This window comes from Bdellovibrio reynosensis, from assembly GCF_022814725.1.
Taxonomy (GTDB): Bacteria; Bdellovibrionota; Bdellovibrionia; order Bdellovibrionales; family Bdellovibrionaceae; genus Bdellovibrio; species Bdellovibrio reynosensis.
Genome location: NZ_CP093442.1, coordinates 1 through 56,953, shown reverse-complemented (window position 1 = coordinate 56,953; position 56,953 = coordinate 1). Strand labels below are relative to the sequence as shown.

Sequence of the window (56,953 nt, the reverse complement as noted above, 5' to 3'; positions counted from 1 at the left end):
ACATGTACATGGATTTAGATCCGCGCTTAAAAGTTTACACGCGGATGACCACGACCAAGTTTTACAATCGCGTGACGGCGCAAGGTTTGGTAACAAGACCCACCGATCTTGATGCCGCTCACAAATACAATGGCCCTTCAGTTATTCTTGAAAAAGGTTATTTAGATTACTCAGCTACTCCGGACTTGGTGTTATCCATAGGAAAACTTCCCACTGTCGAAGGCTTCCCGTCCCATCTCTGGGACAATCAACCGCGCCAGGGAACTTATCCGTATATGAATTTCAACATTCCTCTGGATGGCATCGCAGCGACTTATAAGATAAGTGAAGATTTACCTGAAGGCCACATATTAGCTTTGCGCGCTCTTTATACTCCAATCACTTTCGTCAACCTTGGTGATGGATCTAATTCCTATATCAATCCACCCAAAGAAGATACGAACGGAACCACCCCAGTTGGGCGAGACGTGACGCCGATGAGTAATGCTTTTACGCTGCAACTAGATTATTCAGCCCAAGACAGCCCTTTAGGAAAAAGCAACAGCCTTATTTATCAAGCGACAAAGTTGCGGGATTTACCTTTGCCTTCTGGGATGGGCACATCGAGCTTAAGTTACAGTGGCGAGATTCATACTCTGTATGTTGAGTTTATGGACTTTCTGCTATCACGCTTTGATATCACAGCGATGTATTCCTATACCATTATTGATGCCTATGGTTTTTTTGCTCCAGGCCTTGGAGCCGGCGGCACCACGCGTGAAGCCCACATGTATGGGCAGAGTTTATTAATTAGCGGCAGGTATAAGTTTAATAAGTGGATTTTAGGTGCGGAATACATTCAGAACTCACGACAGGCGTTTAGTTTTTCTACTGCTGATGAAGACCTGATTCGCTTTTATCGCAACCCTGGCTTTGGGTATCACATTTATTTTACGAAAAGGCTCAACGACTTTTTAACTTTGCGTATTGGTTACCGCGACAAGACCCAGAACAACTATTATGTGGGGCCTGGGCCCATCTACAGCACGGATCGAGATATTCGAAACTATTATATTCGCTTAAGAACGGATTTTTAGGGGTGATATGAAAACAATGATTTTTGTTCTCTCAATATTATTTTTTCCACTCAGCTTCGCCAACCCGGGAAAAATTGAAACCGTGAAGGAAGTGCTGATGGCTGAATGCAATATGAGCGTGACTGACGAAGAAGCCCTTCGTCACATTCGTCAGCTTTATTTATCGTGCATTCCTGATTCTGAAGTGGATATCAGAGAAGGCTGCACTGTGAAGTGCTTAAAAACGTCCCCTGGGATGGTTATTGGACGATGAAAATAGCGTCTTTCCTCTTTTCATTGCTTTTAGCCTCTCAGGCCTTCGCGCAACAATCCCCTTATGCGACGGTGCTTTCCAGCGAAGATAACCAACAAAAACAAATCGATGAAATTCTGCAAAGAATGCGACTCATGGAACAAGAACTCGCCGATGTAAAGGCGGAACAAGAGCTTGAGATTGTTTCAATCCATGGACAGCTGACATCTTCTTACGACGAAATTGCCACTAAAGAAACTTACCCCACACCCCGGGATCTTCGCCGTGTCAATTATCTGCGCCTGCGTTTTTCTTTAGATGCCAATGTGGATTTAGATCCGAAAGTTAAAATTTATTCTCGATTCACTACGACTAAATTTTTTAACCGTGCTTTTTCAGAAGGACGAAACATAGCGCGCCAGTTTAACGATATGGAAATGGCCTTTAGACATCAAGGCCCCCACGTGTTTTTAGAAAAAGCCTATCTTGATTACACTCCTGTTCCCCAATGGACTTTTTCAATTGGACGCCTTCCGACGGTGGAAGGACCGCCCAGTCACCTTTGGGATATGCAACCGACGCAAGGGACTTATCCGATTTTAAATTTTAACTTAGCATTGGATGGGATTGCTGGAACTTACAGATACCTCCATACGCCACATGAACAGCTTTTGTTCCGTGGGCTATTTACTCCTCTTTCAATTGTAAATCTAGGTAATACGGGAAATGAGTGGTATATCGATCCACCCAAAGGAGATATCACGACTGGTAACGCTGCTGCAGGCAGCGATATGGCACCGCTAATCAATATCGGTGCTTTGCAGATGGATTATCTTTCAACTCAAAATGATTATAGCGAACGGACTAACGTCGTTTTACAAGGAACGTTGCTGCGGGATTATCGCTTTTTTTCTGGGCAAGGAACTTCGAACTTAGAATATTCAGCGATGAACAACACCTTGTATATGGAAGCTCAAGGTATTCTTCGTTCACGCTTTGACCTTGCTGCTAGCTTCACTCAATCGATTACTGAGAGTTACGGTTTAGCAGCGCCTGGTATTGGCGCTGGATCAACGACAGATGAAACCCACGCCCATGGCTACAGTCTTATGTTTGACGGTCGTTACCGATGGAAACGTTGGGCGGTGGGAGCTGAGTACTTAGAAATTTCAAGACAAGTCATCAGCTTCGCCTTTACCGATGAAGACCTTTATGACTATTACCGCAATCCTGGTTGGGGAAAGCATGTGTATCTCACTCACAAGCTGACTGATTTTCTTATTCTTAGACTTGGATATCGTAACAAAGTTCAAACTAGTTATCGCATTACAGGCGGTCCGATTAGAAACACGGACCGCGAATTGAATAACGTTTATTTGCGTCTGCGCGCAGATTTTTAAGGCAGACGCTTTAAGCTTTCGTTTCTACACCTGCGATGACTGCATTAAGAACTTTTTTAGCGCGGTCTACGTGACCTTTCATGACGGACGTGTCCTTTAAAGTTCCAAGCATTTCTTCTGGTGCGAAGCTTAAGGTTTGGAAAACTTCAAAGTTCTTTTTAATTTCTTCACCATGATCACGTCTTAAGCTTGGTGGCATTTTACCTAGCAGGGTTTCAAGCTCTTGAGCAGCACCCCCTTCACCGGCAACGTTACCTAGAACGGTGTAAAAGATGTTTGTCATTTCAACCCCGACTTTTCTGAAGTCACCTTTATTTAAAGCCGAATCAACTTGTTTATATCGTTTTGCTACCATTTCCTTCAGCGATCTGCGACGGCGTCCCCAACCAAAAGCTCTTTGCGCTTTCGCTAGTAACACTAATGAAATTCCGCCATAAACTAAGAACCACAGCCACGGGCGATAAAGCACCGTTGCTTCAACTGCTGGCTGCCAAGTCACCAATGGATCTGGCAAACGGTTTTCAACGATCTTTGGTTTCACTGCTGGTTTGGCTGGATCACCCATGCGGGATGAAGAGCCCACGGGAGCATTCGGATTGTTCACGATCTTTAGTTGGATCGGCTGAGTCGATCGGGTTGTGTATTTTTTTGTTTGCGGATCAAACATGCTTACACTGATCGCAGGAATTGTCAGATCCCCTTCTTGGCGCGGGATCACTAAAACTTCAAACTCTTTAAAGCTGCGACCGTTTTTAAAAAATTTGGATTCAGATTTTGTGTCGTATTGCTCTAACCCAGTTGGCCAATTGATCGCTGGCAAGTCGATAAGTTTAGCGTTACCAGCTCCTTCAAAGCGCACTCTTAAACTTAACGGTTGGTTCACAGGAACACTTGTCCCTTCGACCGTAGCATTCACTTCAAACTGCCCTACAGCGCCAGTGAAGTCAGAAGGTCTGCCTTCCACTGGCAAAGGTTTTACTTTAATAGGAACGCGCGCTGAACTTTTTGTGTATTCATAGGGTTTACCAAAGAATCCACCAAAACCTTGAGCCGGAGTCCTAACGCGGGATTTGATTTTATATTCATCAATGTTCGCAGTACCCGCCTTGATTGGGAACAAAGCGTGGGATGCAAGCAGGGCCTTTTTCCAAGGAACACCGTTTACGACTTCTTCGCTAAATTGAATGGATGGAACTTCTTCGATGATCTCTTTCCAAAAGCCTCTAAGACTTGGGAATTTTAAGCGATCTAATGTTTCCATCTGGCCACGGGTATAGATGTACCAGTTCACAGTGACCTGTTCGCCTTCGTAGACTTCGGTTTTATCTACTTCCACAGATATAAAGAACGCTTCGTTAGGATTTGTCGGAAGACTTCTAAAAGCGGCTTCTGGCAATCCAGTGTTTACACCTGAGGGATAGTCTTCATCAGGGGCGCCGGGCATTTGTTGTTGCATCAAACGCTGACGCTGACGAAGAAGCTGGTTAAACATTTCTTCTTCGGCGCGGTCCATGGCTTCAAACGGATCTTCAAAGCCCGGCATTCCCGGCATTTGATTTGGACGAGGACGAGGTTTCGGTGCTGCCCCGTCTTTAGCTACTTTAATAACGACGGGCTGAGTTCTAAAGACCTTGCCATTTACGACCACTTCAAAAGCGGATAGACTTAAGTTACCAGTTCTTTTTGGTCCAAGCATATAATGAAACTCTTTACGTCTTTGAGTTTCAAACTGCATTCCTGAACCCGTATTCACTAACTTTTGCGCGACCGCGGTTGAAGTCCAATTGTTTAATAAATCAAAACCGTCAAGATCAGGAACTCGCGGATCTTGAATATCCACATCTTCTTCTGATGAAACTACAGCGACTGTTAAAGTGAACGTATCACCAGCGCCAATTTCATTGCGGTCCACGGTTGCTTGCACGGTCGTGCCGGCGGCTGACGCTAGCACTCCCCAAAATATCAAGCTAAGAAAGAACAGATAATTACCAATCTTTGTCACGAGGCTGCTCCTTCACTTCTTTCTTATTGTACTCAGCTCTGATTTTTTCTTCTTGCTGTTTTAGTTCGCCCAAGATTTTTTTAACATCCGCTTCTGACAACTCTTTTCCTTGGAAAGGACGAGGTTTGTACTTTGGCGATTGTTTCATTTCTTTTTTTTCGTCTTTTTGTTCTTGGTCTTGTTCTTTATCTTTATTTTGATCGCCTTGACCGTCTTTGTTTTGGTCTTTTTGCTGATCACCACTTTGATCTTTTTGATCCTTTTGGTTTTCACCACCGTTCCCGCCGCCTTCGCCTTGGGTTAGAAGTTCGATATTGGTTTTCACTTCTTTAGAGGTGGGAATGATCTCTAAGGCTTTTTGGTACAAGCTCAAGGCTTCATCGATGCGTTTGGCTTTGCCTAAAAGCTGCGCTTGATTGAAGCGTGCCATAAATACTAATTCTTGGTTTTGTTCTTTTAAGGCCAAGGTTTCTGCTTCTTTATAAGAAGCTAAGGCTTTTTCAGCTTGCTGCAAGCCTTCAAAACTTAAACCCAAATTCAGATGCAAGGCACCGACGAAAGGATCATACCTTAAAGCTTCAAGATATTTTTCCATCGCCGATGGAAAGGTCTGTCCTTTAAGATCGTTATTTGCATTTTGATTTAACTGCAAAGTGCGCAAGTCAGGACGGCCCGGTCCACAACCAGTTAATAAAGCTATAACTATCGAAGAATAAATTAAACTACGCAGGGGGCACCTCGAATCGTCCTTTCCAGAAGCGGAAACCTTGACGGCGTTCGCCCAGGAATAACTCGATTAATGCGACTAAAATACCTAATAACAGCACTGTTTGAAAACGCTCTTCGTATTGTGTCGCCATGGTGGCATCAAACTGAGTCTTTTCAAGTTTGGTGATATCTTCGACTAAAAGTTTGGTTTGATCGCCGCCAAAGGTTGCGAAATAAAAACTGCCTTTGCCTGCTTCAGCGATGGATCTTAAAGCATCACCTTTAACAGTTGTCAGGATCGTCTGCCCTTGGCGGTCTTTTTTATAACCCTTTAAAAAGCCCATGCCGTCTCTGACGGGAATGGCGCCACCTTTTTCAGTGCCGTAAGCTAGCGAGAAAATACGCACACCTTCGCTAGCCATTTTCTTAGCTTCTTCTAAAGCTCCCGGTTCATGATCTTCACCGTCTGATGCGATTAAGATAACGCGAGTTACTTTGACCGTATCATCGGTTGTTACACCACCGCGATTGAAAGCGTCTTTAGCTACGTTCAAAGCTTCAGTAAAGTTGGTACCTTGCGATGAAACTGAACTTGGCTCTAAAGACTCAAGATACATTTTAATCGCGCCCGGATCATTCGTTAGAGGTGATAAAAGGGCTGCAGAGCCTGCAAATGCGACGACTCCCACTTTGTTTCCAGGCATCAAATCCATCAGACGGCTCAGTTCACTTTTAGCTTGGGCTAAACGCGAAGGCTTCACGTCTTCGGCCATCATACTTTCTGAAACGTCGACAGCAAAAATGATTTCAACACCTTCTGATTTAACTTCTTGCTGGCTTTCACCCATCTGCGGGCGGGCTAAAGCTAGAACAAATAAGAACACAGTTAAAACTTGCAAGAACGTTTTAAGTTTTCTTTTTTTGTTTGAAACGGAACTTGCTAAAAATGGATAAAGTCTTGAGCCAATGGCCTCAGTCATTCTTTTTTTCGAACGACGATCAAAGAAATAGCCTACGACAATAATAATTGGAATCAGCCACAAATAGTTAAAAGCGGCCACGTTTTCAAAGCGAAACATTATGGCACCCTCCTTAACCATGATCTGCCTAAAAGTAGACCTGTTAAATACAAGACGATGGCAATTACTAAATACGGCGGAAATTTTTCCGTGTAGTTAGTGAATTTGTTCACGTCAATTTTAGTTTTCTCTAGATTGTCGATGTCGTTAAAGACTTTTTGTAAGGCACCTTCATTGGTCGCGCGATAGAACTTACCGCCGGTATCCTTTGCCATACGGGAAAGTAAGTCTTCATTCACTGTACTTTCAAACGGTTGATAGGTTTTTACTTTCTGGCCAAAAATGTCCCGAGAATAAACTGGAATTCTAGTTGGACCATCTTTACCTACACCGATGGAATAAACTTTAATGCCATAACCTTTGGCGATTTCTAAACCCGTTTCAGGATCGATGGTTCCAGAGTTGTTTTCCCCGTCGGTCATGAAAATCATCACGCGGCTTTTTGCTTGGGAGTCTTTTAATCTTCCTGCTGCATTCGCCATTGAAACACCTAGAGCTGTACCGTCTTTGATTTTAGCACTTGAAGCACTGGTGATCTCGCCCACTCGTTGTAAGATCAATTGGTAATCCAAAGTTGGTGGAACTAAAGTGAAAGATTCACCAGCAAACACCACAAGGCCGATACGGTCAGAGCTTCGGCCTTCGATGAATTTTTTGATAGTTTCTTTAGCGGCCTCTAAACGATTTAAAGGCTTCATATCTTCAATCAACATACTGTCAGACACGTCTAAACAGATGACAATATCGATACCTTCTACGTTCTTACGGATCTTAGTGTTCATGGTTTGCGGTCGGGCTAAAGCCATGATTGCAAATACCAATGCCAATGCTTTTAGAATTGTTGGTAAGTGCATAAGTCTGGTACGCAGACTTGGCGTCACGCTTTTTAAGACGTCAACTGAACCAAACTGTAACGTCGGTGTTTTTTTACGACGATTCCAGAATGTCCAAACAAGAATTAAAACTAGCGGAATTAGAAACCAAAAAGCCCAAAGAGAATGATAGGTCATGACATTCTCTCCATTTCTTCAACTAAGTGACGGGTTGAAGTTGCGATGTTTAAGACATCCTGTTCTTTAAGATTTTCTTTATCCTGGAAGCCCCGACTGTATTCATTTAACAGCTTTTTTAAATCGTCGCCAAAATGCTGGTGAACTTTAGGATGGTGTTTTTTAAGATCTTTTAAAATCAATCGATCATTCCACTCTAAAGCAGGCACTTGGTAACGACGAGTTAAGAAAAGTTTTAACATCTTGTTCGTGTCTTCAAGACAAGTTTGGATGTCTTCTTTACTTGCGGCTACACCGAAGAACACAGAGTTTATGCGCTGTAATTTTCTAAAGCTTTGATGGAATTGCGCTAGCGGCGATAACGCTGAATCATGTTCTTTAAGGCGCTGTAACATATTTCGGCGCTGAACCACACGATAGATTTTTGCGACCACCAAAAGAATTACTAAACCGATAAATGCAGCAAGCATTGCCCAATATAACATCGGCACAGAAAGCTGTGCGGGTCCAAAGGGACCAAAGGGTTCTTGTTTAACTTCAGGCGCACCCGGAGCCTGTTTCGGTAGCACAGATTGCACACCGTACTGAATAGCACCAAGGCTTAAAGTTTGCGTGCCGTCACTTAATTGCAAGTCATCGATTTGAATTTCACCAGCTTTATACGCTGTGGCCGTGATATCAGCCGCCGTCGAACTTCTAAATTCAAATTTTAGTAAATGGATTTTATATTTCATCTCTGGCTTTAAGACGAAATGAAGCTTTTCCTGATCTAGGTTTTTTGGAAACTCCCCTTCACATGCTAGAAGAATTTCTCGTCCGACAGTGATTTCATTTTCATTTAATCCCTCAACAGCGGGGACTTCCACTTTACACTGAATCGTTGCCATTATTATCTCTTCTTAAAAAATGCGACCAGCGGATTTACATAATCTTCGCTGGATTTCACATCCACGCGTTCAACTTGAGAAAGCCTTAAAGCTTTATCACGTTGATCTTTGCGTTTTAAAACAGCCTCTTCATACTGGGCACGGAAGCCCGGTGAAGAAGTGTCTACCGTTAGAATTTCGCCAGTTTCAGCATCTTGAACTTCAATCACACCCATGCGCGGTAACGAGTATTCGGCAGCATCATTGACCACGCACGCAACCACGTCGTGTTTGCGACCTAGAAGTCTTAAACTTTGATCAAAGCCCTGATCCATGAAATCGCTGAACACAAAAACTGTCGCGCGCTTTTTTAAAATACCTTGCAGGTAACTAAAGCCTGAAGACAGTTTGGTACGATGGCTTTTAGGCTGAAAGTAAAATAAATCGCGAAGAAGTCTATGCACATGGCCACGTCCCTTTTTAGGTGGAACGAAGTGTTCAACTTGATCACTAAAAAGTAGTAAGCCGACCTGGTCATTATTTTTCACCGCCGAAAAAGCTAAAAGGGCTGCCATGTGGGTCATGACTTCACCTTTAAAGTAAGGGCCAGTTCCAAAGTCACTAGAGCCACTGACGTCGACTGCTAAAATCAAAGTCAGCTCACGCTCTTCTTCGAAAGTTTTGATGTAGGGTTTTCCTGTACGTGCAGTCAGGGGCCATGAAATGCTCCGCACGTCATCGCCTGGCACATACTCCCTGAAATCCGCAAAAGTCATCCCTTGACCCTTAAAGGCCGTGTGATATTCGCCTGCAAAAAGATTGTTCACAAGTTTTCTTGTGTTGATCTCTAAGAGCTTAACTTTTTTTAGAACCTCAGGAGGTAAACTCACTATGGCACCTCAATTTGGCTCAAGATTTCTTTGATGATGTCATCAGTTTTGATGTTTTCAGCTTCAGCTTCGTAAGTAAGAATCAGACGATGTCTCATCACGTGGTAAGCAATTGCTTTTACGTCTTCAGCCGTTACGTAACCTCTTCCGCGGATGAACGCGTGGGCTTTTGCTGCACGATACAAACTGATCGTTGCACGCGGTGAACCACCGACATTGATCAGATTTGCGATACGACTTAAACCGTATTCGCCTGGCTTACGCGAAGCCATGATCAATTCAACAATGTAGTTCTTAATTTTATTATCGACGTAAATTTGGTCTGCGCGTGAAGAAGCTCTTAATAAGTCTTCTTGAGAAATTACGGAATTCACCACAGGTTTTTCATTCGTACCCATGCGGTTTAGGATTTCTAGCTCCTCACCTTTACCTGGATAAACAACGTTAATTTTAAACATGAAGCGGTCCATCTGCGCTTCAGGCAGCGGATAAGTACCTTCTTGTTCTAGCGGATTTTGAGTCGCAAGAACTAAGAAAGGATTAGAAAGTTTGTAAGACACATCACCGATCGTCACTTGTTTTTCGGCCATCGCTTCAAGCAGTGCTGATTGAACTTTGGCAGGCGCACGGTTAATCTCGTCGGCAAGCACGATGTTTGTAAAGATCGGACCTTTACGAGGAGCAAACTCCCCTGATTTTGGATTAAAAATCATCGTACCAATCAAGTCTGTTGGTAACAGATCAGGAGTGAATTGAATTCTTTGGAAATCTAAAGAGATTGATTTTGAAACTGTCGCGATTGTTAAAGTTTTCGCTAAGCCCGGAACACCCTCTAACAGAATGTGGCCACCCGTTAAAAGGCCCATCATAATGCCTTCAACCATTTCTTTTTGACCAACGACAACTTTGTTAATCTCAGCCATCATTTTTTCGATAAATTGGCTTTCTTGCTTAATGGCGGCGTTCAGGGCCATGATGTCAACTTCACTCACGATGTTCCTCCTAGGACAGACAGTTTATTTCACAATTTTCCTTCTAACTCCGCAAGCTTAGACTTTGTAGAACAGCGCTTCCCATACCCTTGCCAAGTACCTGAATAAGTGGGACAAAAAATATATGATAAACAACAATACAAAAGTCTGGCTTTTCATTCTTATAAGCTCCCTAGCGCTGCTGATCGCCGGTTACCAAGTTGGTGAACGCTTAGGTTTAAGCATCGGCTTCTTGCTTGCCCTGTTGCTTAACTTTTTTGTTTTCTTCTATGGCGAAAATCGAGTGCTTGGGAAGCTGAATGCAAAACGCGTTAAAGGCCAAGATGCTTGGGGAGTTATTGATATTGTTGAGCGCGTTTCCCAAGAATTAAGAATTCCAGCTCCAGCGATTTATATAACCCCCCATTCTTCTGCTAATGCTTTCTGTGTTGGCCATTCTTGGAAACGAGGATCGTTGGGTTTTACTGCGGGGCTGTTGAAAACTTTTTCTGAAAGAGAATTAACGGCCGTCGTCGCCCATCAATTATGTCACATTCGCAGACTTGATACTTTCGCCTTCGGGGCGTCAAGTACTCTTGCGAACTCTGTTGTCGGAATTGGACAGTTTTTAGACTCAATACTTCCAAAAAAAGTGCAATTTTTTGCTGCACTTCTTTCACCCATCGGCTGGGTTATTATTAAGTCCGTCGTGAATGAAAAATCGTTTTATGAAAATGATTTAATGGCAACAGAGCTATTAGCCAGCCGCAACGAATTAGGTGAAGTCCTATGGCGCATGGAAGGGTTAGCACAAACCCAACCTTTAAGCGTCCCGCCTTGCACGAGCCACCTTTTTATGGTGAATCCAGAAGGCTTTAGACAAAAGAATTTATTTTTAAGATCGCATCCGGCCATTGAGGTTAGGCTGCAAAAGTTAATGGGTTATTATCCCATCTAACTTGACAGGGAAAAACAAGAACACATCTTTGATTTGAGGATTTTTTATGGCTGAAACATTAGAAGCTTCATTTTCTGTTTTGATTATGTCCATCGCCTCATCAGCCGTAATGGCTATGGGTTTAGCACCAAACCCCCAAAATGGCGAAACGACGAAAGATAAAAATATGGCTCGATTTAACATCGACCTTTTGGTGGTCCTGCAAGAAAAGACCAAGGGAAATCTTTCTAGCGATGAAGCTAAATTTTTGGAAAACTTAATTAGTGATTTGCAAATGAAGTACGTGTCCATTTAGTACCGACAAAGTCGGAGTGTAGACAGGAGACATATTTATGAAAAAATCTGTGTTCTTAGCGTTCGCCATGTCCGTAGCGCTTGCAGTTCCAGGCCAAGCGCAAACGTTTCCTAAAGATCCCCCGAAACTAAAACTGAGCGAACCTTTACCAGGAAATCTATTTCAAGAATTAGCCAAGGCTATCAATCCAGCGGTCGTTAATATTTCTACGACAGCTCTTCCTAAAAACGTCGGTCGCATGCGTGATCCGATGTTAGATATGCTTGAACAGCTTTATGGCTTTCGCATGCAACAACCTCAGCAAAGCCAACGTCCTCAACAAATTGGTTTAGGAACGGGCTTTATCATCCGTGAAGATGGTTTGATTGTGACGAACAATCACGTGATCGCGGGTGCAGACCAAATTAACGTTCAATTAAGTGGTAAGGATAAGACCGTTTATGAAGCGACTTTGGTTGGTAGCGATGAACGTTCTGACATCGCATTAATTAAAATCACTCCGAAAAATAAACTCACTGTCGCTGTTATGGGGTCTTCAAAAGACCTTGAAGTCGGCGAATGGGTAGCGGCCTTTGGTAATCCGTTTGGTCACGATCATTCGATGACGAAAGGGATTATTTCTTCCTTGGGTCGTGCGATCACAGAGATTAATAAAATTCCTTTGATTCAAACTGACGCTAGCATCAACCCGGGGAACTCTGGCGGTCCTTTAGTAAATACCAAAGGACAAGTCATCGGGGTTAACTCTGCGATCGACGCCAGAGCTCAAGGTATCGGTTTTGCGATTCCAATTGATGAAGTGAAGGCGATCCTGCCAGTGCTTGAAAGCAAAGGAAGAATTGCTCGCGGATATATCGGTGCTGCATTGGGTGACCTTGATCCCGAAGCTGCGGAGTATCTTGGGATGGGCGATATTCGCGGTGCTGTTATCACTAATATGGATCCGAAGGGCCCTGCGCTAAAAGCGGGTTTCAGAATTTATGACATCGTGACTGAATTTAACGGTAAATCGATTAAAAGCTCTTTAGATTTAATCGATGCCGTGAGTGACTCACCGATTGGTAAACCAGCAAAAGCAAAACTGATCCGCAACAATAAAGAGATGAGTTTGAACGTCAACGTGGCAGAAAAAGTGGAACCCAAAGTTGCCACTCGCCCGCTTGCTAAAAACGAATCAGGCCACAAAGCTCCGTTTGATTTAGGGTTTTCGGTTATGGATCCAACTCCGCAATTAAGAATGGAGTGGGGCCTTCCTGAAGACATGAAACAACCCGTGGTGATTCAAACGGACAGATCCTCGGCAGCAAGCCGAAGCGGTCTTCGCGTGGGCGACATCGTTTTGGACGTGAACAAAGTGGCAGTAGAGACTTCAAAAGATGTCCTCAAAGCCCTTAAAAAAGGTCAAAACACTTTGCGTATCGCCCGCAATGCCCGCATCCAAATCATAAACATCACGAACTAAAAAGGTGCCTGGCACTTTTTCCAGTCTACGGCGCATTAAAGCCTTCCTTCGGGGAGGCTTTTTTTGTTTTCCTTTGCTATAAACTTCGGCAGCTTCGTCTCACCCTGAGACATGTTCGGTGAATTTTGGCTTTTCACCTGAATTCCCCGACCTAGGTCTTTAGTTTTTCTCAATTCAGTCCGAGAAGAATTACGGACCATCGTATGGCTCCAAGAATTGCAACAGGAACGGCAACAGGAAAGGGACACCTCATGAAAGTCACCGAAGTTAAAGTATTTCCCGTCAACGAAGACAGGCTTAAAGCTTATGTCTCAATCACCCTCGATAATTGCTTTGTAGTCAGAGACTTGAAGGTCATTCAAGGCACTAGCGGTTTGTTCGTAGCGATGCCGAGCAAAAAACGCAAAGACGGACAGTTCAGAGATATCGCACATCCCTTAAACCAAGAAACAAGAACCATGATCGAGGATCTTGTGTTTGAGGCTTATGAAAAAGAACTTAAATCCATGGGCGAAACACTAGTAAACCTAAAACGCCAAAAGGCGCCTAACAGCGACTACGGCGACGATTACTAGTCGAAGTACCCTGCTCACGCCTGCTTGCTTTCGAATGTGGAGTTAGCAAGTCAGAGGCGGCTTCAAAAAAGACCCGTGGACCATTTAAAGCAGGCATCGAAAGGTGCCTGCTTCTTTTTTGGGTATCCACCGCGTTAAAGCCCGGTTTGTTACCACCGCATCGGTTGCGCGCCGCATCTTATCTTGCTTTTCGTCCCCAGAATCCGTAATTTAGCGACTCGTTCAGCGTTCTTACTGGGGTATCGTCAAGTTGGTAAGACAACAGATTTTGATTCTGTCATTCGCAGGTTCGAGTCCTGCTACCCCATCCAAATTTTTCCCCTATGCTTAAATACTCAGACAGTCCTCGGCTCTTGTTAGTCAGTGCTAGCTTTGCATTCGTGTATTGGTTCGCCTGTGAAACTCGCATTTAAGCATAGGGGAAAAATTCGGCCCCGACAGTATGGAGTAGCAGGACTCGAAGAAGCCCCGGCTCCGGGACGAAAAGGCGTGATGCCTTTTCGCGGGAAGACCGAGCCGCCTTTGCCTATACCGGGAAACAAATTGCGGCGCCGAAGGCCAGCCAGCTTGATAATCTGTGACGTTCTTGTTTTATTCTTCAAAAAGGAAATAAAATGACGACTGAAAACAACGAATCAGAAGTAAAATCCAAAACCCTGATAGTCCTAGGCCTTACTTTCATTCTTCCAATCATCGCAACTTTCATAGCGGTTTATATTTTTTCGTAGGAGTTGATAAGAAGCCGACGTTGTTCCACTCAATTAACGGTGCCGAACTTCCACAATCACTTTGGTTTTACAAAGCTCATTAAGAAGTCCATGAACTTTGTCGATCGTGTTCTGATCTAAATTTGCATCCCACTCATCCAACAAAATATAACGGTCATCTTGGGTAGATAAAAACTCAATATGTCTTACTAGATTCTCCCCCGTGGAGCTAACTGCGTTTTCTGGTAAGTCAAACTGCGGATTTGCAGGCAAGTAAAATGAAGAATCTAACTTTTGGTTTAAATGCAATAGCAGCGTTGATTTTCCGACGCCATTAGGACCACGAATCTCAATTCGTTTAGGTGGACTGCCTATAATAGTTTTCTCAAGTGACTCAAGAGTTTGATGATAGTTATCTTCTACTCTGATGCCTGTATGTTGGATTCTTCCTGTAATTGGTTGTTCAATTAAAGTCGCATTTTGAGAAAGTCTTCTGAATTTAGCTTCGAAGCTTAAAAATGATGCTGTTGTTTGAAATATATTTCTAAACGTCGACAGAATATTTAACTGACGTGGAGCAACGGCCAGTAGCGCAACAAGAACAGCGTTGTTATTTTGGTTCTTAAAGGCAAGCCAAATTAAAACTGTAATAACAGGCAAGCTCGAAACCAAACTCAATACAGATACCATCACCTCATACCAACGAGCTGCTTCGACAGATCTTGATTTTGCCACATCAAAACGTTGACTAAATTGATCTTGGTAGCGCCTAATAACTCCCGCATTTTTAAAAAAAATGTTATCCCAGGAAGATAACAGGTAACTCGCGAAACTGGTCTTTGCTTCCTGCTCAACCTCAAAGGCGTGTGTAATTTTTTTCTGAAGGTAGCTATAGCAAAAAAAGCTAACAATACCAGCCATGGCGAAAGCAGGGATAAACATCATATCGAGCGAAAATCCCAACACGGTGATGCTGAAGATAATCGATAGTCCGAATGAAAAGAGGTCTAATAAGACATATACTATGGCGCCTAGATATAATTCAGTTTCAGCACCAACAGAGGCCAGAAATCTTTCGCGCTCATTTTTTTGCAACCAAAGAGAAGAAGAAGAGGCTTTGCTAAGTAGTTTTTCTTCAAGAAATTTTTTATATGATTTGAACGTTAATTCTATCTCAAGCGGCTTCGTGATAATACCAAAGAACGGTGTCAACACATGACAAGCTAGAGTGATTGCAAGCCACGCTATTAAAAAAACTGGGGCATCAAATGACAAACCCGCTTTAATTAGTGCATAGGTTCCTGTTGCTGCCACAAGTTGTTGAATAAAACTATATACTAATATTTTAGCGGCAAGCGGCCTATCAACATATTTAAGTACTAAAGATTTCATATTCAGCCTTCCTGCACGATCCACTCGGATAAAACAGAGTATCGGTTCCAGTTATTTACTTTCACAACACTATGCCAATTTGTATTATCTGTGAAAAATAATACCATCCTGTTCGCTAGTGGCTCAATTGCCACTGCTTCCTGGCGGGATATTCTTAAATTGTCGGGATGAAGAAGCAGTTCGCCGCCACATTGCGGATGCCAATTTGGTGAAAGATAATAAATGCATACTAATGAGCGTTCGTCAGCCGCGTCTATATGGGGAGGCATGGCTGGGGAGTTAGGCGTCATTCGACGAAGTTGCACGAGACCCGTGTCACTAATTTCAAGACTTTTCTGAGTTACTCTTTGCAAAAATTCTTGGAAGGCTTCACCAATAAAAAATTTTGCCAATGTGAGATCCGGAAGGAACATGAAATTTATTTGAAAAATATCGTCATCTTGTTTTTCAAATCCCGCATCAACAGCACAAAGTTGTTGTTGTAATTTTTTAAAACTTTCACTTGGAAGAAAGTTATCAATTACGTAGTATGACCAAGGATTGTCATATTTTTTGACTTCCAAATTTAATAAAAATGATGAATCCATATCCCACCAAAATATGAAAGGGAGAATGTCATTCTCCCTTTTACTTAAATACTTACAAAATTTTTTAATTAAGTTTTTTTGCTTTGCGTGCGTGCAAAATATTTTTTACTTCGTCTGGAATATTTTCAGACTTCAATTCCTTTTGCACCCCCACCGCATTACCACCTTTTTTCTCAGAAATGATGTTTTGGAATAATTCATTTTTGTTCATTTTAATCTCCTTTTAATATTCGTCAAAATGACCTTGTTGAAAGGACGAACTGCAGATAGCGTGCCGAGCTTAAAGTGCAATCTTTTACTTAATTAAAAGATCAGATTATTAAAGTCTGTCTATTAGGACTTAATTATTAAATTTGAGAATCGAAGGACGGATAACACCAAAATTGGATATGTTCTTTGAGCGACACACGATTTGATCACAGTGAAGGCCATATTGCTGTAATGCTCAGGATCAATCACGTAATTCAACTTAGACCCGAAAACAGGGGAAGTAACTATTGGATAAAACACCATTTTGCAAATAGTTACTTAGCCGCAAGCAAACAGATCTTTTCTGCTAATTCATAAGACTTCACAAAGGACGGAATCGGCAGGAACTCATACATCGAGTGGAAGTTTAGAGCGCCGGTGAAAAAGTTTGGCGTCAAGATTCCCTTCGCTGACAGCGCAGCACCATCAGTCCCGCCGCGCATCGGGATCACTTTTGGTTCAACGCCAATTTCTTTCATGCCTTGGAAAATTAAATCAATCGCCAGACGGTCTTCGCCTAAAGAATTGCTGATATTGCTATAGGTATCAGTGATCTTTGTAGCGACTTTCGCCGTTGGGTATTTCGCTCTTATGACTTCAGTCACCTCTTCGATTTTTTTCTTTCTCGCGGCAAAACTTTTTAAATCAAAATCTCGGATAGAAGCTGATAGCTTTGCTTCCTGCTGGGTAGCGTTCATGGAATTAAACCACACGTAACCCTCTCGGCCAGAGGTATTTTCTGGAGTCTCTGCGCGATCGAAATGATTGATAAAATCTTGCGCCATCAAAATCGGATTTACCAACACCCCTTTTGCTGACATCGGATGCGCGGTTACGCCTGTGAAAGTCATATCTGCCGTGGCTGCGTTGAAGTTTTCATAAACGACTTCACCTAAAGAGCAACAATCAATCGTGTAGGCGAAATCGACGTCAAAGCGAGACAAGTCCATGGATTTAGCGCCAAGTAAGCCGATTTCTTCATCGGGCACGAAGGCAACGACAATATCACCATACTCTTGATCGCTTCGAAGGTTTTCAAGCAGGGTCATAACCACAGCGACGGCCGCCTTATTGTCAGCGCCTAAAACACTAGTCCCATCACTAAATATAATGTCCTGTCCTTTATAAGGAAGAATTTCAGGATGTTCAGAAACTTTTAACCAGATATTTTCGTTTTTATCAAGACAAACATCTTCGCCAGTGAAGCGAAGAATCTGCGGATGAATATGGGGACTAAGACCCACATCCACCGTGTCGATATGAGTGATAAAACCGATGCGCGGCCCACCCTTTTTTGTTCCCGGTTTAACCGCAGTCACCGTCGCATGTTTGTCGATCTTAATATCCTGAAGTCCTAGCGCTTTCAGTTCTTGTGCTAACAATTCAGCAAGTTTCTGCTGACCAGGAGTACTTGGCAGTTCCGCAACATTTTCATCACTTTGCGAACTGACTGCTAGATAACGAAAAAATTTTTCCGTCAGTTGTTTTTCAAGATTTTTCACTTCGACCTCTCTCGAGTCAAATGGATGGGTGCGATCTACAATAAGTCGTCTAACAAAGACTTGATCTGAGATAACATGTTCGGCTGCCCTAAAGGCTTCACGGCCGTCTTAACTTCACGCGGGGCTTTAGGTTCACTTTTCTGCACGGGACGCTTTTTCTTTTCGCGCAATGAATCGGGCTTAAACGTCGGAGCCCACTTTTCAGAAATCACATGCCCCGCGCGGGCACTTTGCGTAGCGGAAGCAAAGACCTCTTCTTCAGCGTTTATCATCACGAAACGATATTGGTATTCGTACTGATACTTCAACCACACTTCGGCTGTGTACTTAATAGACTTTTTAGTTTCGATAGCTTTTAGCAGAAAGCGCTGCTGAAAACCAAACTCATCGCTGACTTCAAAAAATACGGAATCCCCGTCGCGTAAGACAACGGATAACAATTCCACATTGGTGACGACTTTATCACCAATGGGTTTTGTAGAGTCTACGAATAAAGGATTCAGATTGTTTACGCCCACATTTCCACAGCAAGATTAGCTAAGGCTTGGCCTGCAGGATTTTTCGGCGAATATTGAAGCATTGGTTTGTGATTGTGATGGGCTTCTTCAACCACGATTGAATCCGGAATGTAGTTACTAAATACCGGAATTGTATAGTTAGTACGAAGATCGTTAATAACTTTTTCTACGATCTTACGATTGCGGTACTTAGAAATAATAATCCCACGTACGTCAATTTTATGACCCAAGCCTTGATGGATATTCTTTAAAGTTTCTAGGATGAGCTCGATACCTTTTAAAGAGAAGTATTCTGGGCAAATTGGAATCACGATATCTTTTGATGCAATCAAAGCATTCACTGTCAAAAGACCCAAGGATGGCGAGCAATCAATCACGATAATATCGTAGTTGTCTTTAATCTCCGCAAGGCCGCGCTTCAAAATGCTTTCACGTCCAAATTTTGACGCCAAGATAATTTCAATACCGCTTAACATGATTTCTGAAGGAATCACGTCAAAGCCGAATGTTTCGGAAGCGACCACGGCTTCTTCGGCAGCAAGTTCCCCCGTCAAAACGTCATAAATAGTGTTTTCAAAGTCCATGTCGCCAAAGATCGAACGAGTTGCGGAAGATTGTGGGTCTAAATCCACTAGCAAAACTTTTTTGCCGTTGTGAGCCCATTGTGCAGCAACATTGATTGCTGTCGTAGTTTTAGCGACTCCGCCTTTTTGATTAATAAATGCTACGATTGATCCCATAAACCACCTCTTGATGTCGATTCTCAGATGCCAGTACTTTAGGCTAGCTTTTACCTATATTGAAGCATAAGCGATTTGAGAGATCAACTTTCAAGACAAAGGTCTAGTTAGTTTGCAATTTTTGAAATCAAGATTCTAAGCAAGCTCTTCGTGACGGCGGCTTTATCATAAGTCTCAAATGGGATGTTTACCACAGTCTCACCGTGATCAACCCCTTCAAGCTTGATGAAGTCAGCGCCCTGAAGTTTAGAACTTTGAAATGGAACCATGCCATCACTAAGATCAAAAGGTCCCTTAAATGACGTTTGCACGACACATTGACCAAGGACTTTTTTAAAACAGCCATTTGCAATGATGCTCACTGCGGGTGAGAACAAACTTGGATCGTCATTGACCACTCCGCCGACTGTGATTATTGGGACTTTCTGCAATAGCGATTGAACACTGCCAGCGTTTTCAGTCATGAAGTTATTGCGACTGACCGTCCCCAAATAGCGGATGATCTGGGGTGAAGTATTAAAATACGGAATCACCGGCTTTAACAATTTATCTAAATGCAGCGGACCTTCAAAATAAACATCTGCAACCGGGGAACCTTTAAAAGGAGTTTGCAAAAAGATAATGCCTGCTACGTTTTTTTGATGAGCAGGGAAACTTACAACCTCTTCTAATAGGGCCAAACCACCCAATGAATGGGCTATAAATACGGCTTTCCTTTTAGCCGTATTGGATTCTGCTAAAGCTCTTTGAATGGACGTTCTAATTTCAGCCACTGACTGAGACGAGCTAGATAAACGCTGACTTCTTAATCCGTATTTCTTTTCTAAAAGATTTTGCTGGGTTTCGAAGTACTCACCAGTCAATCGCGAAAAAGTGACGGAGGATCTATCATCATCATCTAGAAAAGTTTCTGAAAGGATTCCCGGGACCAAGTAAATGTCATAGCCTTTTAAAACTGAAAGTTCGGAGTTACTAAGGGATGGGATATTTAAGGAGTTATGAAAGACATCGGTCAGGTCAGCAGCAAAAACGCTGGATCCCATAAAGAAACCTAAAAGAGATATTAGAATGTGGGTTAAGTGCCTTTGCCCCATACTGTCCCCTTCATCGCAGGGATCATTTCAGAATGTCGAAGAGCTGGCAATTAGAATAATGAAAGCTGCTTCCCGCGCATTTGTTCAAAACTTTTGCCAAATAGCGCAAGAATACTATCTGCAATAGGAGCTAACTGACGAGAAATGTAATAGTCAAAATCAATATCGTCGTGTTGAAGTTCAACGGGAATGGGACCTCTTAAAGTCATTACATAACGGGGCCTGCGATGCAAAATTCCTTTTTTTTCAAAAAGAATTTTAGCCGCACGGGCATGGGGTGGAACATTTTTGACATATTCTGATAACGGTTTTGATAAGCGTTTACTAAGAACAAGGTGATCATTCAACTCTCGGTCTTCAAGCTTTTTTAAAATGGAATCAATATATTCTTGAATGTCTTCACCATAGAAAACTCGACGGACAAGCTCGTACTGAAAATTACGTGCTAGGAGCGACCAATCAGAGCGTACATACTCCATGCCGGTTAAAATGATTTCTTCGACTGTCTTTCCATCGACTTTCTTTTCCACAAGTCCGGCATACCGCTTCTTCGCGCCTTCATCCATGCCGCGAGTACTGGTAAGAATCAAAGTTTTAAAAAATTTGTCGTACTGAATTTCAAGGTGGGATTCGACCGCATAATCTTGTTTGAGTTTTTCACTTAAAAAGGCATTCACTTCATTTACGAGTTGCTTAGCCTGAATCGTATAGTCTTCGTAAGCAGGCAGTTGCACAAATAAAGAGTCTGTGTCCCCATAAAGAACGCTGAACTTTTTTTCTTCTAAGAAATCGATAACGGTTTTTAAGATCCACTGCCCGCTTCCTGTGATGCCGTTAGGAAGATCTTCATGATAAAAGCGACAGCCCGTGGATCCCATAACTCCATAAAAGCTATTCATTAAAATTTTAATCGCCTGGGACAGGTTTTCATTTTTTTCTTTTTTGGCCTGACGCCTTCTTTCTAGAAGTTCAGAAATTTTACCCGGCAAAATATGTTTGGTGCGAGAAAAGCGAAGTCCCACCGGAGTCGTCAAAGTCTCGTGATCGCGAGCAAAACGCGAAAGCGGATCAATCAAGAAAGTTCTAATCACCGTAGGATATAGACTTTTAAAATCCATCACTAGAACGTTTGAATGAATCCCCACTTTGGGATTTAGAACGAATCCACCTTTTCCAGTGCCACTGAATTCAACGTCATCAACATTAGACGCGACTAATCCTGCATCATGCAAAGAAGGCAAATAGAAATGATCAAAAGACGCTACCGACCCGCCGACTCTTTCTAAAAGAAGTCCCGAGATATAAGAGCGAGTTAATAGCAGATCGATAAGTTTGGTTTTTTCAAAGATATCTAAAACTAATACAGCATCCTTCACGTTATAACGAGCTAATGCCATTTTATCTTCACGGAAGCGGCGTTCGATCTCATCCCACTTATTTATACCCTCATCTTCGTCAATGTCTTTGGAATCACCTAAAACATCCTTTGAAACGTTATTAAGGCTGTAACTTTCAAAACTAAAGAAATTCATTTTAAGCGCGCGGGGGCCGTCTACAACAACGCGGCCTTCAAGATTCACAAACCATTCACCCCGAGCGTTTTTAAACATGTTAAAAGGACGCGTGCCACGGCCTAAAACAAGTGGAGTCTTTAATTGTTGGGACTTGTTGAATATAAAATTTAAATCAAACCCAATAACATTCCAGCCCGTGACGATGTCTGGATCAATTCTTTGCATGGCTTCTTGGAAGAATAATAGAATGCCTTTTTCGTCCTTAGAAAACTTAACGTCTGGAGTTTCAGCACCAGAACCCAACACAATGGTTCTCCGCTCATCAAATTCTTTACCTCGCGCACAATAGGCAAGTGAAAGAATTCTGCCATCTCTTCCCGTCTCGATATCAAAAGACAAAATTTTGTAATCAGGATAGTAGTTACCAGGAGTGATGTTTGGATTAATAAAAGTCAGAAGACCGTTTTTCATAACGCCGTCACCTTCCACAGTGACTTGAGCGAAAATTCGATTATCCATTAAAAAGCGGTCTAAAGGTTTTATGTCAGCTTCAAAGGTTCGTAACCCTTCGCTTTCAAATTTCCGTCTTTTATCTAATAAGATGGCTTGGCTAGAACAAGAAACTTTTTCTGCCCAGTGCCCATTGAGACTTCGGATTGAAGTGGGTTTATTGGCTTCAACGAAAAAATAATTTTGAAATTGATCAATAGTGACCAGAAAAGAACCTTGGTTTGACTGGCCATAAAGTTTAAGGACTTGGCGGTCCGCCAAATCTAAACTAGTCCCGGTAAAAATAAAGCCTTCAATGCGAGTTTGCACGACGGCTAGGATAGACGAACAGCCTTAAAAAGTACATTTTTAGTAGGACTAAGACCCTGCAGAGCGCGAAGGCATCGGTAAAACTCTCTTAAAATTATGAAGATTATAAAGTGCGGCTCGCGTTAGGTAGTCATTACCATAACTGGAAGTTCCTGGCCCCCAATGACCGTAGCCGCCCATACTGGCGATTCCGTTATTGGCAGCTCCGTATCTTCCGTTAGAAACATTTTGGAAAGACGTGTTCAAGCTTGAACTTTCATAATCAGCCGGGCTTAAACCCATGGCTTGCAAGATGGTATTAAACACCCTGTTCATTGGAACACCGACATATTCTTCAGAGAATCGCTCGCCAGCAGACGTTTCAAACGAATCTGCACACCACGGACTTACTCGCGTGCGATCCGTGTAGTCTAAAAGATAACCCGATGATTCCACCAGCGTTACCGGCTAACATACAAGGTTGATAGTTCGGACTGTGAACTTGTGATGCCTCAAGGGTGAAATGTACAAGCGAGTTATATAAATAACTTTGGTCATTGGAAGGATCCACCGCGCCAGCTAAGCCATTTACTAGTGGAGCGATGAAACCTCTGACGAAAGATCTTTGCACATCACCCATGTATTGCCAGTTCAACTGACCGTTCACTGTCGAAAACGGAATATGGCTGTGGCCTTGATGGAAATCTTCTGAAGGGTGGGTATCGAATAAATCTTCATTCACCCATCCGTTCCACATAAAGATTCTAGTAACATCACACATGATGGCTGCGACGATCATATTTGCAAATGTCGTCATTTGCGCTTCGTTCATCATGTAGATTCCAGTACTGCTAAGATTATTCATGGAACGATGGCTGCAAGTACCACCAGCTTGAGTTGTCGTACCTTGAAGACCACGTTGAATGTCAGATAAAAGGTCCATAGCATTACTTAATGCAGTTCTATCACCAGCACTGATCTGACGACTGTTACGAACCCGGGTATAGTCCTCCATGATGCCATTCATACTCGCCGCACGGGGATGAGCCGCAGTTGTTTGCGATGTTCCCGTCGTTTCCGGAAGACTTCCATTATTAAAAAGATAGTTGTAAGTTCCCCGCAAGTTATTCGCGACTAAGTTTGCGCGAACAATATTTCCTGAAGAGTCTCTGCGCCAGGACCGTCCATCATTACCAAGGACTGCCACGTCTTTACCCGAAGTATTAAATTTCGCACTGTCGCGTAAGACTTGGTCAATCGTGCGAATAGCAGAACATTGGCTAGAGTTTGCTTCGTGGTTATCATTGGCTTGGAAATTTCCGAAGATATGACCATTACCGTGCGCAATGCGTGTAGATAAATCCAAACCGCGAATGATGTTGATGCTATTGATATTAGAGTTTAGATGATTACCAAAAACTCTAGATAAGTTCGCCGTTGACGAAGTTAAGTACGATGAAAGTGGGGCATAATAAACATCACGATCACCATTCCCAGGGCTTAACGTCAATGCAGGTCTATTCATCGTCGGAAACCAGTTTGAGTGTCTGCCGTAATCAAAGTTACTTGATACACCAATATAGCGCTTTACCGCTGCACCCGATGTTGATTGCGCCCAAAGTTCCCTAGGCAAAAGCGAAACTAAAAAAGGAATAGGAAGCATTTGACCAGCACCCTGCAGAAACATTCGTCGTGACATTTTATTATACTTCATACGAACTTCCCTATCCTATTGCATAAGTCGATGGCGGAACTCGGGGTCTTGGGCCATGCTTTTAAAAAAATCTTTAAGTGATTGCGACTGTTTTAACTTTGAATAAAGGTTATTCAGGCGACAGCCTTCTTTGCTTACGTTCTCAGTTCTTTCTTCAGTAAAGCGCAAAGCTTTTTCGGAAAAACATTTCAGCGTTGAATGCTGGTTAGCCACTTGAGTTGAAAGCTCAAGCGGACCATTGGCATTAAGCCCCGGCGCAATACTCGTGCTTAAATCAACGAATGTATTTACTGGTAAATATCTATTGGTGAAAGCACCGTTTTCATCAAAGATCGGCTCTTGCACCCATGTTTTACCGAATGAATTGTAAGCTCCCAATGCATGCCCTAATGAATTTATATATTGGTGACAGTTCATGCAGGCAGTAGGATTGGTCGCATGATCATATCGCTGACGAGTCGTCATGTTGATATCCGCTGGTGGCGGTTCAAGCGCATTAGTAAGATCTGCTGGCGGATTTTCTAAAGACAGGCAAAGAATGTCTTTTCGGATTCTGATTCCACGCTTAATTGGATTAGCAAGCTCACTTCCACCCACTAACAAAGCGGCGCGCGTTAACACCCCTGCTCTTTCCCCTGACGGGAAACGAATGGCATTTGTTGGTGTCACGTTCGCAGGAGCTGGATTAGTAACGCCGTAGATACTGACTAAACGACTATCGCGCGCAAAAGAAACATTAGAAGTGAAAAGATCTAAGAATGACATGTTATTGCGATAAACGTAGGCGCTCAGGTCTTTGACTTCTTCAATCATGGCCGTACGCAAACTGGTGTCTAAGGTAATTCCGTCAGCCATATAATTTAAAGTAGCGTTATTTGTGGCAAACTGCGGAATCTTTGAAAGATGAAGCCATTCTTCCGTAAACTCTTTCATGCTATCCTGGGACTTCGTACTATCCGCCACATAATTTAAAGCACTTAAAAACGAAGCATCCGTACTTAAATCGCGGGAAGCAGCTAAGCTTATTAGCGTTTCATCAGGCATCGAGTTCCAGAACATATAGCTAAGGCGAGAGGCCACTTCGTATGAATTCATTTTTAAAAGATCAGCGGTGACAGCAGATCCTTCATTTTCAATTCTGAATAAGAAATTCGGCGCCATCAGAAATCTGAATACAACAGCATTAATACCTGCTGCATTTCTGCCAGCAGTTTCATAGGTCGTTCGATACAAGATTAACTCTTCAGAATTCAAGGGACGTCGTAAAGCGCGCAATCCGAAGTTATTAATAAAGCGATCAGAACACGCGGCAGATAAACTTGCCGTGTTAATGCTAGAACAACCTCCAGCATTAAGACCGATCATTGAAGTAACAAAAGAATTATAATAAGTACTGTTAGTAACTCGAGCGGCAACGGAATCCGCCACATCAAAATAAGCTCTCATGTGCTGCGCGACCACACTTCCATCGAAGCGTGAAAAAACGGTGTCATCGTCTTTTGGTAATGTCACGTTATTAAGAGTCTGCTCCACCGCCGTCGTCGCATTAGAAACAGACATTCCACGAGAAAGAAGATCAACCAAAGTATTTGTGTATTGTCTTTTAGATAAGCGCTTCATGGATCGCGGCAAGGAACGCGCAAGCAACGTATCCCGGGTATCACAGGCAAACGGACCAGAATCATCGGGCTGCATTTTAGAAACCCACGTATAAAGGATGTTGTACTCGTCTTGGGAAAGATCAGAACCTACCGGCATAGTTCTATTCGTCGCAGTCGCATCAGGATAATTTTTTAAGCGGTAGATCAGTTTTGATTTTGATGGATCCCCTGGAACCACAAGACTTTGCGAAATAAAAAGTTGCTCAGACTGAAAGTTTAACGGAGCAAAGGCAGCACTGCCTCCAGTTTTGTGACAAGACACACAACGAGCATTGATGATTTCAATGGCACTTTTAAATCTGGTATCATCGGGAGGTTCTGTTACGTCTTGTCCGGTAGCGGGCGATGCTGCTTGGGTAGAGTCAGGGCTGATGGCAAATTGATTAGTGCAATTTTGGAATGTGAATACCAAGCCGGTCGCAATTGCTAACTGATAGATTCTGAATAAGCGCATGCACTCTCCGTTAACCTAAGTTCTTATCGGTTTCGCAGTTAAGCCTCTAAAATGATTATTGATTTTTTCTTTGAAGCGTTTGAATCTGACGACGTTCTTGACAGCACAATCTCAATTTGAAACTAATAAATTGATGACAAAAATGAATTACCAGAAAATATGGGGAATAGTGGGCTTAGGCTGGCTCGGGCAATCTCTATCCGAGAACCTAAATTCCCACGGAGTAAAAACCTGGGGAACTCACCGCGCGGACTTTGACTGGCGGATTCATGATTTTCCGAAGCGAGCTTGCGACGTTTTATTCTTAAATACACCACCTTTGGCTGATATTTCTCCGGAAGATTTTGTCGCAAAAATTCCTGCGCGCGAGCAGATCATCTTCATTAGCTCTATTTCCGTATATGGAGATCAAAGCGGCATTCTAACTGAGAGCACTCTACCGCTCCCGAGAACTGCTAGCGGAAAATGGCTTGCAACCGTCGAACAACTTTTAATAAAAAAATTTCCGGAAGAAATAATCATCATTAGACCGGGCGGACTTATCGGTGGAAATCGTCATCCTGCTTTTCATCTTTCAAAAAGCCAATCGCCCGTTAGCGCTGATACACCCGTTAACTTAATTCATCGCGAAGATCTTATTAATATTATTTGCACGGTTTCAGAATCCTCTAAACCTCCACTAACCATCAATGCCGTAGCACCAGCTCACCCTAGGAAAGAAGATTATTACGGTGAATTGGCGAAGAAATTAGGATTAGCCCCCATTCACTTTATCAAGACCAATGAGCCCCATAAAATTATAGAGTCTGACTATTTGCTAGAGCTTTACCCTGATTGGGTTTACCCTAACCTTAATGGAGACTTCGCTCTTTCATGAAATTAGTCTTTTCACTTTTATTTTCGCTTTCGATTCTTGGATGTCAGCACATCCCAAGAAGTCCTGCTTCAGAAGAAACGCAGCTAAGACCCCTATCTATTCATGAAACCCCAAACGGCATCGCCAATCGCCATGCGCTGCTTGTAGTACATGCAACCACAGAATTCGATACGACGAAAACTGCGGCTGCCGGCATTGATCAACTTGTTCAGGATTTTAAATCCCAAGGCCGACCAGTTATATACCTTGTAAGCGATCAAAGTGAAAAAGGTAATTCGCGTTGGTATACAGCTGACCGCTCCCCAGACTTTGCAATATTCTCTGAAGGTGGCGAACACAATCTGCCTATCAGGGCTAATGAAGTTACTGTTGCAGGTGGATTTTTCGGAAGTACTGACACGCTCAACGGCTGTCAGACCCTAGCGGTGAAAGATGCGATTCGCATGCATTTTGAATCCTCAGAAGAACCATTCACAGTGCACATCCCGCTTAAGGCAACTTACACCTATACAGAATGGGAAGCCTTTCGCCAGGAAATGTTGAATACGGGGAAATTAAATTTAGATGTTTTTGCCTTAGCTAAATATCCCTTCGCATCCGTCTTTTTCCTAAGAGAGGGCAATGATGGCGCCGGCGATGACGGTAACGAACAAAACTTCGCGCACTCTTATAATGGTAACGAGAATCAAAGTTACCGCCGCGGTGAAGAAGTCAGCCGCGACAAATATCAATTCCGATTTTATATTAACGACAGGCTGATTGAATCCGTCAGTGGCCCTGGCAAAAGAATCGTAAACATCAAGTTAGAAACGCGCTAATTAAAGTCCCGCACGTACTAACGGCACAACTTCTTTCCCGTAAAGCTCTATACACTTCATCAGATTTTCGTGGGGAATCGTCCCGTGACTGTATTTTAAATCAAAACGCGACAATTCAAGAATCTTAATAGCGTTGATAATTTTCTTAGCTACGGTTTGCGGCGAACCCACAAACAAAGCACCATCTGATCCGCAACCAAGTTCAAATTGTTCTCGAGTGATTGGTGGCCAGCCGCGTTCTCTGCCAATTCTTGAAACCATCGCACGATAGTGAGGCCAGCACTCGTCTTTAGCTTGCTCGTCAGTCGCTGCTACATAACCTGGCGAATGAACACCAATCATCGGCGCATCTTCGAACCCCGATTGTTTTAATGATTTTTTGTAAAGATCAACAAAGGGCTTAAATGCCGCATACTCCCCGCCGATAATCGCAAGCATCAACGGCATTCCATAGTGGGCGGCACGACGAACCGATTGCGGAGTTCCCCCCACCGCGATCCAAGTGCGCAGCGGAGCTTTTTCTAATTTAGGATAAACATCCTGATCTTTTAAAGGTGTGCGAGTTTTACCCTGCCAAGTGACTGGCGTATTTTTAATAAGCTTAGCAAAAAGCTGCAACTTTTCTTCAAACAACACTTCATACTGATTTAGATCAAAACCAAAAAGTGGAAAGGATTCAATGAAGGATCCACGGCCGACGATCACTTCGGCGCGACCATTCGAAATAGCATCTAATGTAGAGAATCTTTCAAACACACGTATAGGATCGTCGGAACTTAGAACCGTCACTGCGGAACCTAGGCGTATTTTTTTAGTTAGTGTTGCGATGCCAGCAAGGACAATCTCTGGAGCTGACACAGTGAAATCATCACGGTGATGTTCACCGACGCCGAAGAAATCAAGACCGACTTGATCAGCAAACACTCCTTCAGCAACTATGTTTCGCAAAACCTGCGCTTGATGCAAAGTTCTGCCGTTTTCATCGTAAGTAACATCACCAAAGGTATCTAATCCAAATTCAATCTGCTTCATAGAAACAGAAAAGCACAATCTGCTGAGCTACTCCATGCTCAGCGTGTCTAGCAGGCAAAAATACATTGCCCGCAAAAGCTTCTTTATTCTTTAAGGCGCTCCGATTTCAATCCACTTTCTGATGACCGAAATTTCTTCTGGTGTCAAAGCATCGTAGCCGTCTTCTTCAGGCGGCATACGTTTGTCGTCAGTTCGCTCAAACGAAATAATCAATCCTGATTCATCCGGGTTGCCCGGTATTACAAGCTCTAAGGGGCTGTTCAACAAAGAATTCTTATCAAGCAGAACTCTTTTTCCATCCCCGCCCGCATAATGACAATCAGTGCATGTCTTTTGAAAAACCAAACGATCAATGGATTCAAATGTCGGTTCAAGCACTTCTGCATGAGCCAGGTTTACATTTGAAAAAAGGAAAAAGATCGCGATGAGCGCTTTCATGCTACGGCACCATTTCCGCTGAAATAAATGATCCATCTAATTTTAGGTAGACCAAAAGAGTTTCGGTGGTCAGAGTAGACTTCATTTTGCCAATAGCCACGTCAACACCATCCAAAACACCCTTTTCCAACATTATAGAGGATAATGCTGAATCAAATAACGCAACCTTCGGATCCATGTTGTTTTCTAACACGTAGTGAAGCGCATTCTCGGTTAACGAAACGGCGTCTTTTTCTGGCCAGTTTTTTGATACGCCAGCGCTGCCTGAAGAGGAAACTTGATATGACAAAGCCTTACCGTTGCCGTCTAAAAGAACCTCAAGTTTTAGAGGTTCCCCGGCTACTGGAGCCGTTTGTGTTGAAATAGACTTAAAGACTGCAGGCGATTGGTTTTGCAATACTTCAACTTCAATTGTTTCAAGTGAAGTTAAAAAAGACGAATCAATTTTACCTAAAGTAACCAAGCGATCAATTCTGTGAGCTGTAAGTTCAGCCGCTTTCGCTACAGAAACCGTCGCTTCTTGGGCAAGACCTACTGATGAAAATGAAAAAACCAGCAATGAAAGAATTAAAGATTTCATAAATCCTCCTACGGATACGCCAAACATTTATTAGATTTAAAAGCTAAGGGATCTAGGGCCATGCGCCCATATTCAATACCAACTTTACGCATATTTTCAGGTGCTACTTTTGATGAGGTTAAGATGTCACTGACGATATCATGTAGCATATGGTTGTTATCAAAAGAAGCTGCGATCAAAGGAAAGGCTTTTGAAAACTGCGGAGCTTCGATACGAGTTTCTGGCATCATATCAAACTCTGCAGAGTCCGGAAGATCACTGATAAGCTGCCAGAATTGATTCACAGTCTTTTGAACCGCAAGATCCCTTTGCGCTTTTGTCGGCAACATCAAATCTTCATAAAGACGGATTTGAAACCAATGATACGACCAAATCAGTAAGTTGAAGCTTGGATAATTACGACGGAATTCTTTTGAAAAGTAATGCCCGTCCATAAAAAGCATAGTCTTGCAGACATCCGTAATCGCCAAGGCTTTGTTCGCTTTATATTGTGCAAAGATTTCGTTCACTCGATGATTGAAAGGTTCGCCATCTTTTCTTATAGCCATAGCATCAAGCACAAATTGATGAAGCATATGTGACCAATCAAATGCACTGACCATCAAAGGAAACGTGTAAACATACTCTGGCGCAATATCATCTTCATCCACTTTAACATTTGGTGGATTTTTAAGAATGCTTTGAATGTCTGAAAGAATTTGTTTTTCAAAAGCGCGAGGATTCTTGATCTCCCCTTTATTATGAATAAGACGCTCGTAAACTAAAGCATGCCCATAATCAAAAGCGTAAAGAAGTCTTTGCGCTTCAGGATAAAGATTCCCGAACTGATAAGCTTCTTTAGGCAGTGGATACCAAGAAGGTGCAGCGAATGAAGATGGTGTCGAAATAAAAATTAAAGCGAATAATAAGTACTTCATCATGCACCTCTATCTACTAGAACCATGTTGAATTCATTCCAGCGGTAACGAATTTTAGCATCAACTGGCAGCATAATTGTGGGATCTTTAATTTCATAATGAATATATGTATCCCAGTTTTCCTCTTTGCCTCCTACCTCTGGCCATCCCGGCTTCTTAGGCCCTTGGCAGCTGTAATCGTTAGCAACAAGGTAAACACGAATCACAAACTCAGGAAAAAGGGGGGAAGAATCTTTTTGACCGTATCTATTGTCCTGACCTGAGATAAACATGCATGTTAGAGGCAATCTTTCGCCGTTAATTTCCATATACGATCCATCTTTAAAGAAGATGCGATCCCAGAAATTGCGGTAGAAATAAACGGGGCTACTCGCCATATGAATGTCAGAAATAATCGGTAGCTGATAAGCTGGCTCAGCAAATTCAAAAGAATAGGTGATCGAAGATTTCATTCCAGGAAATGGCACCATAAATTCTGCGGCGGTTCTAACTTTTAGAGTAAGATTGCGATAATCTTGTGCCGTTTCCACAGTTTTTTCTGGAACACTCGCATGGGAAGCCTGGGATGGGCTTATAGACAAAATGCCCGCGATCATTACTGTTATTGCTAATAATTGGTTCACGAATCCCCCTTCTAAAACGCCATGAATTATACCCACTGGGGGTATTTGACAACTTTTATTAATACGCTTCTTGACGCGATGTTTTCCACTCGCTTCCGATACCCCGTTAGGGTATTTGATCATTCTTTGAAATTAATAAGGAGTTCAAGCAATGAAACAACTATTAGCAATCTGCTTACTTTTAATCGGCACGATGGGCTTAACATCGGCACACGCTCACGGTGGGGCAAGCCGCGTGGAAATCGAAGCTGAAGTACAAGGCCCGGTCAACGCAGGAACTGTATTGTTTAACTTTGATCTTTTTGACGACGAAACGCATAAGGCTATCGGCGAACAAGATTTGGTTGAAACTCACACTAAAAAACTTCACGTCATTGTTTATGACTCTTCACTTAACGAATTCAATCACGTGCACCCTACTTTCAATGGCACAAACTGGACTGCAGAGTTAACTCTACCAGTGAACGGAAAATACTTTTTCTGGGCACAAGGTGCTTTAAAAAACGGACCAGAGTTTTCAACTTACATCAGAACCGAAGTACAAGGTGGAACAGCTGAAATCCCTGTGAAACCGGTTGGCGACAAGCGCACTGAGACTGTCAACGGCACAACTTTAACTCTGCAAAATACCAAAGTAACTGCAGGCAAAATGGTGATGATCAATTTTGAAATCACTAGAGCTGATGGCCAATCTCCTGAGATCACACCTTATCTTGGTGCATTTGCCCACGTGATAGCGGTTTCTCCAGACGGAGCAAGCCTTATCCACGTACACCCTATGAAGGGACGTGCAGCTAATACTGGAATGTTACACGCAACATTCCCGAAACCTGGTGATTACAGAGTTTGGGTGCAATTCATTGATAAAGGTGAATTAAAAACAGTTCCACTATCGGTATCAGTTGGAAAATAAGAATTAAAAAAGGGCCTCATCGGGGCCCTTTTTTTTGCTATCGCTGTACAAGATTCATTATCTCTTCGATTTTACTTCCGACTTCTTTTTCGTCTTTAGACTTAATCGCCGTTTTAACACAGCCATGAATGTGGCTTTTCATAATCTCAGCTTCAATCGACTCAAGCGCTTTTGAAGCGGCTCGCAGCTGAATCAGAATATCAGGACAATAACGTCTTTCATCGATCATCTTTTCGATTCCATCAATTTGGCCGCGAACGCGATTCAGGCGTTTTTTATGAATTCCATGATCAGGATGAGATGACGTTATCTTTTTCATACCGCTCTCATATCTCAGTCATAGTACGGTGGCAATCACAAGCATGCGCAAGGTCATACTATTTGCATTTATATCAGCTTTAAATAGCGAAATTATTCCTAAGTTTGGCTATCATCAAGTTATGACCTATCTAAAATTCATTACTGCCATTCTATTCCTTTCCTCCTCCATTGCCTTAGCCCACGGTGAAGAAAAGCCAGGGCCCCATAGTGGTAGTATTCGGATGCCAGGGGCATTTCACGTTGAACTTATTTTAAATGATGATCAGAGTGCGAAGATTTACCTGTCTGATATTAACTTCCAAAATCCAACGGTTCAGAACTCAAGTGTTAAAATGGCAGCAAAGGATGGGAAGGCAGTGATTCCATTTGCGTGCTCCCCGGCAGCGGATCATTTTCAATGTGTACCTTCAAAAAGATTTTCTAAAAAAGCAGAAATAGTAATTCAAGCTGCTCGAGATGGAAAAGTGGGCCAAGAAGCAAGGTACAAACTGCCTTTGAAGTTTAATCAAAAATCCTCTGGCGGACATTCCCACCATTAAAGTCTATTTTGAAAATTATTTTTTATTAGGATCGAAGGACTTTTTAGCGATCGACAGGAACAAGGCATTTTCGGTTTTCTTGTCGGCTTTTACTTTTTTCGCTGTGACTTTCTTTTTCGCGCGCGGAACTTTTTCATCGGACTTCGATAAAGATTCGCTCTTCATCGGAATTCCCAATAACGGATTTCCCTTTTGGACTTCGCGCATGAATTGTTTTACTTCGTCTTCGAAGTCTTCGTGTTCTGCAGGGATGTAAAGCCAATCTTTATTGGCAGGATGATTTTCTAAAAATAAATACTTTAGGAAAAAGGCGTTCTGTCTAATTTTTAAAACCGGAAAAATAGCGCCGTTCCAAAGTTCAAAGGGGTAACTCACCCCTTTATGTTCATATAGGCCTTTTCGCTCTACAAGGATCATTACCAGGTTCATATCCACGTAATAGGCCAGGCCCCCATGCTTAGGCACGGCATCATATCCCAACGGCAGAAGTTCTTCGATCCAAGCTAAATTTGAAAGGACATGTTCCATCAATAAAATCTATTCTATGGTTTTTGCGAAATCTTCAGCTTGAGAAATAGACTTATTCATATCCTTAATCAAGGACTCAATATCATTTTGAATCTTATTTGATTCTACTTTTAGCCCCGCAATGGCTTTAGAATTTAAATTGTGTTTAAGATATAAAACGTGATCACTTAATTTTTTTAAGACCGGGTCCATTCGGGCTTCAGATGACTTCAAAGAAGCATGAAAAACTTTATAGCGTTCCCGGGTTTCTTTCAGTCGAGCTGAACTTTTTGATCTTAAATCCGCCGACGACATCCCGCTGATTTCCTCTTGCCATTCTTCAAAAAGATTTTCAGCGGTGGTTTCTAAGGTTTTAACTCTTTCGTGAACAGCTTCGACTTCTTCTTTTGAATCCTCAAAACTTGAATTTAAAGACTTGTATTGTTTTTCTAAGTTGCCACCATCCACAGCGTAAATTTTCTGAAGCTTTTCCAAAGCATCTTCAAAAGCCTCGCCGGCATCTTCTTGGCTGTTCTTAACTTTCTTAACGTCTTTTTTAAAGAGATCGCGCTTTTCAACACCCACCATCTCGTAGGCTGAATACTTCACTTCGTTTTTTGCTTTTTGGACCATGCTTTGACAGCCAATAAGGCCCAAGCTTGCGACGGTTAGAGCCAATAATGCGTTTAGTTTCATAGAGGATCCTCCGGAACTAAACGCTAATACGAGAGCTGAAATGATTCAAATCAATCGCCAAGAACCCATGTGCTTTGGCAATAGTAAAATCACAGCTTTAAGAACGCTGAAATCTCGGAGGTGTTAGCGCGATCAAGATTCATCTCTTTGATCGCGCGCTGAACGGCTCTGATCATGCGTTTATCATGTACAGGATCTTTTTGATCAGCTTCAGCCCAGAAAAAATTGCTCCAGCCTTTTTCTGCTGAAATCGCTGTGGATTCTTTAGCAAGATTCCGCATGATAGATTTCATCAATGCGATACCTAGAAGTTTTTGATCTCTATATACATTGGAGCCATCAATATAAGTCGCCTTTTGCAAATTCGTACTTAACGAAAATTGAACATTCTTGTTGGACTCTGACAGGTAAGCCAGGCGATCCCACATAAAATTATAGTTCACTGCAAAGACCTCTTCTTGTAATTGTCTGGCTGTAGCTGGAAGCGGAGTTAAACCATTACTGCGTAAAGCGCCTAATCTAACAACTCTTTCGCCCCATGCAGCCATTCCCTCTAGGAACCAACTGCGCTTAAACATGGTGTAGCCGTATTCATACAAGTGAAATAACTCGTGGGCACCAACTGTCCATCCACCTGGGAATGCCTCTAGCTTGTTAGACAAATCAATTCGCAATGTGCAGGCATTTTTCTTTAATGGATTGTTTGAATAAACTGTCGCTTCATCATACGCAAGACCGTTACCTGATAGGTTTCTGACATGCACATCAATATATTGCACACCGTAGGCTTTATATCGCGGGCTTTGCACCGGATCCATAAAACCAAGTTCGTTCAATCCCGCCCTAGCGGCGACAATTTGACGGGCGATATCTTCGACATAGTCTGGATGTTTGTTTTTATTTTTATCAGCCAAATATTTGACTGCATCTGGGTTCGCAGCATCGGTGCTATAAAAAACTCGCACGCCCTGCAGTTCATACATTTTAGTAAGCTTTGCCACGTAGGATGATTTTAATACTATGCAGGCAGGCTTCTGAGGCGTCACCGTTGTTGCCTTCATCGACATAGCTTCGTCAAAGGCTACTTCTTCTTCTAAACTAGCTAGTTCTGCTTCAGCCTCATCATGGTCATGGCTTACACCCAAGTCAGCGGGGTTTTGCCCGGCACAATTTTGAAAAGTAACAACCGTGATCAAAGCCGCCGCTATCAACAACACAAATCTCATAATAATACTCTACCCCAGTCTAGACTTATCGGTTGTTCGGGGACTTAACTTAAAGGAATCCGGGTGGCCCTTCTGGGGTTTTATTGCTCCTGGCCAATTAGTAATAGCAGGTTGCTCCCAACTGAAAATTAGATTCAGATGGGCCCATGGGAAAAAAAGCTCTTCTACTTAGTCTTCTTATCGTTGTTGGTTTTTTCGTTTTCTTTTTATCAAAGAAAAATGAAGTACAAGATAATACTCCGGGAACATATTCCGCTGCGATAGTCACTGCAGAAAATCCTGCAACTACTGATCAAATGAAAGCTCCTGCTGCCACTGCGATCAGTGACGACTCGAAAACCACTGCAGAATTTAAGCAATGGTTTTCTAGTGAAGCTGAAAACGTAGAAAAATCTGCGAGCAACCCTAAAGTCAAAGAACTAGAACTGCGCGAGCGCGTTTACAATATGCAAGCTGACGAAATTAGGTTTCTAGGAAAACAAAGTGTCGACATGTCAGGGCCCGCAAAACAAAGAATCCTTGCAACTTATCTTCTTACGATTGCACCGAACAAAACTGCTGAGACTTTATTTTTCGTGATGGAAGCTCCACTTCAGATCACTGGGGACGCTCAAGTTCACTCGACCGATGAGACTTTATCAGCCCAAGAACACAGTCTTCGTCGCATGGCCATCGATGCATTAATTGAAAAAGCCCGCCAAGATCCCCGCTTTAAAAACCAGTTAAACGACAGAATTCCGCGCATTGAAAACATTGCATTACAGGATTATGCAAAGCGCAGAATCAGAGAGCTAAAATAATGAATTAATGCGCCCCGCAAAGGCACTTTTTTGGTGCCAGCTTGCCCCTTTGTAATAGGATCGTCCGCGACGTATTTTTAAAAACGAGGGGGTTTTATGAAAATACTTTTATCGGCTATAAGTTTCATTCTTGCGGGCATGGGTTCTTCTGCCTTCGCAGCAGAGTGTGTTTCACAAAAAGAGATGGCAGAAATTGCTTCTCACTTTTCTCAGTTTAAAAATCTAGCGACGAAAGAATACTGTTACGATGGATCGCAAACCGCGAATTTAATCGCGACAGTGATGTACATGCGTAAGACAGCTTTTGCAGCTGACATGAAACCAAGCCAAGATGAGCTATTCTCTGGCCGTTTTGCGCAAAGCTGGTATCAATATTTTATCGGCCGCATTGATGAGATGGATGTTCAAGCAAGCTGCCCTAAAGGCGTTGGTGCCTTTGTTTACGGCTGGGGCAACACTATGTACGTGTGCCCGATGATGTTAACAGATAGTTTTTCGGCGATTGATCGTGCCAGCGTATTTATGCATGAAGCCCGTCACATCGACGGCTTTCCACACATCACTTGCCGAAGTGGAGCTAGAAAAAATCTAGCTGGCGCTTGTGATAATAGAATTTCTGACGGCGGTTCTTACGCGGTAACGGTTGAAACCTACGCACAACTTGCAAAATATGCGACGGATCTTCACCCGGCTTTGCGCGCTTATTCTATGGCGACAGCTGCTACTTACGCTGAAGAAACATTTGAAGTTCCGGCGCGAGTGAATCACCAAGACAATCTTCTTTTAATGGCTGAATCCCGCGATCTATTCTTAATGGATGTGCAAAATGCTTTCCGCATGGAAGCTCAAGGCCAAACACCTGCTTTAGGTCACCTTGTTCTGCGTGGTCAGCACATGATTCTATTCCCGGATGATAAGGCGCAAACGGCTCGCTACCTATTCACTAAAAACGCGGGCGAAATCGCGCAATCTGCGGGTGATGCTGTGGTAGAGTACAATTCTAAATCTGCAGCTGAACGAAGCCGTTTAGTTGATTTGCATATCGCCGCTCAATGGGTAGGAAAAATCTATACCGATAAAGTGAACTTGGCATGTGATCCCCGTTCAGCAGCGGCAACGGACTTAAGTTTCAATGGCGTGACCGCTGTTGGAATCTTGTATATTAACGGTTACACAAGAACTGCGGATGTGCATTACGTAATGACTTCGACTGGGACTATCTATGAATTTGGCTGCCCAGGGGGCCGACCGACGTTACGTCCTTCATCAGTCAAATTAGATCAAAGGTACAAGCGCGTTCATAAGGTTGGTAATAAGGTCATGGCTTTGACATTTGATGGCTTGTTATACCAAATCAATGGTACTCAAGAAGCGCCGGTTAAGACCTCTATTGACGGTCATATTCACGAAATCGTGCCTCATCAGACTTATCAGTTCCTAGAAATGCATTAAAAGCTTTATAGAAAGAGGCTCGTGTTGAACAATCAGCCAGCCTCTTGAAAGTGTTATACGCTATCAATAAGCGTTAGCAGTTTCTTTGCGTAGGGACTAAATTCATAGTCCTTATGAGTTTAATCAGAACACTTCTGCTATTTAGTTTTTCCTTAGTACTTCTTGGGTGTAACTGCGCTTTTGCTTCCAGCAGTAGCGATGATCAAAAAATCCGCGAAGTCCTAGCCATCTTTGAAACTCAGTTTTCTGACGTGCAGTTTATTTATTCTGCGGATTCTGAAGAAGTGAATGCACAGGCCATTCAGTTTTTTGGCGATAAGGCCGTCATGGTTATGGCAGGTCTTAACCACATCGAAGGAATTACGACGGATGATCTGGCTTTGGTGCTTTGCCATGAACTAGGACATCATTTTGCGGGAGCCCCTTATCTTCCTAGCATGTCGGGCGAGCGCTGGGCCTCTGCTGAAGGAATGGCTGACTTCTGGGCTATGAAACAGTGTTTTCCTAAGATTTTTAAATTCTTACCGCAGGTAAGCCGACCTGCATCCGCTTCAACAACCAGATTTTGCTCACTTCAATCTTCAAGATTAAATGAAACATTTTGTATACGCTCCACTGAGGCCTCATTATTTATCGCTCAGCTAAGTGCAAAAACATCGAAAAACCACTCTGCCCCAAGTATTGAAAAGTTAGGTGCCCCCAAAGTTACTGAAACCCTGACAGACTACCCCACACCTCAATGCCGACTGGATACATTTATTTCAGGCATGGTCGGAAGAAATTTGCCGCCGCCATGCTGGTATGTTCCCTAATTTTGTCTGTGGTGCTTCGACCATCTGAAGAATACAAAATTAGCCAACAGCACAGCAACAAAGGATCCATACACCAGGTATTTAAAATCCTCGGTGTTAGGCAAAAGACTTCCTAATACGAACAGCACCAAAGTTGCTAACGTCGTCATTAAATAACTTAAGGAATTAAGCTCCCCCCGCTTAGCTTCGGGGATAAGTCGTTGGCGCAATTCAAACTCGCCATTTGAAAATCCGTAAAGCCCGATTCTTGAAAAAAGAATGCAGATTAAAAACACATAAACGGCAAATCTATCATCAAAGCTGAATGCCAAAATCCCAACTGCTAACATCCCGCCCTGAAAAGCCAGATGGGCCTTAGAGCTTTTTATTAATCCCCACTTATTCACTAAAAACGGAAAGCTAAAGGTTGAGATAAGTCCAAACAAGGCGCCCAAACCACGAAACAAACCAATCTCTGATTCTGGTAAGGATATTTGATCTTTTAGGTAACCCGCTAATAAAACTCCGTGGGGACTTAAGACCGACAGCCATAAAAGAGCATAACTGAAGATTAAGAAAAAGATGGGATTGCTCACTGCTTTTTTCAAATCAACTTGAACAAGGTCTTTCCAACTTTCGGTGCTGCTTTTTACTTCTTTTAAAACTTTAGAACTATTAACGACGTTTCTTAAAAGCAGAAACTCTGGAACAAACGATGCCAGATTCCAAAGCGCAATCAGGGCTAACCCTAATAAATGAACCGAGGCTGATTCTAAAGAATAAATAAGCCCAGCAATGATGGGTGCCCCCACTTCAGTGCCCAGATCAATTCTGCGTAACCAGCTATTAAACCATGTCAGACGATCAATAGGAACTAGTGACGGAGCTAGATCGTTCCCCACGGAGATATCTGTAATAACCGAACCGATAGAAGCAAGAATTCCAAATAAGCTTAGAACGGCAAACACTGACAATACTTGAGCATCCGAAAAGCCAAGTCCCTGATGGACGATTTTATCTAAATAGTAAAAACTAAAGATCCCACCTAGAACGGCAATAAACTGCAGCCAAACCCCTGCACTGACGACTCGAATTCTTTGGTTCGCATCTATCCACTTGCCGGCAGAGGTCGTTAAAAAGAAAGTTCCGATTTTAACAATGAGATAATAGAAGGCCGCAATCTGAAGGCGCCCCGGAAAGACATGCAACAAGGCAAAAGGAATCACAAAATCCCAGGCCTGATCGCCGGAACGAGTTAACAATCTTCCAAGAAGCAATCTTTTCTCTACGTTAAAAAAACCATTCATACTAATTGACATCCTATCCCCAGGGAGGGGATACGTATAAATCTATGAGCCATAAAAATCAACACACAAGTCATGACGAAGTATCAAAAAGACTGAAAAGGGCCAAAGGGCACCTTGAGAAGGTTATTCAAATGCTTGAAGACGGACAAGAATGCGTAGATGTGGCAAGGCAGCTGCACGCTGTTTCTAATGCAATTATCGCGGCTAAGGCGACCTACATCCACGATCATATAGAACATTGCCTGGATGGCAATCACGTGGACTTATCAGAACTGAAAGAGATTACTAAGTACATCTCTTGATACTATAAAAATAAAGATGCGGCTCTCACCGCATCTTTAATAATGAATTAGTCTTTCCAGGAATTAGAATAAATAGCTAAAGAATCTTGCGCTAAAAGGCTATAACGTTTCCAGTTAATAGAACCATCTGTGTTGTACTTCGTTCCGTATACTTGAGTGGTTACTTCTTTACCGTACTCATAAGCCAACATTTCTTCCATTTTATCTAAATCGGCAAATAATTGTGGACTGAACTTCATCAGGCTGGTTAGACTTAAGCGACCATAGATTTTGCCTTTTTGGTAGCGACTAACAACTGCGCTATAGCCTTGAGAGTAATTTGCATGCTCTTTCATTCTTAAAGCGTAATTTGTACCTTCAAGTTTTTTAGAGATTGTGCGAAGTTTTGCTTGGTTTTGCTCGACGGCGATAGGATCAAGGTTATTACCTTTTTTTGCAGCATCGCGCGCAGCAATGATAGATACAACCAAACCACCGATGATCACTACACCACACACTGGATGCGGAGCTAAACACACAACCGCTGGCGCAGGAGCTGCTGCAAGTAAGCTAGCTAATGAAAGCATCGCTGCTTTTTTTGATAAATTAAGTTTCATAAATTTCTCCCTTTTTGTTTTTTTAGTGAAGGACGCGATTTATACCGAGGAAATTCGTTCGCACAACAAAGGAATGTAGTGTGACAGACATTTAAGAGAGAGAAGCTTGATTCCGCAGAAGATGGCGGAACATTGATTCTTCACTCGTAATGTACTTCTGCACCTCTAGTTTTTTAAAGCGTCCACCCATGGGAACTTCAAGTTTATGAAAACTCAAAAACCTGTGCGCATCTTTACTGTGGGCCATTCCAATCGCTCGATAAAAGAATTTATCGAAATGCTTCAAGCCTATAAGTTAAAACTTCTTATCGACGTTCGCACTATTCCGAAATCTCGTCATAACCCGCAATTTGGCGAAACGAAAATATCAAGATCCCTAGAAAAGGCTGGCATCGAGTACGTACAGATGAAAGGACTGGGAGGACTTCGTCATCCAAAAAAAGATTCAAAAAACAAAGCCTGGAGAAACACTTCGTTTCGCGGCTATGCCGACTATATGCAAACTGAAGAATTTCAGAAAAATCTTGTAAGACTGATCAATAAATCCAAGCGCAAAAGGTTAGTTATCATGTGTTCTGAAGCGGTGCCATGGAGATGTCACCGTTCCCTGATCTCTGACGCCCTTATAGTTAAAAAAATTTCCTCTGAAGAAATATTCACGAAGACGTCGCATCGTCCCCATAAACTGACTTCCTTTGCGCGGGTCAGGGCTGGTAAGATTACTTATCCGGAGAATAGTTCATGACCCAAGGAAAACCGCAAGACGACGAAGCAATTATTGTTAACGGCATTTCTTTTTCACATAAAGATATCTTTGACGTGGTTGATGATTTTTATACGCGAATTCAAAATGACCCCGCTTTAAAGGTGCCCTTTCAATCTGTTCACGATTGGCCCGAGCATATCGAAAGACTTACCCACTTTTGGTGGGCTCGTTTTGGGGGAAGGATATATCTTTTTAACGATTACAACCCCGTAGCAAAACACTTCTATGCAGGATTTAATCGCGAGCTGCTAACCCGCTGGCTAGAGATTTTTGGCGAAACTCTTGCAACCCACTTAAAGCCAGATCAAGCAAAGCTTTGGAAGATGATTGCAGAAAGAATGGGTGAAAGCCTTTCAATCCGCAACGATCTTTTAAAAGAAGAATTTGCCGCACTTAAAGATAAAAAGTAGTTTAACACTCTAACACATTTTTATTTAAGGTCCTGACTTCTTTTGCATATCTTCACACAAAAGGAGTTAAGCCATGATTCAATTATTATTAGCACTATCTCTAGTTCCGCAACCATCACTCGCCGCAGACTCTGCGGACCACATCATGATGAAGTCAGAAGAAGTAAAATGGATGGATGCTCCAACATCCCTACCCAAGGGTGCCAAGACAGCTGTGATTTACGGTGACCCGTCTAAAGAGGGTCCATTTGCGATGAGAATTAAATTTCCAGCTAATTATTTAATTCCTCCGCATACTCATCCAAAAGATGAAGTTGTAACTGTTATTTCTGGAACTCTATTAATGGGATTAGGAGCAGATGCGAAAGCAAAGCCAATGAATCTTCCTGCGGGTAGTTTTGCGGTGATGAAGGTGGGCACTCAGCACTTTGCAAAAAGTGAAAAAGAGGCTGTTGTTCAGTTAAACGGCGTCGGCCCTTGGGGAATTACTTACGTCAATCCTGCAGATGATCCGCGCACGAATAAATAATTCTTAGTCGAAGGTGCGACGCCTTTAGTAGCAGCAGTCCGTCTGTTTGCAACTTGTGTCGCTCCTGTTTGATTTCCCCATCAGAAAACCAGAGAAATTTAAATATTACGCTAGACTGTGATCTAATTTTTTTTAAAGTATTTTCGGTTTAACCGTCTGTAATTTGCTGCCGAAGTTGTTGTTTATTATTCTAAGCAAATGAAAACCTTAGTGATGCTCTTTCTCTTATTTCCATTTGTCAGTCAGGCGCAGCCTGAGATCACTATGGGTTATCCTTATAAATTTGATCGCAATAAGGCTTTGCTTGAATATGCACTGTTATACAAAACGGCTTTCAAAGAAGCGGGATACACCTTAGTGCCAAAGCCAGTGGCCATTAAGTCATCTTTTGAAATGCTAGTTTCCGGGGAAGTTGACTCCATCGCCTACGACGATATGGCAGAAGGATCTGGCAGAGAAAATGTCATCTCAACAAGTTTCCCAGTGGCCACAACCCAAGCCCATATTTTCTACACCCGAAGAAATCCCGTCGATGACAGTAAGCTGAATCTTTATCGCGGCGTTATCTTACACAATAATCGACGGGTGGTTCAGTTCGCAAAAAAACAAAAGTTAAAATTTAGCGAAGCACACTCCCCTTACCAATGCATTCAAATGGTACTAGATAAAACTGCTGACTACTGTATTGCTTTAAAAGAGGTTGGAATGTCTTCCGTAGAGGCCATTCCCGACGCACAAAAGAATATCGTCATGCACATGAAACCAGTTTTGGAAATACCTGTTTATGTGTCCTTGAAAAAATCCTATCGCAGCGATCTTCCGAAGATTGAAGCTGCTTTAAAAAAACAGCTTACCGGAAATCTTAGTCAATATCCTTTGATTAAAGATAATCTGAATAAAAGTCCCTAAAGCTGTTAGTAAAAGTATTGTTCAAACACTTCCGTCTTTTCTGCCCATTGTTTAATAAATTTATAGCTATCCATAAGGATGACAACTTTAAGATCTGATTGCGGCACATGAGCGACTAAAGAATAGAAGCCTGGAGTCGAGCCATTATGCCAGTATCCTTTATAGGACTGAGATTCAGTCTTGACCCACCCGTGGGTATAAAACAGCTTGGACTTATCAAGCTTTTCGATGATTCCACTTTCTTGAGCGTACTCTAACCACTTTATTAGATCATAGGCCGTTGATTGGATTCCTCCAGTGCCAGCAAGGATATGCAAAGATCTTTTTGAATCCATATTACCTGATATATCCATGTAGGGAATTAAACCCTTCACCGGAAAACTATCTTGCTTTGAAATCGCCGATGTTGAAGTCATATTTGTTTTACTCGCTAGTTCTGCCACTAGCTCAGAAAACCTTCTTCCGCTATGAATTTCAAGAATTCTTGAAAGAACTAAAAAACCAAAGTTTGAATAATCGAACGTTTCACCTGGCGATCTTAATAAATCAGTGTCAGCAAGAACTAATGTGTCGATGTCTTGAAGTTGCCAGTCATCGTTAAAAGTTCGCTTTAAGAAACTTAAAATACCTAAGTCACGACCGAAGCCACCTTTATGATCTAAAAGGTGTTGTAATGTGATCTGTTGAAGTTTCCCAACACAGAAATTTTTTAGCCAATGGCATACTGGCGTTTGCAAACTTAGATTTTTCCGTTTGGCTTGTTCATAGTACATCATGCCAACAAAAGACTTTGAAATACTGGCAATCGGATAATGCTTTGTTAGGGATCCATCTGAATAAAGAACCTGTGAACCCTGTTGGATGAGGATGCTTCCACTGATCAGATTTTTTGCTTTAAGGTCTTTCCAGGTATCAGCAATTCGCGAAGCAAGGATGTTAGCGGAAACTGTATCAACACGATTATCGAAGGAAAACATCTGGCCAGCCACCCATAAGAATGATGTAGCGACAAATAATCGGGTGATCGGATGGGATTTCTTGGCTGAGGATTTTTTAAAGTACTTGTGAATTCTATTTTTTAGGTTTTGCATGGCTTAGAGCTAATGCAGTACCGGTGCTCAATTTAAAACCACTATATTGGATTTAAAGTCTTATCGACCACTGAAATCCAAGTTATTGGGATTTGAATCTTGGAAAGCGGACGAAAAAATCCACCTTTTTAAAGAAAAATTAGTTCTTCACACACTTGGTTTTTTCAGGCTCGCAGATCGAAACCAAAGTTCGACTGCGGCACTTATCTAAGACCGCATCACGGGCCTCAGCTTCTGTTTTTCCCATGGCAGAAAAGCGATTTCCCATGGATTCAAGCTTGCAGGTATAGGTAGCAACTAGGCTCACTTTTCCTTCGCTAAGATCCAAAGCCAAGGCTCCCTCATTCGGATTTTTGTCATTAGGGTTCACAACCTTTAGACCACATCCTGTTGATATCACTAGGCCCAAGGCAAAAATAAAACCGACCACCTTCATACGCTCTCCATCCTTGAAGTTCTGGATAAAGAATATGCTGATGGTCAGTAGCGCCGCAAAGAAATAATTAAAGAGATTTTAAAAACTGAACTATATCTTCCGACTCTGCCGAAGACAGTCCGAGTTTTAGATGTCCATTATAGTGATCCACTACCGCTTTAAGATCAGCAAAACGACCATCGTGATAAAAGCCTCCTTTTTGATGACTCCATAGTCCTTTTAAAGGTGTCGTTCTATAACGTTCGTCAGGTGAACGTTTGGCTTGGAAGTCATCAATACCGATAGCTTCGGCCGTATGCATATTCCATCCTGGTTCGGTGTAAAGAGGTGGCACATGGCAAGTCGCGCACTTTGCTTTTTCATTAAATAGTTTCTGTCCCCGTGCCGCAGCAATTTCGTCATAGGTTTGTTTAGACGGCTTTGGTGCAGGTAAAGAAAGTTGATAGTGATGAAGAGCCGCAAGCTTGCTGGTAATGAGATCTTTTGCCGCTTTAGTGTGTCCCAATCTTGCCCGCGCAGCCACCGGGAATTTCTGGGCATCATCAAGTCTTGGATCGAAGAAAGTACCCTGCCCGTGCATTTCTAAATTCGCGACAAAGGCATTCCAGTACGTAACCGATCCCCAGCCTGTGTAGGTGTGTAGGTTAACGCCTGCCAAGCCAAACGCGGGAGGCAACAAAGTGGCCGCTGTCTTTCCATCGGGTCGAAAACCTTTTCCGTCTAAGAAAAGAATCGCATCAAATTTTCCTGGCCCCCAGGCTAAGACCACTTTTCTAGTGGTTTCATCACTGACACCAAGTAGATCATTAACTACTGTTAAATCAGGAGAAAGATTAATAACCGCACCCACGTTTAAATCGCGATTGGCCCATCCGTCTAATCTTCTGCCAATACCCGTCGTCAAAGAATTATCCACGGTCGAGTGACAAAGGGCGCACTGAATTCCCACAGAAGTTAAATTTCCTTCTTTGCTGAAGAAACCTTTTACGCCAATCACGGCATCTTCTTTTAATAAGACAAGAGTTGAATTAGGATCGTTAAGATCTACTTTTCCAGCTTTGATGGCATTTAAAGTGGCGCGGGACAATTCTTCAACATCAACCTTCAGCCCCACTGCCAAAGCTGTCGCAGGACTGACACCGGGACCAACCCCACCATTTTTTTCGCCCTTGATAGCATCATGTAGGCGTAACTTTCCGCCCCAGAATTCTTCACTGCCGAAAGTGTCATAACGAAATATTTTGCGACCTTGCGAAAACAGACGCTGATGACTGTTTTCGTTGATGGAATCGATCGTAAAAGCTGCTGCAGAAAGACCTAAAATTAGAATACCTGAAAAATAAAGCAGCTTTTTTCTAAATGAAGACTGATTTTTCATTTTTCTCTCCGTTTAATTTTTATTTCTACGACATCCTAGGAACGCGCATGTTGAAGGAGCAAATTAAATTGAGAACGAAATGAGAAAGACAAACCTGTTTAAATTGTTTTAATTATGAACGACACAGTCTTACGCAAAACCAAGATAGAAAGCCGTTTTATAACAACTGATAAGCCTCAACAGTTTCAACTTCGACGGGAATATCTCGCATGAGCCCTGTCAGACTACGACAAGGACCGATATTCACGAATTTTGAAATACCTTTATCATGTACTAAAGACTGAATGGCTTTGGACCACTGAACGGCTTGAGTTATACAAAGTAAAAACTCTTCTTTTATAATTTCAGTTTCAGAAATCGCGCGGGCGCTGACACTAGAAAAAATAGGAATCCGCGGCGCTTTTGTTTCAACTAAATTAAATTCACTCTTCACCGCTAATACATAAGGTAGGATATAACGGGAATGAACGGGATAATTTAAAATATTAATGATGTTCCAGTTCTTGTCTTCAGCGCGCTTTTCAACCTTCGCCAGGTCGTCAAATCTGCCACTGATATTTAAAAAACGTGGAGTCAGAATAGAAACATCCACCCCTTGATCTTCAAACCACTGATAATCGTTAAATTCAAACGGAGCTAAGTGCGGTGCTAGCACCCCTATGTTTCTTCCAATGGAATCTATACCGTCAATATGACCAGTAAAGCGAAGATGATTGTAAACTAAATCTTCAAAAGTATAACAGCCCACAAAAACCGCTCGGGCTAGATCTCCAAGAGAACACCCCATGACCCAATGTGGATCGCCCATTTTCTCGCGCAGCTTTTCCGCAACACCGACTTGGATGCAGCATATGGCTACGGCAGCGATGCTGATATTTTTCAGGGAGTAAACTTGTTCCGTGGGAAGCTCAAGGAATTCAGTAAAAGAAATTTTCTGACCGAAGCGTTCTAAAATCACTTTCTCAGCTCTTGAAAAATAACTTTGAACTTCCGGAAGGTGGGTGAAACGGTGGCGATCAGTCCTTCTTAAAAGAGCATTTAGACCGGGGAATAAGTATGCCACCATGGGACTCTCCTGTTCGATGAAAGCACAACAAAGGCTAGCACCGAACAAGGATTATGTTGCATTAACTTTTATGAAACTATGTAGCGTGGAAGTAATTTACTTCCCTTGCTTTGCGAACTTTTCAAAGGTCTTTTTACTTTCAAAGTAGATCACAGTGCCATCTTCCTTGGCCGCGATGACCGCTTTTGCTTTATCAACAGATTTGCCTGAAACCGGGTCTACACTGACTCGAGCAGATGCATCTTCCGACAAAGTCTTTTTGCAGTTTTCACAACATCCGTAATATGTTTTGCCTTGATGGCTTACAGGAATTTGTGTGCGCGGAAAAACCATATTAGTCACCATGCAAACTTTCTCGTTAGCTACGATTTGCAATTTTTCTGCGGCACTAACGAAACCTGCAAAAGTAAACAGCGAACAAAAAACAGCTGCAATTAAAAATCTCATCTTCATAATTCCTCCGCGATGGAAACCTTTAATTAACATATTATCTTATCTTTACTGCCTATAATTAAAAAAAACTTGCTCAATTCCTGCGACAAGTCATTAGTATATGAATATGAAAACAATCTATTACGGCGCCACAAGTATTAACGGTTTTATCGCTGATAAAAAAAATTCTTTAGACTGGTTGTTTCAATTCGATAAAGGTGGCGAAAGCAGTGGTCCAGAGTCCTACACGACTTTTATAAAAGATGTGAGAGCTATTTGCATGGGGTCAACCACCTACGAATGGTTATTAGAACATCAAATCTCTAAAGGACAGCCATGGCCCTATGACATGCCGGCGTGGGTTTTTACAACTCGGAACCTTCCAACCATTCCCGGCGCTGATATTCGCTTCGCCAAAGGTGACGTCAAACCAGTTCATAAAGAAATGCAACAATTCGCTGCAGGAAAAAACATCTGGGTCGTGGGTGGTGGTGAACTTGCTGGTCAGTTTTATGATGCAGGTCTTTTAGATGAAGTGATTTGGCAATTAGCTCCGCTGACTTTAGACGGAGGAGCTCCCCTTTTCCCAAGGACGGCAAAACCTCCTTTTAAACTATTATCGGTAAAACCCATCATGGATGTTTTTATCGAAGTTCATTATTCCATCGAATATTAATTAGAAAGCGCATTTATTTTTGCGGCACAAATAAAATCGTTTTCTGAAATGCCACCTTTTCCACCATTAACAGAATGGGTATTAAACTTTACCACACAGCGGTTATAGCCCACTTCTAAATCCGGATGGTGATCTTCGCGGTTGGCAATAAAAGCCACAGCATTTACGAAGCCAATAGTTTCATAAAAGTTTTTAAATGAAAACTTACGCTGGATTTTTCCATCTTGTAAATCCCAGCCAGGCACGGCTGCTAAAAACTCCGGAAGGGCTTTGTCATTAAGCCCAGCTTCGGTGGGATGGCATTTTTGTTTTAGAAGTTCTGATGGGTTCAACATGACTCTCCTCTATTTGGCGACTTAAATGGCGCGAAAGCTGTTTAGCTAATTCTGCATTTTTAAGATGTATATAAAGTTGGGGATGGATATTCACATCCTCATTCAACCAGTTGCCCGTACCCAAAGCGATTTCCGCTTTATCTTTAATCAAATATTTCGAATGGGTGAAATGAGTCCCAGGGGCAAAGTGCAGATCCTGCATACCTTCGGACTTCATTTTGTAAATGGTCTTTTGGGTTCTGCGCACATAACTCATGGCAAAAGCTGAATGGTGATGAACGAAACCTTTGATTTTTACCCCGCGTTCATGGGCTTTAATGAAAGCATCGCGAATATCTTTTTGATCAAAAAAGTATATCGAAAATTCCAAAGTTCTTTTTGCAGAACCGATCATTTCTAAAAGAACGTCCTTAAAAGCACCATCTGCGTGCATTGGTTCTTTTAAATCAATTCCTCCGTGACCCCCACCTTCCCACAGATGTTCAAAGTAGCGCATAAATTCTTTCGCGACGGACTTATCTTTGATCAACAAATTTGTTTCAGCATTTTTCACTAAGGACTGGTGAGTTAAATTCGTCGAACCAAAAAGCACCGTGCTTTGATCAACACAAAAGCCCTTCGCGTGGGTCGCACCATAAACAATTTCGATACCTGCATCTTCTAGATATCTTCCGGTGATGACGTTGCGATCGTAGGTTTCCCTTAATCCTTCAAGATAAAGGCGAATGCGCAAGCGAGGTTTTTGTTCTTTTAAAGCCACCAGCTTTTCTGCAATGGCAAAGGGCGTTGTATTAGTATTTAATTTCCCCGCAGCACTGCCGATCGCAAAAGAGTATTGCAAAATATCGATGCTTTTCTTGGCGCTTTCTAAAAGCGGTAAAAGAAAGTCCATGAAATTATCGTCCACAACCAGCTGAATTTTCGCTTCGTTTCGTGATGCAACCATGAATAATATTTCAACCCTTCAGCGAGCAAGCTTTAATCTTTTTCTCAGATCCGACAGCCGGACAGTTAAAATACATTTTTTTTAAAGCTTGAATCTAAAATTTAATTTATCTATTCAAAAAATAACGAAGCGAGGTTTCATGAAATTCCGTAGATATATTTTTATTTTCTTTTTCCTTTTCTTGTCTGTGGCTTCGGCAGAAAATTTAAGTCCGCTTTCTAAAAAAGTATACAACCGCCTTTCTGCTGCTAATTCTTACTTAAACTTTGATGGTTTAGTGCATATTTCTTGGAACCCACAAAATGTAAAGGTGGCACTTAGAAATGATTGGCTAGAAAATCTTTTAACCCAGGAACTACTAAAGACCTTAAAAAATCATCCTGACATCAAATGGGGTGAAGGTTATGTAAGATTGATAAATCATAATCCTCAAGACTCGACATTGTTTTTGCACACCTGGTTCCACGTCATCCCAAAAAAGGTTCCCTTTGAGCCCCGCATTCGCTGTAACGCTTATGTTCGTATTCACATGAAACCGGATCTTATAAAAAGATCTATTATTGAAGTTCTGGATCGCGAACCTATTAAAGATTGCGAAGTTAATGGAGCCCTTGGGCAAACGTTGAATTTAGGCGATTGGGTCAAAAATAAACTGAATGATAAAATTGCATCCCTTCCCGCCGAAAATTTCTTTTTAAAAATTGGCGAGTCCATCTTCCAAGACAGTGATCTTGTCGAAAAAATGGGGCGAATGTACTTATTAAAGGAACTGGAACCTTACACTTTCCTTTCTCTTGATGATTGTTCGGTTCCAAACGCAATTAATGTTTCAAGTGCCAATTTCGTGTGTTTACAAATGAAATGGCCGCTAGAGAAATTTTCAGAAAGTTTAAATAACATCCTAGCCATGCTTGAGCCTGCCACACCCGCTTTCAATGTCGTCGCTAACGAGCGCATTCAGCATTGGAAAAGCATCGCCCCTTTATGTGAGCACAAACAAATTCCTTATCCAAGTAAAGGAAACTGTGAGACGGGCGATATGACTCTGTTTTCAGGTCTATTATGCCTCAGTGGTGAAGAAGAAGGCTGTAAGATGGTCGCAGACTCTTTAGATCAAAAAGGTCAGTGGTGGCGCAGTCCCCATCTGATTGGATCAAACGAACAGACCAATGACTTTTCCGGCGACATGTTTGCTGGGGCTATGGCCTATTTGCATAAAACAAAGGATATTGCTTCTTATAATCGTTGGGTGAATTTCCTTTTAGCCAACACTAAAGATATTCCGGCGGCGGGTACCCCACGACTGACTTTTCACCGTAGCTGCTTTAAAGACACCAACGGCACTTGTCAGCTTATGGGCGATGATTGGTATTGGTTAAAAAGGCTTGGCAATCAGTTAGGAGTAAATACGGATCACTTTCCGGATTATGGCTATGAACCATCTTGGCTTCTGATTCAGTCCCTAACTAACGAACGAGGCTTCCGTTTACACCTGGTCGCCGTGGCAGTTTTGAACCACCTTCATCAGAAAACTAAAAACGTGAATATCGATCTTGCTGCGAAGGTCCTAAGCGCCAGAGAACCTGAAAATCCATTTTTTAGATTTTTAGCCTTCGGTAAAGAAAAAAGAGTTTTTGAATTACTAGATAAATACTGTCCTGCCTTTGGTTCCGCCGCCCCCACCCGCCAGCATCAGTGGAGTTGGGAAAGAGAAATTGAGGATAAAGCTTACGAGTCTTCGATGGGTTGGGATTGTGTGTTTATGGCAAATCTCATAAACGGGTTCCAGCGATAGTGGGCCTTAAGGGCCTAGGGATTTTGTATATCGGTGATGAAGAATTTTTTTAAAACTAAAATAGTTCACTTTCCTTTGGGATTAACTTTGACAGTTTTCTATATTCTTCATCTATTCATAAAACCTAAAGAACGAATAAAAGCGAAACGAAAACCATAGGCCCGGTGTCTATCGACAAGGCGTGATTCTGCCATTGCCAGCCGTCTTAGAGTCCCTGAAAATTAAAGCCAGAGGAACTTCTGGCAAGAATGGAAAACACCAAAAAGTCCCAACGCTGGAAAAATTTTAGATCCCTGGCGCTTAAAAGTCTTTCACTGAGCGTTCTGCTGGTGATGATCTTTGAAGTTCTGCCCACCCTTGGCGAATTTTGGTATACCGCAAGAATCACCCGTAATGAAGCTTCAGAATACGCGCACAAAGAAGCGATTCGCTTGGTCCAACTTGCTGCCCATGATCACGAACGGCTTGTCGCCAATGTTCAGCAATTATTATCTGTCCTTGTCGAAGTTCCAGAAATTCAAAGCGGCAAACCTAACGTATGCACTCCGTTTTTAAAAAAGATCCAAAAGCAACATCCCCTTTATGGCAATTTAGGTGTGATCGATTTAAAGGGAAATGTCCTATGCAGCGCTTTGCAAGTTCCCCCTAAAACGAACTTGGCTGATCGCTTGTATTTCACAAAAGCTCTTGAAAAAAAATCTTTTGCCATCGGTGAATTTCAAATCGGCCGTATCACCAAAAAACCCTCTTTGAATTTTAGCAATGTAGTTTTAGATGAAAATAAAAATGTTAAATACGTTATCTATGTGGCCTTGGATTTATCTTGGCTGGGACAATTAGCCAATACAGCAGTTTTACCTACGCAGGCGACGATGATGATTTTAGACCATAAAGGTTTCATCCTGGCTCGCTTTCCTGATTCAGATCTGCGCATCGGTAAAGTGATAGCGGATCAGAATATTCTTAAAGCCATCCGTTCTAACAGCGATGAGACAGTGATTGAAAGTTCTAAGATCGATAGCCTAGACCGCATGTTTGTTTTTAGAAAACTGCGCACAGCCCCTGAAGCTGGCAATATATATTTGACCGTGGGTGTTCCGAATTTTGTGTTTTATTCCCAAGTTGAAGAGATGCTGAATAAAAGCATGTCGCGAGAAGCCTTTGTCACCTTCATAGAAATTCTTTTTGCTTGGGTCGCAGGTTTTTTGTTTCTTTATCAAATTAAAAAAATTCAAAAAGCAGCCAAACGCTTAAAAGCGGGCGACCTTACGGCACGCACTGGATTAAAAAGTGGCTTTGGCGAATTAGAAACTTTGGCGCACACGTTTGATGATATGGCATCGGATTTAGAATCCCGCACGCGCGAAGCAGAAGCCGGCGCTAAGCGCTTAACTTTTTTAAGCGATTCTGCCAATCAGCTGTGTTCGTCGCTTGATTATAAAAAAATGTTAAAAACAGTTGCCGACCTTGCCACCCCCTTCATGGCGGATTTTTGTGCTATTGATATTTTTGAAGAAGGAAATTTAATCCGAGTTGCCGAGTCCCACGTCTTCCCAGAAAAGACGGCCTTATTTAGAACGATCACTGCAGATCCAGAACAATTGTCAGCCCCCCAACTTGTAACAAAAATCACCCCGGAATACTTGGACGAGTCGACAATCAAATTAGACAAAGTTCAATTGAAACAATTAGGGGTTGAGTCTTTAATGGTGCTGCCAATTAAGATTCATGGCAGCAGTATTGGCTCGGTGATCTTTGCATCCCACAGGCCTGATCATCTTTATCAGAAATCAGATCTTATCATCGCTTTAGATTTAACTGAATACATTGGTCTTGCCATTGAAAACGCTAATTTAGCTAAGCATAACGAACGGCAAAATAAAGACTTTTTATCTTAAATAGAATTTGAACGAACACGCGTTACCTTTACCGCTGTAGCAAACTTCCGTAGCCTTATAGGATGGAACGATCCCTTCCATTCCCGCTTCCACAGCGATGTTGAATGCATCCGCACCATTATAACCGTCATTAGCATTTTGGCCAGCACAACCTGCGGTTCGACTGGTGTGACGAAGGACCCCGGTACACTTGGTGTTATTATAATTCCAGTTACCGCCGGCAAGATCGATGTAAGCTGCGCCACCATTATAGGATGGTGAAATAAACATAGCGTCTGTGGTGTTCACCGTTATAGAAAAAGACTCTGGATTGATTGAAGCTTGGGCCGTACCCGATAAATGGCGACCGATGGTGGCTTGGGAATAAGTATTTACAAAGAAATCATTCGGAGTTGTACCAGTAGTTGATCCGTTTGAATACGCTACAAGTGTCCATCCACCACCACTTGTCGTCATATCACAATATGCTTCAAAAGCTGCGCCCGCCCCCGCACCATCAGGATCAATCGTATAAAGGCCATCACCTTTTGAAGCACCGGCATTTAAGATCGCTTTACAAGAATTATAAACTGTATGAGTGTCAGTTTCACGCATCCATAGATTTACTTCGGGCACACCTTTACCACTTCCTAGTACATCGGAGGCAGGAAGACCTACGTCAGGTGCTGTTCCCCACGCGGCGAATGAACCAATCGCATAGTACCAATTCCCGTGGTTTACAGAACCGTCAATGTGGGCAGAAGTTGATGCAGGCCCGTGGGTTCCTTGTGAAAGCTCTAACCCACCCCAGGCATTAGTATGTCCTTGCACGAATTCCGTAGTATATCCTGCAACGTCCACATCCGCGCGTGGATCCGATGTTTGCCACCACAAATTTTTTAATGTTTGGCCTGGCCAAGTTAAACGGAAATGATAACGATTCGTCGGAGTTCTAAAGTTATCGATCTGATTTAAAATAGAGTGATGATTTGCGGTCGGATCTGTGGGGTTTTTAACGGCGGCATCCGCTGAATCCACAAAATAACCACCAGCAATATTGTGTTTAAAAACCCTTGTCCATCCCCCACCATCAGTGGTCATGTCACAATAAACCGGGAACGGAGAACTGCCGGTCGGATCAACGTAATAAACGCCATCACCGGTGGATCCATTATTATTTAAAATATCTAAGCAGGAGCTGCATTTTTGTAAAGTAACGCCTGTGATAGTTGCTCCCCTGAACGCGGTCCACTCAGCCGCTGTTTTAGTGGGAACAAAATAATCTCTGGTCGCATGGGCATTAACGACCTTCTTACAGACGTTGTGGGCGTAGATGGCTCTAGTCGTGCCATGGTCGACTTTGAATCCAGTGCTTACGGTGTTGATACCCATCACCGTAAGACTGATAGTTAATAATAAGATGATTTTTGTAAGCGAGCGCACGACTTATCTTCCATTCAGAAGAACTTGTTCTAGTCTTTCTAGACGAGCCTTCAGATCTTGGTTCTCTTTCTCGAGTTTTTTATATCGTGCCTCAGACTGCTCGCTAACGGAAGCGATTCCGCGTTGCAATTGATCTTGAGCTTGAATTCTTTGCGCGTGTTCTTCTTTTAAAGCTTCAATAAGAATCGCTGTGATGTTTCCGTACTGAACGGCTTTGTATCCAGACTTAGCGTCTGTTTTTACTAGCTCTGGGTAAACCGCTTCCACTTCTTGAGCGATGAAACCAACAGTTTTTTCATTGGTATTTTTCCAAACGAAGTTTACACCGCGAAGTTTTAAGACTTTTTCTAAAGCGTCTGGCAAAGTGATGATTTCTTTTTTAAGTCTTGCATCTGAAGTATATAAGTAGGCAGTGGCTTTCACGTTTCCGTTGACTTCTAAAGCTTCACTTGGCGCCGTTGTGTTGATACCGACGTAACCCGTAGTTAGGAAAGTCATCTTTGAAGTATTACTTATACCAATTTGCAATGAGCTTGCTACTGAGTTCGTGATGGAATTACCGATTGTCACAGAGTTCGTGCCAGTAACAGTATTGCTTCTACCGGCCACAAAAGCGTTACCAGCATTTGTAACAGTATTGTCGCGCCCAAAGATATCCAAGGAGTAGCTGAATGAAGCTAGATTGGTTGTAGCGTCATTGCCAGATCCGATGATATTCATTGAACCGGTACTGCCACCAGATGTATTCGTAATCGTGTTGCTAGAACCAAAGATAAAGTTGCTCCAGTTAGTAAAAGTACCGTTACCAGAACCGATTATAGCCGCACCGTTCACTTGGAAATTTGCTACGGGTGTTTGACCAATACCGACTTCGCCGGTTGAAAGAATCGTCACACGGGCACTATTATTCGTTTCAAGAACTAAGTTTTGCGCATCATTCGTACCAACCGTCGCCGCAGCAGCAAGTGTGTTACCGCCATTAACGATAGCACCACCTGTACCAGTCACTGGAAGATCTGCAGCAACTAAAGCTCTGAAACTTGGCGCTGCTGCTGCACCTGTTGTTGGACCCGCGAAAACTGAATTCGCAGTCTGTGTAGAAAAGTTCGATCCTGTAATTGCAATTGTCGAACAAGTAAATGAATCAGATGCTGAACTCCAAGTAATTGCTTGGCCCGACGTACAAGACGATGCAGGCCATGGACTAGCGGAGGTTGCATTGATTAGATCTGTGTAGGTTAATTTTGTTGCACTCCACGCAGCGCCACCCCAACGAAGAGTTTGGCCCGTCGCTGTTCCGTTCGCAATTGAAATTACTGGAGTCGAAGTTCCCGTCGCCACTGAAATTGGTGCCGTGCCAGTTACACTTGTGACCGTTCCAGCCGTCGGAGTCACCCATTGTAAACCCGAAGCTTGCGCCGAGTTCGCTGATAACACCTGACCGTTAGTTCCCACAGGCAAGCGAATATCATTCGTACCGTCATTTACGATGATGTCACCTTTGGTGGTTAATGGAGATAAACCATTGAATGCCGCAATTGCTGTTGTTTGACCTGTACCACCGTTGGCAATTGGTAAAGTACCAGTTACATCGGCCGAAGCTAAACCAATCGCCGCACCACTACTTGCCGCAGTCAAGCGACCTTGAGCATCTACTGTGATTGAAGCGCGGGTA

General features: G+C 42.6%; 59 protein-coding genes, 1 tRNA gene and 1 pseudogene (1 of these 61 cut by a window edge). 23 read left to right on the top strand and 38 right to left on the bottom strand.

Annotated elements, in window-relative coordinates; all coding sequences use genetic code 11:
* The 3 genes in view from MNR06_RS00310 to MNR06_RS00300 are tightly spaced (at most 7 nt apart) and all read left to right on the top strand, a layout consistent with a single transcriptional unit that may run on beyond the window.
* Positions 1-1,076: the 3' portion of a DUF3373 family protein gene (locus MNR06_RS00310; RefSeq protein ID WP_243537834.1), read on the top strand. The gene continues 265 nt to the left of window position 1, outside the view; only the last 1,076 of its 1,341 coding nucleotides appear in the window; its start codon lies off the left edge, out of view; the stop codon is at positions 1,074-1,076.
* 7 nt (positions 1,077-1,083) lie between these two features.
* Entirely contained in the window at positions 1,084-1,329 is a 246-nt protein-coding gene (locus MNR06_RS00305; protein WP_243537833.1) for a hypothetical protein, read from the top strand.
* Complete coding sequence (locus MNR06_RS00300) at positions 1,326-2,708, top strand: DUF3373 family protein (protein WP_243537832.1); 1,383 nt, start codon at positions 1,326-1,328, stop codon at positions 2,706-2,708. The genes MNR06_RS00305 and MNR06_RS00300 overlap by 4 nt, the downstream gene beginning before the upstream one ends.
* 10 nt (positions 2,709-2,718) lie before the next feature.
* Here the strand turns inward: MNR06_RS00300 and MNR06_RS00295 are convergent, their stop codons facing one another.
* The 7 genes from MNR06_RS00295 to MNR06_RS00265 all read right to left on the bottom strand — a co-directional run bounded on the left by MNR06_RS00295 (position 2,719) and on the right by MNR06_RS00265 (position 10,258).
* On the bottom strand, positions 2,719-4,710 hold the full coding sequence (locus MNR06_RS00295) for a BatD family protein (RefSeq protein ID WP_243537831.1): 1,992 nt from the start codon (positions 4,708-4,710) through the stop codon (positions 2,719-2,721).
* Entirely contained in the window at positions 4,694-5,371 is a 678-nt protein-coding gene (locus tag MNR06_RS00290) for a tetratricopeptide repeat protein (RefSeq protein WP_243537830.1), read from the bottom strand. Before MNR06_RS00290 ends, MNR06_RS00295 begins: the two co-directional genes overlap by 17 nt.
* 61 nt (positions 5,372-5,432) lie before the next feature.
* Positions 5,433-6,497, bottom strand: coding sequence for a vWA domain-containing protein (locus tag MNR06_RS00285; RefSeq protein WP_243537829.1), 1,065 nt, complete (start codon positions 6,495-6,497; stop codon positions 5,433-5,435).
* Positions 6,497-7,507 (bottom strand): vWA domain-containing protein, encoded by a 1,011-nt coding sequence (locus MNR06_RS00280; protein WP_243537828.1) that lies wholly within the window; start codon positions 7,505-7,507, stop codon positions 6,497-6,499. The genes MNR06_RS00285 and MNR06_RS00280 overlap by 1 nt, the downstream gene beginning before the upstream one ends.
* A complete protein-coding gene (locus MNR06_RS00275; RefSeq protein ID WP_243537827.1) occupies positions 7,504-8,394 on the bottom strand; it encodes a hypothetical protein in 891 nt (296 codons plus the stop codon). Before MNR06_RS00275 ends, MNR06_RS00280 begins: the two co-directional genes overlap by 4 nt.
* A 2-nt stretch (positions 8,395-8,396) precedes the next feature.
* Positions 8,397-9,263: a DUF58 domain-containing protein gene (locus tag MNR06_RS00270; protein ID WP_243537826.1), complete on the bottom strand. Its 867-nt coding sequence runs from the start codon at positions 9,261-9,263 to the stop codon at positions 8,397-8,399.
* Positions 9,263-10,258: an AAA family ATPase gene (locus MNR06_RS00265; RefSeq protein ID WP_407933231.1), complete on the bottom strand. Its 996-nt coding sequence runs from the start codon at positions 10,256-10,258 to the stop codon at positions 9,263-9,265. The genes MNR06_RS00270 and MNR06_RS00265 overlap by 1 nt, the downstream gene beginning before the upstream one ends.
* A 121-nt stretch (positions 10,259-10,379) precedes the next feature.
* On the opposite strand from MNR06_RS00265, the gene MNR06_RS00260 reads away from it, so the two are divergent.
* The 5 genes from MNR06_RS00260 (at position 10,380) to MNR06_RS00240 (ending at position 13,835) form a co-directional block, all read left to right on the top strand.
* Positions 10,380-11,192 carry a M56 family metallopeptidase gene (locus MNR06_RS00260; RefSeq protein WP_243537824.1) on the top strand — a complete coding sequence of 271 codons (813 nt, stop codon included), beginning with the start codon at positions 10,380-10,382 and terminating at the stop codon, positions 11,190-11,192.
* A 46-nt stretch (positions 11,193-11,238) separates the two neighbouring features.
* Positions 11,239-11,487 (top strand): DUF1844 domain-containing protein, encoded by a 249-nt coding sequence (locus MNR06_RS00255; protein WP_243537823.1) that lies wholly within the window; start codon positions 11,239-11,241, stop codon positions 11,485-11,487.
* A 37-nt stretch (positions 11,488-11,524) separates the two neighbouring features.
* Positions 11,525-12,949: a trypsin-like peptidase domain-containing protein gene (locus tag MNR06_RS00250; protein WP_243537822.1), complete on the top strand. Its 1,425-nt coding sequence runs from the start codon at positions 11,525-11,527 to the stop codon at positions 12,947-12,949.
* A 251-nt stretch (positions 12,950-13,200) separates the two neighbouring features.
* A complete protein-coding gene (gene spoVG / locus MNR06_RS00245) occupies positions 13,201-13,524 on the top strand; it encodes a septation regulator SpoVG (RefSeq protein ID WP_243540796.1) in 324 nt (107 codons plus the stop codon).
* Positions 13,525-13,759: 235 nt separating this feature from the next.
* Positions 13,760-13,835: transfer RNA gene (locus MNR06_RS00240), tRNA-Gln, on the top strand.
* Positions 13,836-14,285: 450 nt separating this feature from the next.
* Here the strand turns inward: MNR06_RS00240 and MNR06_RS00235 are convergent.
* From MNR06_RS00235 to MNR06_RS00185, 11 genes are all read right to left on the bottom strand, one after another.
* The gene (locus MNR06_RS00235) at positions 14,286-15,623 is read right to left on the bottom strand and encodes a hypothetical protein (RefSeq protein ID WP_243537821.1); all 1,338 of its coding nucleotides are present in this window, start codon (positions 15,621-15,623) and stop codon (positions 14,286-14,288) included.
* A 2-nt stretch (positions 15,624-15,625) separates the two neighbouring features.
* Positions 15,626-16,210 carry a 2OG-Fe(II) oxygenase gene (locus tag MNR06_RS00230; RefSeq protein ID WP_243537820.1) on the bottom strand — a complete coding sequence of 195 codons (585 nt, stop codon included), beginning with the start codon at positions 16,208-16,210 and terminating at the stop codon, positions 15,626-15,628.
* Positions 16,211-16,274: 64 nt separating this feature from the next.
* Positions 16,275-16,421 carry a hypothetical protein gene (locus tag MNR06_RS00225; protein ID WP_243537819.1) on the bottom strand — a complete coding sequence of 49 codons (147 nt, stop codon included), beginning with the start codon at positions 16,419-16,421 and terminating at the stop codon, positions 16,275-16,277.
* Positions 16,422-16,734: 313 nt separating this feature from the next.
* Positions 16,735-17,961, bottom strand: a complete 1,227-nt coding sequence (pepT, locus tag MNR06_RS00220) for a peptidase T (protein WP_243537818.1) — start codon at positions 17,959-17,961, stop codon at positions 16,735-16,737.
* A gap of 35 nt (positions 17,962-17,996) precedes the next feature.
* Complete coding sequence (locus tag MNR06_RS00215; RefSeq protein ID WP_243537817.1) at positions 17,997-18,479, bottom strand: hypothetical protein; 483 nt, start codon at positions 18,477-18,479, stop codon at positions 17,997-17,999.
* The gene (locus MNR06_RS00210; RefSeq protein ID WP_243537816.1) at positions 18,470-19,219 is read right to left on the bottom strand and encodes a ParA family protein; all 750 of its coding nucleotides are present in this window, start codon (positions 19,217-19,219) and stop codon (positions 18,470-18,472) included. Before MNR06_RS00210 ends, MNR06_RS00215 begins: the two co-directional genes overlap by 10 nt.
* Positions 19,220-19,326: 107 nt before the next feature.
* Entirely contained in the window at positions 19,327-20,313 is a 987-nt protein-coding gene (locus MNR06_RS00205; RefSeq protein WP_243537815.1) for a lipase family protein, read from the bottom strand.
* Between the two features lie 50 nt (positions 20,314-20,363).
* A complete protein-coding gene (locus tag MNR06_RS00200) occupies positions 20,364-22,646 on the bottom strand; it encodes a DNA polymerase II (protein WP_243537814.1) in 2,283 nt (760 codons plus the stop codon).
* 48 nt (positions 22,647-22,694) lie between these two features.
* Complete coding sequence (locus MNR06_RS00195) at positions 22,695-22,961, bottom strand: hypothetical protein (protein WP_243537813.1); 267 nt, start codon at positions 22,959-22,961, stop codon at positions 22,695-22,697.
* Between the two features lie 46 nt (positions 22,962-23,007).
* Positions 23,008-24,339, bottom strand: coding sequence for a DUF1552 domain-containing protein (locus MNR06_RS00190; protein ID WP_243537812.1), 1,332 nt, complete (start codon positions 24,337-24,339; stop codon positions 23,008-23,010).
* A 15-nt stretch (positions 24,340-24,354) separates the two neighbouring features.
* Entirely contained in the window at positions 24,355-26,454 is a 2,100-nt protein-coding gene (locus MNR06_RS00185) for a DUF1592 domain-containing protein (protein WP_243537811.1), read from the bottom strand.
* Between the two features lie 142 nt (positions 26,455-26,596).
* Between MNR06_RS00185 and MNR06_RS00180 the strand changes: the two genes are divergently transcribed.
* Both MNR06_RS00180 and MNR06_RS00175 read left to right on the top strand, forming a co-directional pair.
* Positions 26,597-27,331 carry a Rossmann-fold NAD(P)-binding domain-containing protein gene (locus MNR06_RS00180; protein WP_243537810.1) on the top strand — a complete coding sequence of 245 codons (735 nt, stop codon included), beginning with the start codon at positions 26,597-26,599 and terminating at the stop codon, positions 27,329-27,331.
* Positions 27,328-28,149 carry a hypothetical protein gene (locus tag MNR06_RS00175; protein WP_243537809.1) on the top strand — a complete coding sequence of 274 codons (822 nt, stop codon included), beginning with the start codon at positions 27,328-27,330 and terminating at the stop codon, positions 28,147-28,149. The genes MNR06_RS00180 and MNR06_RS00175 overlap by 4 nt, the downstream gene beginning before the upstream one ends.
* Here the strand turns inward: MNR06_RS00175 and MNR06_RS00170 are convergent, their stop codons facing one another.
* The 5 genes from MNR06_RS00170 to MNR06_RS00150 form a co-directional block, all read right to left on the bottom strand.
* Positions 28,150-29,181, bottom strand: coding sequence for an LLM class flavin-dependent oxidoreductase (locus MNR06_RS00170; RefSeq protein WP_243537808.1), 1,032 nt, complete (start codon positions 29,179-29,181; stop codon positions 28,150-28,152).
* 90 nt (positions 29,182-29,271) lie between these two features.
* Entirely contained in the window at positions 29,272-29,619 is a 348-nt protein-coding gene (locus MNR06_RS00165; protein ID WP_243537807.1) for a c-type cytochrome domain-containing protein, read from the bottom strand.
* Position 29,620: 1 nt separating this feature from the next.
* Positions 29,621-30,199 (bottom strand): hypothetical protein, encoded by a 579-nt coding sequence (locus tag MNR06_RS00160; RefSeq protein WP_243537806.1) that lies wholly within the window; start codon positions 30,197-30,199, stop codon positions 29,621-29,623.
* Positions 30,200-30,207: 8 nt separating this feature from the next.
* Complete coding sequence (locus tag MNR06_RS00155; protein WP_243537805.1) at positions 30,208-31,116, bottom strand: hypothetical protein; 909 nt, start codon at positions 31,114-31,116, stop codon at positions 30,208-30,210.
* Positions 31,116-31,739 (bottom strand): hypothetical protein, encoded by a 624-nt coding sequence (locus MNR06_RS00150; protein ID WP_243537804.1) that lies wholly within the window; start codon positions 31,737-31,739, stop codon positions 31,116-31,118. The genes MNR06_RS00155 and MNR06_RS00150 overlap by 1 nt, the downstream gene beginning before the upstream one ends.
* A gap of 151 nt (positions 31,740-31,890) precedes the next feature.
* Between MNR06_RS00150 and MNR06_RS00145 the strand changes: the two genes are divergently transcribed.
* Entirely contained in the window at positions 31,891-32,652 is a 762-nt protein-coding gene (locus MNR06_RS00145; RefSeq protein WP_243537803.1) for a hypothetical protein, read from the top strand.
* Positions 32,653-32,689: 37 nt separating this feature from the next.
* Here the strand turns inward: MNR06_RS00145 and MNR06_RS00140 are convergent, their stop codons facing one another.
* Entirely contained in the window at positions 32,690-32,971 is a 282-nt protein-coding gene (locus MNR06_RS00140; protein ID WP_243537802.1) for a metal-sensitive transcriptional regulator, read from the bottom strand.
* Between the two features lie 43 nt (positions 32,972-33,014).
* On the opposite strand from MNR06_RS00140, the gene MNR06_RS00135 reads away from it, so the two are divergent.
* Positions 33,015-33,512, top strand: a complete 498-nt coding sequence (locus tag MNR06_RS00135) for a hypothetical protein (RefSeq protein ID WP_243537800.1) — start codon at positions 33,015-33,017, stop codon at positions 33,510-33,512.
* Positions 33,513-33,527: 15 nt separating this feature from the next.
* Here MNR06_RS00135 and MNR06_RS00130 read toward each other — a convergent pair whose 3' ends face one another.
* From MNR06_RS00130 to MNR06_RS00120, 3 genes are all read right to left on the bottom strand, one after another.
* On the bottom strand, positions 33,528-34,040 hold the full coding sequence (locus MNR06_RS00130; RefSeq protein ID WP_243537799.1) for a hypothetical protein: 513 nt from the start codon (positions 34,038-34,040) through the stop codon (positions 33,528-33,530).
* 9 nt (positions 34,041-34,049) lie between these two features.
* Positions 34,050-34,715, bottom strand: a complete 666-nt coding sequence (locus tag MNR06_RS00125; protein ID WP_243537797.1) for a DUF2959 family protein — start codon at positions 34,713-34,715, stop codon at positions 34,050-34,052.
* A gap of 89 nt (positions 34,716-34,804) precedes the next feature.
* Complete coding sequence (locus MNR06_RS00120; protein ID WP_243537795.1) at positions 34,805-35,941, bottom strand: hypothetical protein; 1,137 nt, start codon at positions 35,939-35,941, stop codon at positions 34,805-34,807.
* A 146-nt stretch (positions 35,942-36,087) separates the two neighbouring features.
* Between MNR06_RS00120 and MNR06_RS00115 the strand changes: the two genes are divergently transcribed.
* The 3 genes from MNR06_RS00115 to MNR06_RS00105 all read left to right on the top strand — a co-directional run bounded on the left by MNR06_RS00115 (position 36,088) and on the right by MNR06_RS00105 (position 39,005).
* Positions 36,088-36,741, top strand: a complete 654-nt coding sequence (locus tag MNR06_RS00115) for a hypothetical protein (RefSeq protein WP_243537794.1) — start codon at positions 36,088-36,090, stop codon at positions 36,739-36,741.
* A gap of 96 nt (positions 36,742-36,837) precedes the next feature.
* A complete protein-coding gene (locus MNR06_RS00110; RefSeq protein ID WP_243537793.1) occupies positions 36,838-38,193 on the top strand; it encodes a hypothetical protein in 1,356 nt (451 codons plus the stop codon).
* Between the two features lie 113 nt (positions 38,194-38,306).
* On the top strand, positions 38,307-39,005 hold the full coding sequence (locus MNR06_RS00105; protein WP_243537792.1) for a M48 family metalloprotease: 699 nt from the start codon (positions 38,307-38,309) through the stop codon (positions 39,003-39,005).
* On the opposite strand, the gene MNR06_RS00100 is transcribed toward MNR06_RS00105, so the two are convergent.
* Complete coding sequence (locus MNR06_RS00100) at positions 39,002-40,291, bottom strand: MFS transporter (protein WP_243537791.1); 1,290 nt, start codon at positions 40,289-40,291, stop codon at positions 39,002-39,004. The two genes, MNR06_RS00105 and MNR06_RS00100, sit on opposite strands and share 4 nt — an antisense overlap.
* 44 nt (positions 40,292-40,335) lie before the next feature.
* Between MNR06_RS00100 and MNR06_RS00095 the strand changes: the two genes are divergently transcribed.
* Positions 40,336-40,593, top strand: a complete 258-nt coding sequence (locus MNR06_RS00095) for a metal-sensing transcriptional repressor (protein WP_243537790.1) — start codon at positions 40,336-40,338, stop codon at positions 40,591-40,593.
* Positions 40,594-40,640: 47 nt separating this feature from the next.
* On the opposite strand, the gene MNR06_RS00090 is transcribed toward MNR06_RS00095, so the two are convergent.
* Positions 40,641-41,189 carry a hypothetical protein gene (locus MNR06_RS00090; RefSeq protein WP_243537788.1) on the bottom strand — a complete coding sequence of 183 codons (549 nt, stop codon included), beginning with the start codon at positions 41,187-41,189 and terminating at the stop codon, positions 40,641-40,643.
* Positions 41,190-41,394: 205 nt separating this feature from the next.
* Here MNR06_RS00090 and MNR06_RS00085 point away from each other — a divergent pair, with 205 nt between their 5' ends.
* The 4 genes from MNR06_RS00085 (at position 41,395) to MNR06_RS00070 (ending at position 43,803) form a co-directional block, all read left to right on the top strand.
* The gene (locus tag MNR06_RS00085; RefSeq protein WP_243537787.1) at positions 41,395-41,934 is read left to right on the top strand and encodes a DUF488 domain-containing protein; all 540 of its coding nucleotides are present in this window, start codon (positions 41,395-41,397) and stop codon (positions 41,932-41,934) included.
* Positions 41,931-42,365, top strand: coding sequence for a group III truncated hemoglobin (locus MNR06_RS00080; RefSeq protein ID WP_243537786.1), 435 nt, complete (start codon positions 41,931-41,933; stop codon positions 42,363-42,365). The genes MNR06_RS00085 and MNR06_RS00080 overlap by 4 nt, the downstream gene beginning before the upstream one ends.
* A gap of 73 nt (positions 42,366-42,438) precedes the next feature.
* Complete coding sequence (locus tag MNR06_RS00075; protein WP_243537785.1) at positions 42,439-42,894, top strand: cupin domain-containing protein; 456 nt, start codon at positions 42,439-42,441, stop codon at positions 42,892-42,894.
* Positions 42,895-43,107: 213 nt separating this feature from the next.
* A complete protein-coding gene (locus tag MNR06_RS00070; RefSeq protein ID WP_243537784.1) occupies positions 43,108-43,803 on the top strand; it encodes a hypothetical protein in 696 nt (231 codons plus the stop codon).
* A gap of 5 nt (positions 43,804-43,808) precedes the next feature.
* Here MNR06_RS00070 and MNR06_RS00065 read toward each other — a convergent pair whose 3' ends face one another.
* The 5 genes from MNR06_RS00065 to MNR06_RS00045 form a co-directional block, all read right to left on the bottom strand.
* Entirely contained in the window at positions 43,809-44,894 is a 1,086-nt protein-coding gene (locus MNR06_RS00065) for a serine hydrolase domain-containing protein (RefSeq protein ID WP_243537783.1), read from the bottom strand.
* Positions 44,895-45,033: 139 nt separating this feature from the next.
* On the bottom strand, positions 45,034-45,330 hold the full coding sequence (locus MNR06_RS00060) for a hypothetical protein (RefSeq protein WP_243537782.1): 297 nt from the start codon (positions 45,328-45,330) through the stop codon (positions 45,034-45,036).
* Between the two features lie 67 nt (positions 45,331-45,397).
* Positions 45,398-46,708, bottom strand: a complete 1,311-nt coding sequence (locus MNR06_RS00055) for a hypothetical protein (RefSeq protein WP_243537781.1) — start codon at positions 46,706-46,708, stop codon at positions 45,398-45,400.
* A 157-nt stretch (positions 46,709-46,865) separates the two neighbouring features.
* Positions 46,866-47,774, bottom strand: coding sequence for an acyltransferase domain-containing protein (locus tag MNR06_RS00050; RefSeq protein WP_243537780.1), 909 nt, complete (start codon positions 47,772-47,774; stop codon positions 46,866-46,868).
* A gap of 96 nt (positions 47,775-47,870) precedes the next feature.
* A complete protein-coding gene (locus MNR06_RS00045; RefSeq protein ID WP_243537779.1) occupies positions 47,871-48,227 on the bottom strand; it encodes a TRASH domain-containing protein in 357 nt (118 codons plus the stop codon).
* 106 nt (positions 48,228-48,333) lie between these two features.
* On the opposite strand from MNR06_RS00045, the gene MNR06_RS00040 reads away from it, so the two are divergent.
* A complete protein-coding gene (locus tag MNR06_RS00040) occupies positions 48,334-48,882 on the top strand; it encodes a dihydrofolate reductase family protein (RefSeq protein ID WP_243537778.1) in 549 nt (182 codons plus the stop codon).
* On the opposite strand, the gene MNR06_RS00035 is transcribed toward MNR06_RS00040, so the two are convergent.
* Positions 48,879-49,217 (bottom strand): 4a-hydroxytetrahydrobiopterin dehydratase, encoded by a 339-nt coding sequence (locus tag MNR06_RS00035; RefSeq protein ID WP_243537777.1) that lies wholly within the window; start codon positions 49,215-49,217, stop codon positions 48,879-48,881. The two genes, MNR06_RS00040 and MNR06_RS00035, sit on opposite strands and share 4 nt — an antisense overlap.
* On the bottom strand, positions 49,159-50,163 hold the full coding sequence (locus MNR06_RS00030; protein ID WP_243537776.1) for a phospholipase D-like domain-containing protein: 1,005 nt from the start codon (positions 50,161-50,163) through the stop codon (positions 49,159-49,161). The genes MNR06_RS00035 and MNR06_RS00030 overlap by 59 nt, the downstream gene beginning before the upstream one ends.
* Positions 50,164-50,302: 139 nt before the next feature.
* On the opposite strand from MNR06_RS00030, the gene MNR06_RS00025 reads away from it, so the two are divergent.
* Entirely contained in the window at positions 50,303-51,958 is a 1,656-nt protein-coding gene (locus MNR06_RS00025; protein WP_243537775.1) for a hypothetical protein, read from the top strand.
* A gap of 248 nt (positions 51,959-52,206) precedes the next feature.
* A complete protein-coding gene (locus MNR06_RS00020) occupies positions 52,207-53,856 on the top strand; it encodes a HAMP domain-containing protein (protein WP_243537774.1) in 1,650 nt (549 codons plus the stop codon).
* On the opposite strand, the gene MNR06_RS00015 is transcribed toward MNR06_RS00020, so the two are convergent.
* A complete protein-coding gene (locus MNR06_RS00015; protein ID WP_243537773.1) occupies positions 53,848-55,278 on the bottom strand; it encodes a fibrinogen-like YCDxxxxGGGW domain-containing protein in 1,431 nt (476 codons plus the stop codon). The genes MNR06_RS00020 and MNR06_RS00015 overlap by 9 nt on opposite strands.
* 3 nt (positions 55,279-55,281) lie before the next feature.
* Positions 55,282-56,952: pseudogene (locus MNR06_RS00010) on the bottom strand (tail fiber domain-containing protein); the annotation flags it as partial.
* Between the last annotated feature and the right edge of the window lies 1 nt (position 56,953).

Bases quoted from the DNA above. Each gene is read 5' to 3' on its own strand.
- MNR06_RS00305 (WP_243537833.1), top strand. From the start codon at position 1,084: ATGAAAACAATGATTTTTGTTCTCTCAATATTATTTTTTCCACTCAGC.
- MNR06_RS00095 (WP_243537790.1), top strand. From the start codon at position 40,336: ATGAGCCATAAAAATCAACACACAAGTCATGACGAAGTATCAAAAAGA.
- MNR06_RS00260 (WP_243537824.1), top strand. From the start codon at position 10,380: ATGATAAACAACAATACAAAAGTCTGGCTTTTCATTCTTATAAGCTCC.
- MNR06_RS00185 (WP_243537811.1), bottom strand. From the start codon at position 26,454: ATGCGCTTATTCAGAATCTATCAGTTAGCAATTGCGACCGGCTTGGTA.
- MNR06_RS00300 (WP_243537832.1), top strand. From the start codon at position 1,326: ATGAAAATAGCGTCTTTCCTCTTTTCATTGCTTTTAGCCTCTCAGGCC.
- MNR06_RS00195 (WP_243537813.1), bottom strand. From the start codon at position 22,961: ATGAACAGGGTGTTTAATACCATCTTGCAAGCCATGGGTTTAAGCCCG.
- MNR06_RS00045 (WP_243537779.1), bottom strand. From the start codon at position 48,227: ATGAAGATGAGATTTTTAATTGCAGCTGTTTTTTGTTCGCTGTTTACT.
- MNR06_RS00140 (WP_243537802.1), bottom strand. From the start codon at position 32,971: ATGAAAAAGATAACGTCATCTCATCCTGATCATGGAATTCATAAAAAA.
- MNR06_RS00020 (WP_243537774.1), top strand. From the start codon at position 52,207: ATGGAAAACACCAAAAAGTCCCAACGCTGGAAAAATTTTAGATCCCTG.
- MNR06_RS00070 (WP_243537784.1), top strand. From the start codon at position 43,108: ATGCTCTTTCTCTTATTTCCATTTGTCAGTCAGGCGCAGCCTGAGATC.
- MNR06_RS00055 (WP_243537781.1), bottom strand. From the start codon at position 46,708: ATGAAAAATCAGTCTTCATTTAGAAAAAAGCTGCTTTATTTTTCAGGT.
- MNR06_RS00060 (WP_243537782.1), bottom strand. From the start codon at position 45,330: ATGAAGGTGGTCGGTTTTATTTTTGCCTTGGGCCTAGTGATATCAACA.
- MNR06_RS00275 (WP_243537827.1), bottom strand. From the start codon at position 8,394: ATGGCAACGATTCAGTGTAAAGTGGAAGTCCCCGCTGTTGAGGGATTA.
- MNR06_RS00250 (WP_243537822.1), top strand. From the start codon at position 11,525: ATGAAAAAATCTGTGTTCTTAGCGTTCGCCATGTCCGTAGCGCTTGCA.
- MNR06_RS00110 (WP_243537793.1), top strand. From the start codon at position 36,838: ATGAAAATACTTTTATCGGCTATAAGTTTCATTCTTGCGGGCATGGGT.
- MNR06_RS00035 (WP_243537777.1), bottom strand. From the start codon at position 49,217: ATGTTGAACCCATCAGAACTTCTAAAACAAAAATGCCATCCCACCGAA.
- MNR06_RS00285 (WP_243537829.1), bottom strand. From the start codon at position 6,497: ATGTTTCGCTTTGAAAACGTGGCCGCTTTTAACTATTTGTGGCTGATT.
- MNR06_RS00080 (WP_243537786.1), top strand. From the start codon at position 41,931: ATGACCCAAGGAAAACCGCAAGACGACGAAGCAATTATTGTTAACGGC.
- MNR06_RS00230 (WP_243537820.1), bottom strand. From the start codon at position 16,210: ATGGATTCATCATTTTTATTAAATTTGGAAGTCAAAAAATATGACAAT.
- MNR06_RS00040 (WP_243537778.1), top strand. From the start codon at position 48,334: ATGAAAACAATCTATTACGGCGCCACAAGTATTAACGGTTTTATCGCT.
- MNR06_RS00050 (WP_243537780.1), bottom strand. From the start codon at position 47,774: ATGGTGGCATACTTATTCCCCGGTCTAAATGCTCTTTTAAGAAGGACT.
- MNR06_RS00205 (WP_243537815.1), bottom strand. From the start codon at position 20,313: ATGGGGCAAAGGCACTTAACCCACATTCTAATATCTCTTTTAGGTTTC.
- MNR06_RS00155 (WP_243537805.1), bottom strand. From the start codon at position 31,116: ATGAAGTACTTATTATTCGCTTTAATTTTTATTTCGACACCATCTTCA.
- MNR06_RS00130 (WP_243537799.1), bottom strand. From the start codon at position 34,040: ATGGAACATGTCCTTTCAAATTTAGCTTGGATCGAAGAACTTCTGCCG.
- MNR06_RS00025 (WP_243537775.1), top strand. From the start codon at position 50,303: ATGAAATTCCGTAGATATATTTTTATTTTCTTTTTCCTTTTCTTGTCT.
- MNR06_RS00255 (WP_243537823.1), top strand. From the start codon at position 11,239: ATGGCTGAAACATTAGAAGCTTCATTTTCTGTTTTGATTATGTCCATC.
- spoVG (WP_243540796.1), top strand. From the start codon at position 13,201: ATGAAAGTCACCGAAGTTAAAGTATTTCCCGTCAACGAAGACAGGCTT.
- MNR06_RS00085 (WP_243537787.1), top strand. From the start codon at position 41,395: ATGAAAACTCAAAAACCTGTGCGCATCTTTACTGTGGGCCATTCCAAT.
- MNR06_RS00115 (WP_243537794.1), top strand. From the start codon at position 36,088: ATGGGAAAAAAAGCTCTTCTACTTAGTCTTCTTATCGTTGTTGGTTTT.
- MNR06_RS00090 (WP_243537788.1), bottom strand. From the start codon at position 41,189: ATGAAACTTAATTTATCAAAAAAAGCAGCGATGCTTTCATTAGCTAGC.
- MNR06_RS00145 (WP_243537803.1), top strand. From the start codon at position 31,891: ATGAAACAACTATTAGCAATCTGCTTACTTTTAATCGGCACGATGGGC.
- MNR06_RS00170 (WP_243537808.1), bottom strand. From the start codon at position 29,181: ATGAAGCAGATTGAATTTGGATTAGATACCTTTGGTGATGTTACTTAC.
- MNR06_RS00280 (WP_243537828.1), bottom strand. From the start codon at position 7,507: ATGACCTATCATTCTCTTTGGGCTTTTTGGTTTCTAATTCCGCTAGTT.
- MNR06_RS00105 (WP_243537792.1), top strand. From the start codon at position 38,307: ATGAGTTTAATCAGAACACTTCTGCTATTTAGTTTTTCCTTAGTACTT.
- MNR06_RS00175 (WP_243537809.1), top strand. From the start codon at position 27,328: ATGAAATTAGTCTTTTCACTTTTATTTTCGCTTTCGATTCTTGGATGT.
- MNR06_RS00065 (WP_243537783.1), bottom strand. From the start codon at position 44,894: ATGCAAAACCTAAAAAATAGAATTCACAAGTACTTTAAAAAATCCTCA.
- MNR06_RS00180 (WP_243537810.1), top strand. From the start codon at position 26,597: ATGAATTACCAGAAAATATGGGGAATAGTGGGCTTAGGCTGGCTCGGG.
- MNR06_RS00125 (WP_243537797.1), bottom strand. From the start codon at position 34,715: ATGAAACTAAACGCATTATTGGCTCTAACCGTCGCAAGCTTGGGCCTT.
- MNR06_RS00075 (WP_243537785.1), top strand. From the start codon at position 42,439: ATGATTCAATTATTATTAGCACTATCTCTAGTTCCGCAACCATCACTC.
- MNR06_RS00120 (WP_243537795.1), bottom strand. From the start codon at position 35,941: ATGAGATTTGTGTTGTTGATAGCGGCGGCTTTGATCACGGTTGTTACT.
- MNR06_RS00160 (WP_243537806.1), bottom strand. From the start codon at position 30,199: ATGAAATCTTTAATTCTTTCATTGCTGGTTTTTTCATTTTCATCAGTA.
- MNR06_RS00165 (WP_243537807.1), bottom strand. From the start codon at position 29,619: ATGAAAGCGCTCATCGCGATCTTTTTCCTTTTTTCAAATGTAAACCTG.
- MNR06_RS00135 (WP_243537800.1), top strand. From the start codon at position 33,015: ATGCGCAAGGTCATACTATTTGCATTTATATCAGCTTTAAATAGCGAA.
- MNR06_RS00210 (WP_243537816.1), bottom strand. From the start codon at position 19,219: ATGGGATCAATCGTAGCATTTATTAATCAAAAAGGCGGAGTCGCTAAA.
- MNR06_RS00100 (WP_243537791.1), bottom strand. From the start codon at position 40,291: ATGAATGGTTTTTTTAACGTAGAGAAAAGATTGCTTCTTGGAAGATTG.
- MNR06_RS00030 (WP_243537776.1), bottom strand. From the start codon at position 50,163: ATGGTTGCATCACGAAACGAAGCGAAAATTCAGCTGGTTGTGGACGAT.
- MNR06_RS00235 (WP_243537821.1), bottom strand. From the start codon at position 15,623: ATGAAATCTTTAGTACTTAAATATGTTGATAGGCCGCTTGCCGCTAAA.
- MNR06_RS00225 (WP_243537819.1), bottom strand. From the start codon at position 16,421: ATGAACAAAAATGAATTATTCCAAAACATCATTTCTGAGAAAAAAGGT.
- MNR06_RS00190 (WP_243537812.1), bottom strand. From the start codon at position 24,339: ATGAAGTATAATAAAATGTCACGACGAATGTTTCTGCAGGGTGCTGGT.